Origin of the sequence: Flavobacterium sp. (assembly GCF_049590715.1) — a bacterium.
Taxonomy (GTDB): domain Bacteria; phylum Bacteroidota; class Bacteroidia; order Flavobacteriales; family Flavobacteriaceae; genus Flavobacterium.
Map to the genome: position 1 here is coordinate 1 of NZ_JBAWDL010000202.1, position 47,249 is coordinate 47,249.

A 47,249-nucleotide genomic window follows, 5' to 3' on the forward strand; every position below is an offset into this window, starting at 1 on the left:
CCGTGTTAGTGGCTACTTCTAATTGTTCGGGAGCAGTAATGTTTTGTACTGTATCTCCTAAAATAACTCCTTTAAGGACATCGTTTATTTCTAAAATTGAATATGATTTCATAGTTTGCTAATTATAGACATCAAAATAAAGGTTTTGATGTTTGTATTCCTAATTAATTGGTGTTTGGCTTGACAATATTAACACAATAACAACGTATACCAAAAAAAAACGTCTCTTTTTTAAAAAAACTTGTTGTTTAATTACTGTAATTTTCTTAATTTATTAAAAATTAAATGGATTAAATAATTTAAAAATAAATATGAATTTTACTATCGAAATTAAGTGAATTAAAAGTGATTATTAGCCCCGATTGAAACGAAAATCCTTGTGGGGCGGGCGTTATGCCCCACAAGATTGTAGTGTAAAGCGGGAACAATCGTAATTAGAAATCCAATCGTTGCGCTCCTAATTATTTCAAATGCTGCTTTCTATATTTAGTAGGGGAGATTTGATAGATTTCGTTAAACTTTTTAAAGAAAAAAGGAGGTGATTCAAAACCACAGTCATACCCAATTTGAGAAACCGATTTATCAGAATACAACAACATACGGCTGGCCATATTGATGCGGTATTCATTTAGGAAAGTAAAAAAAGAACGCCCCATCATTTTATTAAAAAAACGGGAAAAAGATTGTTCCGACATATTAACCAAATCCGCGACTTCTTTCAAATAGATTTTACGATTAAAATACTTTTCGATAAAATCATGAACCTTGGTTATGCGGTTGTTATGTTCGTATGGAATATCATCTACAAAACTCGATTCTGATAATGTTTTATATTCGCATTTAGATAGTTGAACCAGCAGATGCAAAAATTGAATATAAAGCTCATCGCTTGTCAAATTCAATAATTTTTTGATTGAAGGTAGTAATGGTTTTATTTGTTCAGTATCAAAAACAATCCCTTTTGAAGATGTGGTTAGCATTTCGAATAGGCCATTCAATTCAGGTACCTTTGCAAATACACCTTTATTCCACTGAATGACTAAGGATTGAGAAGGAATATTTTCTTGTTCATGATTTTTCCAACAATGGGGAAGATTCGAGCGAACTAAAACCAATTCCCCTGGTTCATAAGGCCCAACATAATCACCAATAAATTTAGTTCCAAAACTAGATTCTATAAATGTCAATTCATGCTGCGGATGAAAATGCCATGGCGCTTCAAAGTTTTCTTCATTATAATTAAAAACAGTGATCGTTTTTTGTTCACCTAAATGAATCGCTTCAAGAATGGGTTTCATTTTTTGAGGTTCTAAGTTATGAGGTTATGAGGATCTAAGTTTCTAAGGATAAGAATTTTAGTTTAAGCATCAAGATTACTAATGCTATCATTTTCTTAGAGACTTTGCATCTTTGTTTCTAAATTTTCTACTCGGAATGGATATTATTTTAACATATAAGTCATATAAGTTTTCTATTTTAAGCTAAAGTGAATACTAAGTTCATATAAGATTTTTTTAATTTTTCTAATCTGTGTTCCTATATTTTTAACCACAAAGTCATCTCAGTGCACAAATGTTTTCTGTACCCAGATCCCACTTCTAACCTCTAACTTCTTAAGATTAGTCTCTATATCATCATTAAAAAGCAAAAATAAGAATTAAATCTACAGAATAGTTTATATATGTGATAAAAAACAATAGTTGATTCTTTTTTATTATAACAATCTTTGCATAGTATAGCAATTAAATCTTTTTTGATATGAAGAAAAGCGAATTTAACGACCCGTTTGAAGAAGCAAGAACGACCCAAGGTTTTGGTGAAATGGATGATCAAAACGATCCAGTAACCATCCTTTTGCGTCATAAAGACGTACGCAAAGGAGCGCATGACTGGAAAACCTATCAATCGGGTGCTGTGCCAGGGCGAATTGTAATTCCATCTGAAGTGAACATCCGTACAACACGCCAAATTCCTTTTGAAGTTGATCCACCACAGCATAAAGATTTTAGAGATATTCTTGATCCTTGGTTCAAAAGACCATTAGACGAAACATATCAAGCAAAACTAACGGCTCAAATCAGTGCTTTGGTTGACGAAGTATTGGCTGAAGATTCTGTTGATGTTATTAGTGAATTCTCTTTAAAGTTACAATCTAGAGCATTAACATTACTATTGAACATCCCTTATGAAGAAGCTGATTTATGGATTTCTTGGGGAACGCATGTTTTCCGTAGTGAAGGAGAAGCCTTAGATGGAGACAAAGCCGCTATTTTATACAATTATATCGATGCACAAATTGATAAAGCAATCGCAAATCCAGGTGAAGACTTGTATTCAGTGCTTTTAAATTCAGAGGTTGATGGTAAAAAATTAACCAAAGAAGAAGTCAAAGGGGTAATGATCTTGACTTTTGCAGGTGGTCGTGATACGGTTATTAATGCCGTTTCAAACTCGATTGCTTATTTTGCTGAACATCCAAAATCTTTAGATAGATTGCGTGTTGAGCCTGAAATTAGAAATAGAGCGATTGAGGAATTGATTCGTTATTTCGCACCCTTGACACAAATGGGACGTGTGGTTACAACAGATACCGCTGTTTGTGAACATGCTATCAAAGCAGATACAAGAGCTGGTTTATGTTGGGCATCAGCCAATAGAGATGCTAATGTATTCGAAAACCCAAATGAAGTGGTGTTGGATCGTAAAATGAATCCCCATTTGAGTTTTGGTTTTGGAACACACAATTGTTTAGGAGCTACACATGCTCGTACGATTATGAAAGTTTTGGTCGAGGTTTTGGCTGAAAAAGTACAAAGCATGGAAATCCTTAATGCTGAAGAAAATATAGAAGAGTTAGGGGAATTCAAGCGTAAAGTAGGATTCCACAGCTTACAAGTAAAGTTTAACTAAGGTAAACCGATTGTAGATTTAACACTAACGATTGTTAATTGCAGATGTGTGTATAGATTTTGTTTTTATTATCATCATTGCTATGATTTTCTATAAAAAGCAAAGCGTCTTAACTTAAAATTGAAAAATCTATGTTCTATGTGTTTTAAAAAGACACAAACTTAAGTTAGTTTAAAATAATAAAATATAATTTTAAAAGATACAAAATATGGCAAAAATAACCTTTATAACAAGCGATAACGAGAGTATAACCTTAGAAGGTACATCGGGAAATGTAATGAGTTTGGCTGTTGACAACGGAGTAAGAGGAATTGATGGTGATTGTGGTGGTGTGTGTTCCTGCGCTACTTGTCATGTACATGTTTTACCAGAACATGTTTCAAAAACCGGTGAAGCAAGCGAAATCGAAACTGATATGTTAGAATTAGCAGATAACGCTAATGAATTCAGTCGTTTGTGTTGCCAGTTAGAAATCAGCGAAGCCCTAGATGGCCTCGTATTGCAGGTAGCTAAATAATAAGGTATGTCAGCAAACGAAAAAAATACTGAAATTTGTGTTATCATAGGAGCAAGCCATGGAGGTGTGAACTGTGCTACCGCTTTGCGTCGCGAAGGTTGGGAAGGACAAATCATTCTTTTTGATGCTGATCCCGTGATGCCATACCACAAACCGCCTTTGTCCAAAGCTTATTTGACAAGCGAGGATGGTATCGATAAAAACCAATTGAAGTCGGAAGAAAGTTACGCAAAGGAAAATATTAGCCTAAACTTAGGCGTTACTGTGGCGGAGATTCAACCTGAAAACAAAACGATTGTTTTGAGCGATGGAACCGTACAAGCCTACACTAAATTAGTCATTGCTACTGGTGCGCGTCCTATTATTCCGCCTATTCCGGGTTTAGATAAAGCTAAAAATGTATTCCCGCTGCGTACGGCACAAAACGTGTCTGATATTCGCAATTTCATGCAAACGAGCGCACAAAAAAGAGTAGTAGTTATCGGTGGTGGCTATATCGGACTCGAAACGGCGGCTTCTCTTAAAAAGTTAGGCGCTGAAGTAGTAGTTTTAGAACGTGAAAGCCGGATCCTAGCTCGTGTGACTGCTCCTGAAATGTCTACTTTTTTCCATGATTTACACCATAACCATGGGGTAGAAGTACTCACTAGAAAAAATGTAACTGCCATAGAAAATCAAGGCGACACCAACCAAGTTATTTGTGGAGACGGCTCCAGCTATACCGCAGATCTGTTGATAATAGGAGTGGGGATTTTTGTTAATAAAGAACTAGCTGAAAAAGCCAATCTTACAATTGAAAACGGAATCCTAGTAGATGAAACTGCTAGAACCAGTGATGCTAATATTTACGCGATAGGTGATTGTACGTATCATTTCAATCCACATTACAACCGTAATATTCGTTTAGAATCCGTGCAAAACGCTGTGGATCAGTCTAAAGTTGCTGCAGCAGCTATTTGTGGTAAGCAACCTGTTTACGATAGTATTCCGTGGTTTTGGTCGGATCAATACGATATCAAATTGCAAATGGTGGGCTTGTCACAAGGCTATAACCAAATCGTATTGCGTCAAGAGGAAACTCCTAATAGCTTTTCAGTTTGGTATTTTCAGGATGACACTCTTTTATCTGTGGATGCTGTCAACAATGCCAAGGCGTATGTAATAGGTACTAAAAGCATCAAAGAAGGCAAAATCATCAACAAAGAAAAATTAAAAGACACTTCCATTCCGTTAAAATTGGATACCATTCTGGCTTAACTTTGGAACAAATAAAACAGTAACCCACTTTGTGTAAAAATGAAGTGGGTTTTATTTTTTAGGAGCAAAAACAATTTTACATACAATTACGTATCGTCCTGCTGTCCACTATATCTCTTGTGCACGCTATCGCAGCACAAGAGGATGCCGTTTCCATCAGGGCTATTAACAACGTATCCTTTTCAAATTAAAGAAAGAGATAAACTACTGATTTCTCTTCACACTACATCTTGCTTTAAGTCAAAAGACATTTAAAGTGTATTCCCTTCTTTGTCTGATTCGGTGCAGTAACAATTTAAATAGCAGTTTTTATTAATGTAGTTTATTGATTTTCTTTCTTTTGAGTCTATTTATATGGAGTAAAAAATAAAGTAAAAAATAGAACTATTGTTGTCGATTGTAGTTACATTTATTGTGATTTAAAGTATTTTGGTCTGCTTTTTTGGAGCTTAAGAATTTCCAGTTTTAGATATAACTTTTTAAAATAGTAAATGGTATGATACTCCCAAATTTAAAAATTACTTTTCATAAATTCTATGTAAACAGGAAAGATTCCTTTTTTGAAACTTTTAAACTGTAAACGATCAGGGTGATTTTTTCAAATGATTTTGACTTTTACAAAAACAATACTATGAGTTAGATTAAACTTTGTAACTTTGAGTACTTAAAATTTAAAACTTTCAAACCCGATACATGAGTCAAGAAATAAGAAACTTAGAGCCACAAGTTTTGTGGAATAAATTTGCCGATTTGAATGCAGTACCTCGCCCTTCAAAGAAAGAAGACCGAGTAATTGCTTTTATGAAAGATTTTGGAACAAAACTAGGATTGGAAACTTTTGAAGATGAAATCCGCAATGTGATTATTCGCAAACCTGCTACTGCAGGAATGGAAAACCGAAAAACAGTGGTTTTACAAGGGCATATTGATATGGTTCATCAAAAAAATAACGATACCGTTTTTGATTTTGATACCCAAGGAATTGATATGTATGTTGATGGGGATTGGGTTCGTGCCAAAGGAACGACCCTTGGAGCAGACAATGGGTTAGGAGTGGCCGCTATTATGGCTATTCTTGAAAGTTCGGATATTGCACATCCCGCTTTGGAAGCTTTGTTTACGATTGATGAAGAAACTGGAATGACAGGTGCATTCAATTTAAAAGCAGGTGTTTTGAAAGGAGAAATCCTGTTGAATTTAGATACCGAAGAAGATGATGAGATTGGCATAGGTTGTGCTGGTGGACTCGATGTAACCGCTGTTGCGGAGTATGATGAGGAAGAAACACCTGAAGGCTCAGTCGGTTATACTATTACAGTCAAAGGATTAAAAGGAGGGCATTCAGGAATGGATATTCACCGTGGTTTAGGAAATGCTAATAAAATTATGAATCGCATCTTGTTTGATGCTTTTGATAACTTTGGATTGCAAATTTCTGAAATCAAAGGAGGAAGTTTGCGTAATGCGATTCCGAGAGAAAGTGTTGCCAAAGTCATCATTGCAGCTGTTTATGATGAAGCTTTTGTGTTTGATATGCAACAAGTTGTAAATGAAATCAAATACGAATTCAAAACAACAGAACCAACCTTAGAGGTAGTTTTTGAAAAATTAAAGAAAACCCCTAAATCGGTTATGCCGCCTATGGCGCAATATTATTTTGTACGTTCGATGTATGCTGCTCATAATGGTGTGTATAGTATGAGTGCTGATTTTGATAAGTTGGTAGAGACGTCAAACAATATCGCTATTGTAGTAGTTGGTGAAGGAAAATTAGAAGTAAAATGTTTGACACGTTCTTCGGTTGAATCCGCTAAGAATGATTTGGCTACAGCCATTCAATCTTCATTTGAGTTAATGGGATGTGAGGTGGAATTTGGAGGTTCGTATCCTGGTTGGAATCCTAATCCAGATTCAGAAATCTTAAAAGTATTGTTGCCAATTTATGAAAAACAAAACAATGAAAAACCAAAAGTAGCTGCTTGTCACGCTGGATTAGAATGTGGGATTTTAGGAATCAATTACCCAGATATGGATATGATTTCTTTTGGACCAACGATTCTTGGAGCACATAGTCCAGACGAGAGAGCGAGTATTTCCTCTTCTCAGAAATTTTGGAAATTTTTAGTAGAAGTTTTAGGTAATATCCCTTTGAAATAAAAAATTATAGTAAGAATCTATCATTAAAACTCGCTTAGAAATAAGCGAGTTTTTTTGTAGGAATAAAAAGTGTAAATTTGGTTGAATTTGAATTTTTAATACAAAAGATAATATGAAAAAAATACTGCTTTTAGGATTGGTTTCTCTTTTTTTGTTTTCTTGTAATAACCAAGAAAATAAGGAACTAAAAATCGAAAAGGCTTTCTATTATTGGAAAGGCAATAGTTCTTTACAAGAAGAAGGAGCGAAAGGTTTGAATAAACTAGGTGTCAAAAAATTATATGTAAAACTCTTTGAGGTAGATTATAATGAAGTCCAAGGAAATTATCCTTACGAGAAAAACAGACTCAGTACGTACGAATTAGAAAAGTTAGATTCGGTTCAAATTGTCCCTACTATTTTTATTAAAAACGGTATTTTTCAATATAACGACGAAAAATCATTGGATAAACTAGCTGATAATATTGTTTTTTTGATAGATAAATATCATAAACAGGAATACGGAGATTCTAAAATTATTTTTAATTATGATGAAATTCAAATCGATTGTGATTGGACTAAAACAACTAGAGACAAGTATTTTTATTTGTTGAAAAAAATCAAAAGTTTGTCTGGGAAACAATTGAGTTGTACGTTGCGATTATATCCGTACAAATATCCTGATATTATGGGAGTTCCTCCAGTAGATAAAGCCATGTTGATGTGTTATAATTTGGTTCAACCCTTAACCAATAAAGGACAAAATTCAATTTTAGATATTTCAGAATTGAAAAAGTATTTGAACGAAAAAAGAACGTATTCAATACACTTAGATATTGCATTACCCGTTTTTTATTGGTCACAATTATACCAAAACAACCAATTTGAGAAATTAGTTCCTTTGACAGAAAAGGAAGTAAAGACTTTTGCCAAAGAGATAAAGCCATTGTGGTATCAAGTTCAAAAAGATACTGCGATCAATTACCAAACCTATCTTAAAACAGGTGACCAAATTAAATGTGAAACGGTTTCAATACAAGCTTTACAGGAAGCCATCACTGTTATTAAAGAAAAGGTAGTCTTGGACAAAACCACCACCATTAGTCTTTTTGATCTTAACGAAGGAACTTTTAAACAATTTAGCCATGAAGAATATACTGGTTTCTACAACGCTTTTACTAAGTAGTATTTGGACAGCTATGGGCTGTGGGTATTCTCCATATGGAGAGGATATTCGATTCTCCTTATTCTTACCAAGCTATTTTAAGTATCAAGATTTTGCTGCTTTTAATTATAATGCCAATCTTTTTGGATTTGATTTTCATGGTGCTAATCAATACGAATCTAATGTACAGGATTGGTATGAATTTACCAATAAAGAAGTGTCGATTGAATCTGTAAATGTGTTCCTAAACGAATTAAAATTAACCGACATCCATCCTGATTCTAAGAATGAGTTCATTGGCTATTTGTATAAAAACAAAAAAACGGCTGTTTTGCAATACATGACACTCGCTAAAAAAGGGGAAGTAATCAATGCATTGGATATTAATGATCCTTGGGAAAGAGAAGAAGCTGAAATTAAGGTTAATCGTGCTGGTTTTTTGGAGAAGATTATAAAGGCTTTCCATACAGAGAAAAATGAATACTTGAAACGTAAATATGCTTTTTTAGCAATAAGAACGGCGTATTATGCCAAAGATAAGGAAGTAATTGAAATGCTTTTTAATCAAGAATTTAAAAACGGAAAGAAAGATTATTTATACTATTGGAGTTTGTATTTTGATAGTTTTAATAATTCCAATTCGGGGGTGAATATTGCTACAGTTATGAATCATTCCCCTGAGAAAAGAAATGCTTGTTATTACTATTTCCATGAAGGATTTAATTTAGATAGCGCCTTACTTCAGACACAAACAGAAGAAGAAATTGCTAATGTTTACAGTTATGCTTCGATTCAAAAATTAGATCAAAGCCTTGCGTATCTTAAAGAAATCTATGCTAACAATCCAAAATCAAGAACATTAAGTTTTTTATTACTTAGAGAAATCAATAAAATTGAAGATTGGGTCTATACGCCGTATTATGTTAATTATTCACCTTCAATTGAACCTTGGTATAATCAAACAGATCGTGTGACAACAAATACACTGAGAGATCGATCCGAGAAGGATAGGGGGTATGCTGCTGAAATGTTAGCTTTTTTAGATACAATTGATTTTTCTACTGTTGAAAATCCAATGTTATGGGATGCTTCTGAAATTCAGTTGTTATTTCTTTCTAAACGTTATGACGATTGTTTGCATAAAATAGCCTTGTTTGAAAATAATTTTCCAACTGAAAAAGTAAAAGAACAAATTGAACAAATAAAAGCATTATGCTTGGTTTCAAATAAAGCCAGTATTTCAAAAGAAGTACAATCAATTGTTTTGAAAAACAGTACTGATAGTCGATTTTTATTTGCTTTAGGAAGGGAATTAGAATTTAGAGGTAATCTTTCAGAAGGAATGGCTTTGATATCAATGGCAGATCATTCTAATAGCTATTATTACGATGAAAACAATGTAGAATGGCAAGCCAATCGACTCAAAACATCAGGAAATCTTGCTGTTTTTTATAATTACTTTGATTATTTGGATTTTGTATATTCTACGGAACAAATGCAACAATTAATCAACAAGTTAAACCAACCTATAGAATCTGATTTTGAAAAATCGATTTATAAGTATTTGTTAAAAGATAAAAATTATCTAACGGATTTATTAGGTACCAAATATTTTAGAGAAAATAAATTAACACAAGCCTATAGTGTGTATAAATCCATTGGAACAAAATATTGGCAAGAGAACTACAATGCTTGGGAGCGAGATAAATATGGAGAAGATTATGGTTTTTATGAAAATCCATTTTACGATTTTGATTACACTAAAAGTTTTATTCCTCATAAAGAACGTTTTTTAGTAACCAAACTTTCGGTCACACAACATTTGATTCAGTATACCAATTTGGCTAGTAATCCAAAAACAATAGATCGAGACTATTACTATTTCTTGGTCGCCAATTGTTATTTTAATATGACTCAAGATGGGAATTCTTGGATGATGAGAAGATATAGTAGTACAAGGTCTTATGGAGATAATTTAGATGATTCCTATATAGACGAAGCAGAATATTACCAAGCTCAATTAGCACAGCATTATTACCGTAAAGCTTTTGAGAATGCAAAAACAGATCAATTTAAAGCTCTTTGCTTGCGAATGATTGATTATGCTAAATCTAATTATCCAAATCAATTCGTACAGTTAAAAACAGCTTATCCTCAGTATTATAAGGATCTATCTAATTGTGAAAATTTAGAGATATATTTTAAGGCTAGAAGATAATTTACAGATTAGATGAAACAAAAATAGTGTTCAGTTACTACTATAACTGAACACTATTTTTTGAATACTAAATCCAAATTTTTAGTCTCTTTTAGGACTATTCTTTTTTTCTCTTTTCTCTTCTTTCTTCTCTTTTGCAGTTTTAAGAGGTTCTTTCTTAGCTGTTTTTTTAGCGTCTTGACTTTTTGCCATGGTTTTTGTATTTAGTTTTAGAACGTATGGTTCAAAGCGAAGATATGTAATGTATTGATTGAATGTACATTTTTTTTCTAAAATAATTAGGATGAAATTTGCTATTTTACCTTTTTAAGAATTTTATATTCTTCGTAACAACCACTAATAGCATCCATAATTTGAAGATCATTAGCTGTTTGAATAAAAGATTCAGAATAGTTGCAGCGTTGCAAAATTTCAGCAATTTCTTTTTTATCAACACCAAGTAGTACTGCGATAGTTTCTCTATCAAATTTAGATTCCAAAAGATTTCTAACGGTGTCATCTTTCTTCATGTCTTTCAGTTTTCGCAATTCATTGCCTTTTTTTCCAAAAACATTATAAAGCATATCAGCAGGGTTAAAAATAGAACCTAAGATTTTATTGAATGCATTGGGAGCATATTGTCCTGTTTCATATCCTTCGGTAAGTCCTGAGATACTGTAACGGTAATTTTCTTTGGTAGGAATTGTTTTTGAGTCGACTTCTAAATATCCCGTAAGGTTAAAGGGTCTGATGATAATTTCTTCAAGAGCAATAGCTCTTTCAGTCAAAAATATTTTGGCTACTTTATTCTTCAACCAGTCATTAGTAACCTTAACTCTAAGGGATTGAAAGCCTAAAAGAGAAATATGCAAGGTGTCACTTGGTTGAACATCAATTTCAAAATAACCATTGGCATTAGTTTGAGCTCCTCGTACCTTATTTATATTGATGACATTAGCATCTATCAATGGAAGTTTAGTATTGTCGTTATAGATATAACCAGTAACTTTTTGAGAAGGTTCATTTTCTTGTGCAAAGAGCGACAAGGATAGCGTTAAAAAAAAGAAAACTACAAAATATTTCATAAATTGTTTTAAGACTTTAAAAGTAATAAATCAACTTTAAATATTTTGTAGTTTTCGTATATAATTACAAGAAAATTAACAGAAGAGTATTAGTCTCTTCTTGGTCTTCTTGGTCTTGGTGCATCACCAGAGTTTTCTGAACGTCTAGGAGCTCTATCAGATGAACCTTCAGCTCTTCTTCCAAAACCACCTTCTCTTGGAGCAGCACTTCTTCCGCCAAATCCACCTTCTCTTGGAGCTGAATTTCTGTCACTTCTAAAACCACCACCAGAACCTTCTCTTCTTGGAGCGAAGTTACCTTCACGTCTTGGAGCAGAACTTCTTCCACCAAAACCACCACCTGAGTTTCTTCCGTTATGGTCACGTCTTCCGCCACCATCATTTTTAGAGATTTCAACATTGATACGACGACCTTCTAATTGTACGTTGTTCAATACTTCCATTACTTTATCTGTGTGTTCTGGATCCGTGTTAAAGAAAGAGAAACCTTCTTTTACATCTACTTTGAAAACATCATCACGACCTAAGTCTAATGTTTCTTTCAAGTAATCTTTTAATGACATCCAGTCAAAGTTATCTCTTGAACCAATGTTCACAAAATAACGTGTTGCACCACCATTATTGTTTTCTCTTGGAGCACCATCTCTATCGTCACGATCTCTTCTTTCAGAATTCGATTGATTAGAAATATCTCTATTTTTTTTGTAATAAGCAATAAAGCGGTTAAATTCAACCGATACCATTTTCTTAATCAATTCTTCTTTCGTTAATTCCTCAAGAACATTGTTAATAGCTGGTAAGTAGTTGTCAATTTCGTGATCAACTTCAGTATCCTTAATTTTGTTAGCTAAGTGTAATAATTGGATTTCACAAATTTCAATTCCAGAAGCAATTGTTTTTTCTTCGAATTTTTGTTTGATAATTCTTTCGATAGAAGAAATCTTACGTAATTCACTTTTAGTAACAATTACGATAGAAGTTCCTAGTCTACCTGCACGACCTGTACGTCCAGAACGGTGATTGTACGTTTCGATTTCGTCAGGAAGTTGGTAATTTACTACGTGCGTAATGTTATCAACGTCAATTCCACGAGCTGCAACATCAGTAGCAACTAGCATTTGGATTTGGCGACCTCTAAAAGATTTCATTACACCATCACGTTGCGCTTGAGATAAATCTCCGTGCAATGCAGCAGCACTGTATCCATCTTCAACTAATTTTTCAGCAACAGCTTGTGTATCTCTTTTGGTACGACAAAAAACTACTGAGAAAATATCTGGATTAGAATCCGCAATACGTTTCAAAGCTTCGTAACGGTCACGAGCATTTACAAGGTAAAATTCGTGAGAAACAGTTGCTGAACCAGAATTTTTAGTTCCAACTGTGATTTCAACTGGGTCTGTCATGAATTGTTTTCCAATTCTTGCTACTTCAGCAGGCATTGTAGCCGAGAATAACCAAGTGTTTTTCTCGTCTGGTGTTGTTGAAAGGATGTTTACGATATCTTCGTAGAACCCCATGTTCAACATTTCATCAGCTTCATCAAGAATACAATAGTTAATTTGAGTAATGTTTACCAAACCTCTATTGATCATATCTTGCATTCTTCCTGGAGTTGCCACAATAATTTGCGCACCTCTTTTAATGTCTCTCGCTTGTTCTGTTATGCTAGCTCCACCGTAAACTGCTACAACATTAATACCTTTTTCGTATTTAGCGTAGTTTTTTAGTTCGTTGGTAATCTGCAAACACAATTCGCGTGTTGGAGATAAAATTAATGCTTGTGTATTTCTGTTGTTAGCATCAATTTTCTGAATAACTGGAAAACCAAAAGCTGCCGTTTTCCCTGTCCCTGTTTGAGCCAACGCCACCATATCGATGTCTTTTTCCAATAATAGGGGAATCGCTTTCTCCTGTACTTCTGACGGATTTTCAAATCCTAGATCTAAAATCGCCTTCAGTAACGATTCACTCAATCCTAATTGTTCAAATTTATTCATATGTAATTTTAAATAGGGTGCAAAAGTACTGTTAATTATTCAAATAAACTAATGGAGGTGCAAGTTTTAATGATTTATTATTATTTGATTATCAGAAAGTTATACTCTAGTGTTCTTGTTTTAAGTTTTGGTTTTAAACTTTTTCAAGACAATTACGTTAGCCATTTCATTTTTAAACATAAAATGTTGTGTTTTATAAAGTTATTTTATAGTGTTTAAAAATGAAATTAATAATTGAGTAGCTTTACCACGATGACTAATTGCATTTTTAAGTTCAGCAGACATCTCGGCAAAGGTAAGACTATGGTTTTCAGGTTGAAAAATAGGATCATAGCCAAATCCTTCTTGACCTGACTTAGTAAGTGTAATAGTTCCTTTAGCGATTCCTGTAAAAAGGTATTGTTTTCCATTTTGGTTTAATGCCATTACCGTCTTAAATTGTGCTTGTCTATTAGTTTCCTCTTTAAGATTTTCTAAAAGTTTATCCATATTTGCTATTGAATCTGAGGGTTCTCCTGCATAGCGAGCAGAATATACACCTGGTGCTCCATCTAATGCAGTTACTTCCAAACCAGTATCGTCAGCAAAACATTCATATCCATAATTTTGAGTAATAAAATTAGCTTTCAAAATGGCATTTCCTTCAATAGTATCAGCTGTTTCTGGAATTTCCTCATGGCATCCAATGTCTGCTAAACTCAAAATTTGGATACTTTGAGGCAGTAATTGTTGAATTTCTCTAATTTTATTTTTATTGTTTGAAGCAAAAACAAATTGCATAACTATAAGATTTAAAATAATTAAAATCAAAGGTACATTTTTTTTAAAATCTTTCTTTTTTATAAATAAAGACTTTTAAGTCAAAAACATAAAGGATTCAACTATTTATTAAGGATTAATTAAAAAAGAACGTAAAAGATGTTAAAAACAGGTTAAAATACTGTATTTCAATAAGTTATTTATGTTATAGTCGTATATTTGATAAGTGGTTTTGATTATTTATTTGATTATATCAATTTTCACATAAGATTGATGACTCAATATTCAACTATCAAGATGGAATATTTTAGAATTACAAGTTGAAATGATGAATCAAAATCTACAATGGGAGCGTGTAAAAACGCTCCTTTTTTGTTTGTAAAAAAACAAATCTTCTTTTTTTTTTAATCTAATGAGTTGTTATTCATCATATTAAGGTTAGGGTGTTTGTTTTATTTTCATTTTTTTAATCCAAAAGCAAACTAATAGCGTAAATGCTATTATAACTTAATAATTAAAATTATGAAAACGAGAAAATTTTTATCAGTAGCATTTATGGCATTAGTATTCGGAGCAACTTCTTTCGCTCAAAAATCAGTAATGGTAGGTGGAGCAGCAATGTATCCAACAAAAAACATTATTGAGAATGCTGTAAATTCAAAAGATCACACAACTTTAGTAGCTGCAGTTAAAGCAGCAGGATTAGTGGAAACATTACAAGGAAAAGGTCCATTTACTGTTTTTGCTCCAACAAACGCAGCTTTTGACAAATTACCAATGGGTACTGTTGAAACATTATTAAAACCAGAAAACAAAAAAATGTTACAAACTATTTTGACCTATCATGTTGTAGCAGGTAAAATGAATGCTTCAGATATTGCTAAAGCTATTAAAATGGGTAGTGGAAAAGCAACTTTGAAAACGGTAAGTGGTGGTACTTTAACAGCTTGGATGAAAGGTAAAAAATTGTATATCACTGACGAAAAAGGTGGTATGAGCCAAGTTACCATTGCTGATGTAAACCAGTCAAATGGTGTTATTCATGTAATTGACACGGTACTTTTACCAAAATCATAAGCAAACAACAAACAGATAAAAAAGCCATTAGCTACCTACTGCTAATGGCTTTTTTATGTTTAAAAGTGGCTGAATAATTTGTGTAATAAAATAAAATAATGATTCAATATTTCTAATATTGAGTAGGAGAGGAGGCTAGGTAACAATTGAGAAATAACATTACATTATATAAAAGGATTGGTAAAAATAATTGAATGGCTTTATAGTTCTAAAAAACAAAAAACCAACTGATAGAATATTCTTCCAGTTGGTTTTTTTATTAAGGTCATTATAAACTTATATTTTAGTGTAAATGCCTAAATTTAAGGAAGGGGCTAGGGGAGCGTTGTCATTTCCAAAAGCACCAAAAACAGAAAAATTAGCGCCAAATTGGTTTGGTTTAAATTCATAATTAAGTTTTAAACCTAAAGCATTATACGTTTGACGGTCTAAATAAGATAACCATTGCGTGTTTTCATTATAAAAAGCACTTTCTTTTGAAACTACATTTTTAGAATTAAAAGCAAGTATAATATGTCCTTTTGGGATAATATTGTATCCTAATTCGCCATCAAATTTTAGATAATCAGAATAATCATTACTCATATACCCATAACCTAAATTTCCGTAGTAATACCATTTTCCAATGCTTGTTCCAGCTGTTACGTATGGAACCCATGTGTTAGCAGCAAATCCTGTACTTACACCATTATTGTAAGCAATAGTATTGGCAATGTATTGTAAACCTGAACTTATTTTCCAAGCTTGGTCATAAATCTTGTATTTCAATCCTAAAGTAATATTTCCTAGTCCAGATAAATCAATATTAGTATTGTCAGTAGTTGATTTTTTGCTGATAAATTTATACGGAAGAATCAATTGTCCTTCTAATTTATCTGTTAATCCATATTCTGTGTATAATTGCGAAGTAATATCATTGTAATCAGCATTCAAATCAACCGTTTTTCCATCAATTGCTGCTTGATTGTAGAATATTCCTGAGGCTCCCAATTGAATGTAAGCTTTCCCTTTTTCTCTAGTCCACGGGCTTTGAGCTTGGATAGTTGTTGAAAATAGAACAATCCCTATGAGTATTAATCTAGTATGTTTTTTCACAATTTAGAATTTAGAATTAATTGAACTGACGATGAATATTAAAATACTGACAACTTAAGTAACAAATTACATAATTAATCGGACCCCACCTAATTCAGAAACTCGGTAGGAGAAGCGATCACCAGGTGAACCAATGAACATAAAATTCTTAGGAATATTCCATTCATTAGATAAAATATCAATAATTTCAGGACCAAAAACTCCTTCTAGCTCAATAAATTCAATATCAATTTCTGGATATGCTCTATCTAAAACCTTAAGATCAGATATTAATAAGGCATTATCCTCATGATCTTTATTTATATTTACGATTTTTAATTTCTTAGTCGTTTCATTATTTTGAACGTATTGCATTACTTTATTAATTATTGCAACATCATCACCTTTAGTAAAAAAGACAAATTCTTGTGAATTTATTTTCAGATTCATTTTTAATAAATAACGATTACTAAAAATCACCATTTTACGAAGTGGTTTGTAGAAATACTCTAAAGCTTCAATCAAAACTTTAATTAAAAAAGAACGATTAAGCATTATACCAACAAATCCGATCGCTGGAATTAAGTATTTAATAAAAGTATAAAAAGAATCTACGTTTAACTGAACATTTCCAATAAAGGCTGCAATGACTAATAAAACAGCAGTAACGACAGCAATTCCTCTTGCTTTTTCAGGCCTTGGAAGTTTTTTACGTTTGAATTTCAAAAGTAAATTACCAATACCAAATAATCCCATCACAGCGAGAAATGAAAAAGTATACACACCTGCAAGAGCCACAATATTACCTTCAGTAACTAATAATACAGATATACAAAGAATTAAAAAGCTTATGATAATTCTATAGTTAGATCCTCTTTTGTTTTGTTTTAAGAAGTAATTTGGTAAAATACGATCTAATGTCATACGATTCAATAATCCTGAAACTCCAACAAATGAAGTCAATACAGCTCCACAAAGTACCAAAACAGCATCAATAGAAATTAAATACGCTAACCATGAACCTCCTGTTGTATTTCCTAAATGAGCTAATAGCGATTCTTGATGTTCACCTACTTGTGCTATAGGAATAATACAGATTAACAAAAAAGCAATTACAGGGTTGAAAAAACTAACAATTGCCCACATATTACGCAATGTTTTAGGAAAAACACCTTGTTCTTGTTCTTCAACAAAATTAGCAGAACTTTCGAATCCAGAAATTCCCAACATAGCAGCTGAAAAACCTAAAAACAAAGCCTGTACGATACCGCCTGATGAAATTGGGAGACTCCAGTTTATACTAAAAGTATCTAATCCATTGGTAAAAAGAAAAAATACGGAAGCTAATACAAGCAAAGTTAAAGTTGACAAGTGGGTAATAAATATAACAACTGCAACAATGGCAGATTCACCAATCCCTAATATAGCTAAGCCTGTAAATAAAAGTAAAATGATTATGGTAGCAATAGTTATATTGATTTCTGGTGCAATGCTGTGTAAATAATGCATTCCTTCTGAAGCTGAGATTACTGCTGTAGCCATGTATGATAATACCGTTAATGTAGCAGCAAGAGATGCTAATCTTTTCGAAGAAGTATTTAATAATACGTTGTAAGCACCACCATTCAAAGGAATAGCTCCAACAACTTCATTGTAAATTTTACGGAATAAAAAAAGCACTACAGCAACCAATAATAATGATATCCATGCGTATTGACCAGCATATAATATGGTTAGTGCCGAAACATACAAGCAGGATGAACTAATGTCATTTCCACAAATAGCTGTTGCTTGTAATTCATTTAATTTTTTATGTAATACTTTTTTCATTATTTATAAGGATTTTGTATATAATGCGTCGCAAGTTAAGAGTTTGTAAATAATATCCAAATTAAGTAATAAAAAGTTATCTTTATTTTTATGGTATTAGCCAGTATCAAAAAACGAATCATAATTTATATTATGTAAAATAGAAATTTAATCATGCTTTTCAAGTAATAACTAATACAAAATGCGTTTAATTTATTAAATAAGATTAATATAACTTGTATGATCTAAAAAAGATTATTATTTTTTGGGTATTCGGATAATATGAATTAAAAAACGATATTTCAATAAAAAGAATTAGAATCAATTATACAGATATGAATTTGAGTCTTAATTTTATTAATTTTGCAAATCAGAATCAACAAAAACTATGAACCCAATTACGATACACATTGCTGATTTTTTAAAAAATTATACGCCTTTTGATCATTTGTCAAATGATGAATTGTCTGAAATTGCATCTAGTATTCGTGTTATTAATTTAGAAAAAAACAAAACCGTTTTTAATATAAATGATTCATTACACGATAGTTTTTATGTAGTAGCTTCAGGGTTGGTAAATTTATACGTTATTTCAGACGCTGAAGAAACAATTTTAGACAAATGTCATGAAGGTACTATTTTTGGTTTACGACCATTTTTTGCCAAAAACAACTATATCATGACTGCTAAAGCACGCGAAGAAAGTATTGTTTATGCTATTCCTATTGCTGTCTTTAGACCTTTTGTAGCTAATAATTCAGATGTTTTAAATCAATTACTAGAAAGTTTTTCTATAGATAAACGCAATACAAAAGATAAAAAAAATTATGAAAGTAACTTAATATCAGAGAACGCTTTTTTTACAGGGCAACAATCAGGTATGCAATTTTTTCAAAATTTAACTTTCAACACTGCTCCTCTACTGATTAACGGGAATAGTATCGTCAAAGATGTAGCGCAATTGATGGCTGAAATGAGAATAAATAACGCAATTATTTGTGAAAATAAAATTCCAGTTGGAATTTTAACCGATATGGATATGACTTCTAAAATAGCTACAGGTCGTTTTCCAATTACGAATACTGTTGATGCTATTATGTCATGGCCAGTAATTACTGTTTCTGAAAATGTTTCTTTAGCTGAAGCTCAATTGTTGATGTTAAAAAATAATGTTACTCATTTATGTGTTACCATTGATGGTTCTGATAAAACAGAAATTAAAGGGGTTATTACAGAACATGATTTAATTTTGGCGCAAGCTAATAATCCAGGTGTTTTAATAAAAGAAATTAAACGTTCTCAAACGGCTAGTGAATTAAAACAAATACGTTTACGTTTAGCTGATATCATTCAATCCTCCATTCAAAAAAACATTCCTTTAACTCATATTTCAAATATTGCAAGTGAAGTCAATTTTGCTATACTAAAAAGAGCAGTAGAACAGTCTATTTTAGAATTGGGCTCTCCTCCTGCTCGATTTGCATGGTTAAGTATCGGTAGTCAGGCAAGGAAAGAACAATTATTGCTTACAGATCAAGACAGTTATTTAGTTTTTGAAGATGTGGCTCCAGAAAGGTTTAGAGAGGTTAAAGATTATTTTCTTAAATTAGCTCAAAAGACTACTTTAAAACTAGAAAAAGTTGGATATTCTTTGTGTTCAAATGGACATATGGCAAGTAATGTAATTTGGTGTAAGTCATTGTCTGACTGGTTAAAACAATATGATACTTGGATGAAAACACCAGGTAAAAACAATAATGAATTAAGTAGTATCTTCTTTGATTACGAGATTATTTTTGGAGACCAAAGAATTGAAGATGCCATTAATAGCATAGTTTTTGAAAACGCCATTAATAATCCTTTATTTTATGATTTTTTAGGAAACGATGCTCTACGTAAAAATGCTCCCTTAAGTTTCTTTAAGAAATTTTTAGTAGAAGAAGAAGGTCCTTATAAAGATAAATTTGATATTAAAACTCGTGCATTGACGCCCCTTATTGATAGTGCTCGTCTGTTTACATTGAGTTATGGGATTAAAGGGATTCATAACACTTATGTTCGATTTAAACAATTGGCTATTACGGATTCAAAACATTCAGAAGTTTATCTTGATTGTGCAGATGCTTTTCTGACTTTATCTAAATTTAGAACTTTAGAAGGAATAAAAAATGATGATTCTGGTCAGTTTATAAATTTGGAAGAATTGTCTAAAATTGACCGAGAAAAACTAAAAAATGCGCTCTTACCAATGAAAGAATTGGAAGATTTGATTAAAAATAAATTTCAGTTAACTCATTTTTCATAATTATGTTTGATTGGCTAATAGGGATGAATAAAGTATATCCAGAATTCTGGAAAACATATTTATCGACATTTAATAAGAAATCCAAACGATATGTTGTTTTTTCAACAGAATCTACAGGAGAAAACGTGCATCAAGATGTAATTTTAACGCTTGGTGCTTTTTCTGTAATTGATGATAGTATCCATATCGGTGATAGCTTTGAAGCAGTTTTAATGCAGTACAAATATTTTCATGATAACAAACTCCCCTTTGACTTTATAGTACAAAGTAAGTTGCAAAAATTAGGAGAACCTGATGCAATTAAAGCGTTTATTGACTATATAGGAAATGCAATTTTAGTTGGTCATAATATCAATTTTCATGTTGAAATGATCAATGTTGCTCTTGAACGTTTAGAATGTGGACATTTAAAAAATGAAGCGCTCGATATTAATATTATGCATCAAAAGTTAGTAGAGATAACAGACCAAGATTTTAGTTTAGAGGAATTATTTACTATTTATAAAATTCCAAATATAGAAAATAGTTCATCTCCTGATACTGCATACAGCATGGCATTGTTATTTTTAAAACTAAAATCTAGACTTGGTCTTAAATAAAATAAATGATTGCTGTTAAAGCTGAAAATGCTATAAAAAACCATAATGCAATCCCTTGTAACAGAGGCTTTATACCTACTGCGCGCAGAACATTGATATTTAATCCTGAACCAATTAAGAATAAGGTAATTGTTAAACCAATTTTAGCTATACCAACCAATTTTGGGGCAAATAATGCTACTTGAGTAACATACGTATTTAATAGCATTGCCAAGATAAAAAAACCAATAAAATAAGGGATTTTGATGTTACTAGTTTTGTTTTTAAAAATCACAGTAGTGAATAAAGCAACAGGAATAATCCATAAGGCTCTAGCTAATTTTACTGTTGTTGCAATTTCTAATGCCTCTTGACCATATTTATTTGCTGAACCTACAACGGAGCTAGTATCATGAATTGCGATAGCACACCATAAACCAAATTCTTGTTGAGACAAATTAAGCCAATGACCAATAGCAGGAAATAGAAAAAGTGCAATTGAATTTAAAATAAAAATCACGCCTAATGCTACTGATGTTTGCTTTTCGTCTGATTTGATTATGGGTGCTATAGCTGCAATAGCACTTCCGCCACAGATTGCAGTACCGCATGAGATTAAATGTGACGTTTTATTTTCAATTGACAACCATTTACCTATTAAGTACCCAAAACTAATCGTGGTCACTATTGAAATTATGGTAAATACTAAACTCGTTGCCCCTATTGATATAGCGTGTAAGGCATTCATTCCGAAACCTAGACCTACTACTGATAATTGTAACAAATACCGAATAGCAATGTGATTAAAAGGTAAAAAAGGATGACCAGAAAGATTGGCTACCACTAATCCTAATAATAAAGCAATTGGTGGTGAAACTTTGGTAAAAACACAGATAAGCAATAACAGTACAAAAAAGATTTTCTGAAAAATTTTATTGGATCCTAAAAATGAAAATTTCATTAGTATTTTTTTCAACTTATCATTTATATAATTATAACAATCCGTTATATTTTCTAACAAACCATTCTGTCGAAAGAAACACAGTGATTAAAATCAACAACCAATACCATTCAATTAATGGAGACCTATTAGATTTATTTTTCTGAATGGCTTTGTAATGCTTGTTTTTTAATAAAGACTGAACTAACTCTTCTACTTGATTTGGATAATAAACCTTCCCTCCTGTTTGTATAGCCAATTGCTTTAGCTTCTCTACATCAGGATTAATAAATTGTTTTTCAATATCAAAATCCAAAACTTCAAATTTACCTGAATAACTGCTTTTTGAATTCAATTCTTTGACCCTAAAATTATAGTTCCCAGCACCAAGACCATCTAGATTGACTTTGTACGAATTATTCTTTTTTAATAAATCGTAGTTTTTGGTTTGCTTAGTATTTATATTGCTAACGGAAATTGTTAAATGTGCTTTTTCGTCAAACTCATAATTTTTATTGAAATATTGAGCTGTAATTTGAATTCCTTCCCCTAAATTATAGAAATTTTCATGTTGGACAATCAAAGATTTCTTAGTATTATTAGATGCTAAAAACTGAATGATTTTATCTATAAAAACATCATATTTTTCAGATGACTGATTGGTGATCGTATTTGTTAATCGCCATTTCCAACTGTTTTCTCCAAAAAGAAACGCCATTCGTTTCCCTTGATTTTCGGTAAAAGATAATAAAGGTGCATTGGTTTCTATGTTTCTAATTTTTGACGAAAGTAAAACAGCTACATTTCCTTTGGTAGTAATTTTGCTAAAAGGATTCCCTAATGGTGGTAAGTTTTCGAAACCAATATTTTCAATAGCAAAGTTGTTAAACTGTGGATTAAAACTAGCTAAATAGTCTTCTTGTTGAGTACTTATTTTAAATTCAAAAATATTCTGTTTCTGATTTAAAAAATTAAAATCGGTATGCATTCCAGTGATAACAAAACTATTAATTCCTGCCAATTTACTTTTTTCGAAAAGGGCTTTAAATTCGGAAGTTGGTTGATAAAAAACTAAAACAGATATATCATCTAATGATTTGATTTCAGATGGTTTAACTATTGTTACTTTACGTTGTTGATTAGATTCAATAGCTCTTTTTAATGAACCAATATCTGGATGTGAAATAGCGGAAACAATTGTAATATTTGTTTTTTGATCGATAATTTCAATTGCAAAATTCTTGGTGTTATTGTACTCGTTATTTTCTTTTTCTACAGAACGAATAGTCGCTTTATAAACTTGTGCCCCTACTTTATCCGCTGCTAAAAAAACATTGACAGCAGCAGTTTTTTTTGTAGAAGAAAAGGAAACAGTTTGTTTTGCTAGTATTGAATTCCCATTACGAATTGTAAATTCTGCTTGCACATTTTTAGTTCCGGAGTATCCTAAAAACACTTCTACTGGAAATTTATTCTTTAAAAAAGCATATTTATTTACATTCAGCTGATTGATTTTTAAGTCCAATACTTTGGTAGTGTCACCAATAACAACTGGAAATATTGAGTTTTCACTTCCAAAACTATATACATAATCATTTCCTGAAGTTTGATTACCATCCGTAATTATTATGGTTGGGTACGATTTATTCCGATTGGTATTCTTTAGATTTTTTGCAACAGCATCCAAGTTGGTTTGTATTCCTTTAAAATCAAAGCTATCCGAATATAGACATTCATTATCAAATTGAAAAGATTGGATATTGTATTTTTCTTGTAACTCTTTATTGGTAACCAAAGATTGATAGGTAGCTAAGCTGGCTTTGGTACCATTTAAGTGAGTTATTGAACTGGAATTATCGACAACAACTGCCAATGGTGGTTTTACAATTTCGAGTGTGTTTTTGGTAATCATCGGATTAATCAACAATAACAAAATACAGAAGAAAGATAAAAAACGCAAAAAAGCCAAAAACAAATTCAGTTTTGAATTGCTTTTGGCTTTGTATATATATTGAAAAAAAGACAAACCAGCTGCTATTATTAATGAAAGTATTATTAATAGAATGGTGTTGGTTGTCATATTTTTTTAGTTTAATGTTTTGGGTTTATAGTTTGTGGTTGTAGAACAATAAACAACGAACCATTAACAAAAACATTTTTAAGTTAGCATTCCTCCACAAACATTCAATGTCTGTCCTGTTACATAAGCACTCATATCCGAAGCTAAGAAAAGACACGCATTAGCTACATCTTCTGTCGTTCCACCACGTTTCAACGGAATACCATCTCTCCATCCTTGAACCACATCTTCACTTAGTTTAGCAGTCATTTCAGTTTCAATAAATCCCGGGGCAATAGCGTTGCAACGAATATTACGAGAACCTAATTCTAAGGCTACAGACTTCGTAAAACCAATAACACCTGCTTTTGAAGCAGCATAATTTGTTTGACCAGCGTTACCTTGAACACCAACGACACTACTCATATTGATGATAGAACCAGCACGTTTCTTTAAAAAAGTTTTTTGAACGGCTTTAGTCATATTAAATACTGACTTTAAGTTTACCGCAATAACATCATCAAAATCAGCTTCAGAAATACGCATTAATAAATTATCTTTAGTGATTCCAGCGTTGTTGATTAAGATGTCAATTGTTCCAAAATCTGCCAATACAGTTTCAACTAAAGTTTGTGCTTCATTAAAATCAGCTGCATTTGATTTATATCCTTTGGCTTTAATTCCTAAAGCGTTTAATTCGTTTTCTAATGCTAAAGCAGATTCAACTGATGAACTGTATGTGAAAGCAACATTAGCTCCGTTTTTTGCAAAAACTTCAGCAACGCCTCTTCCTATTCCGCGACTTGCGCCTGTTATTATGGCTACTTTTCCTTCTAGTAATTTCATATTATGATATCATTTTTTTTATCGAGTTACAAATATAGATTATTTACCGATTTTATGAAATTTGTAGTATAAAAAAAGCCTTACCGAAGTAAAGCTTTTTGAATATTTGTTTGGTCTTGATTAAAAAGCCACATTCCATCTTGGCAATTTACCGTTTGCATCAAGGTAATTTTGTAAAACCTGTCCTTCAACAGCTGTTGGAATTCCTTTGTTATCTTCATTAAAAGTTTCAAACCAAAGTACTTCTAATCTTTCGATATTTTCTATTTTCATTTGTGCTGGCCAAGAATATTTTCTTCCTGTTTTTGCAAATTGGTGTCCATTTACGATTTTATCGTACAAACCGCCATTTTTACTCTTCAAAGATCCATCATTTTGTACAGTTCCAGTAGAACCTACCATGATTAATTCTTTTTCGTCACCAGTGATAGCATTTACTACAAAAACACCACTTCCTTCAGAAGCATTACACACTTCTTCTAAACTATCTTCTATTGTAAAAGTGAAACTATTACTGTTTTTGAATTTTTCTAATTCTTTATACATTTTTTTTAATTTTTGCAAAGGTACTAAGATTTTGAGAAACTTAGTGCCAAAGTTTTTGTTTGAATTCAAATACGCCTAAATGAAGAAAAAGCTCCGTCTGTTTATGCAACAAGACGCAGCTTTTAGTATTTAAAATGAAATTCTAGAATTAACCCATAATTTCTTTTACTTTTTTACCAATTTCAGCTGGTGAATCAACAACGTGAATTCCGTTGTCTCTCATGATTTGTTTTTTAGCAGCAGCAGTATCATCAGATCCTCCAACGATAGCACCAGCGTGACCCATTGTTCTACCAGCAGGAGCGGTTTCTCCAGCAATAAAACCAATTACAGGCTTACGGTTACCATCAGCTTTAATCCATTTAGCAGCATCAGCTTCTAATTGACCACCAATTTCACCAATCATAATGATACATTCAGTTTCAGGATCGTTCATTAATAATTCAACTGCTTCTTTAGTAGTTGTTCCAATGATTGGATCTCCACCAATACCGATAGCTGTAGTAATTCCCAATCCTTGTTTTACAACTTGGTCAGCTGCTTCGTAAGTTAATGTTCCTGATTTAGAAACGATACCTACAGTTCCTTTTTTGAAAACAAAACCTGGCATAATACCTACTTTAGCTTCTCCTGGAGTAATAACCCCTGGACAGTTAGGTCCAATTAATCTAGCGTTTCTTTGTTTTACATAATTATTGGCTTTAATCATATCTGCTACAGGAATTCCCTCAGTGATAGCAATAATTACTTTAATACCTGCCTCAGCAGCTTCCATGATAGCATCAGCAGCAAAAGCTGGTGGTACAAAAATGATAGTAGTATCAGCACCCGCTTGTTCAACAGCGTCTTTAACAGTATTGAAAACAGGACGGTCTAAATGTGTAGAACCACCTTTACCTGGAGTTACTCCACCAACAACGTTAGTTCCGTACTCAATCATTTGAGACGCATGGAAAGTACCTTCACTTCCTGTAAAACCTTGAACAATTATTTTGGAATCTTTATTAACTAAAACACTCATGATATATATTTTATGTAGTTTTTAAATTTTGTGTTGCAAAAATATAAAATAGAAAGCACTAAATTGTCTTCAAAATCCGATTTTTTAAAACAAAATTCAAGGTTTTTGACTGATTTGAAACCCACGGAATAATTTATTGTCTTTTAGTTCCCAAATAACCATAAAATGAGCCAATAACATTTCCTCTCTAGGATTCTCAATCGTCTTCACAAAATGAGAATAACGAACGGATATGATGTTGTCTTCTGAAAGGATATGACTTATCCTTACCTTAGTTCGAACATAAGCTTTATTCAATTGATCTGTAAGATTAATTATTGCATCATAATTTAACTGAGTAAATCCTTCACTATTATTCCAATCAACAATAATTTCTGGATGAATATACTCTTTCATAACATCACTGTTAATTAATGCATCAGACTTATAAAAATCGAGGATAATTTTTTTTGAAGACATACTATTTTAATTTAGTTAAAATATCTGGTATTTTTTTGATATTGGCTAATTGTTTCAATATTTCTCTTGACTCTTGTATTGGAGTGCCAAAATAAGACTTTCCTCCAGCAACTGATTTGGTTACCCCTGTTTGTCCCATAATGACCGCCTTTGTACCAATGGTGATTCCACTTGTAGTTCCTACTTGTCCCCAGATAGTAACTTCATCTTCAATTATGACACAACCAGCAATACCTGTTTGAGACGCAATCAAACATTTTTTGCCAATAATAGTATCATGTCCTATGTGCACTTGATTATCTAATTTTGTTCCTTCACCAATAGTCGTATCACCTGTGACTCCTTTGTCGATAGTACATAAGGCTCCAATACCAACGTTATCTTTGATTACTACTCTCCCACCAGAAACCAATTGATCAAAACCAGTTTCTCTTTTTTTATAATAAAAAGCATCAGCACCAAGAACAGTTCCAGCGTGAATAATAACGTTGTCCCCAATTACAGTATGATCATAAATACAAACATTGGGATGGATTAAGCAATTTTCACCAATTAGTACATGATTTCCAACAAAAACATTGGGTTGAATGATTGTTCCTTCTCCTATTTGAGCTGTAGGAGCAATTGATACTGAACTGTGTATAAAGGGTTTGAAATGATTGGTTAATTTATTAAAATCTCTAAAAGGATCATCAGAAATCAACAATGCTTTTCCTTCTGGGCATACCACTTTTTTATTAATTAAAATAATAGTAGCGGCTGAATTTAAAGCTTTTTCATAATATTTAGGATGATCTACAAAAACTATATCTCCTTTTTCTACTACGTGAATTTCATTCATCCCTAAGACTTCAAAAGTAGCATTGCCAATATATTCACATTGAAGTAAATTAGCAATCGCTTGTAAGGAATGCGCTTTAGTAAATTTCATAAAATAATTTGATAATATATTAATTTAAAAAGTTGAAAATAAACAAAAAACGAATTCGATTTTAATTTACTTTCAACTTTATTTTTTATGTAATTAAGGATTACTCTTTTACACGCTCCATATAATTCCCTGAAGCAGTATCAATTTTGATTTTATCTCCTTCGTTAATAAATAAAGGAACATTTACTGAAGCTCCTGTTTCAACGGTTGCAGGTTTAGTAGCATTTGTTGCTGTATTTCCTTTTAAACCTGGTTCTGTGTAAGTAACTTCAAGAATTACTGATGGAGCCATATCAACTGATAATGGTAAATCTGTTTCAGTGTTGATTTGAATCATTACATTTTCACCTTCTTTCAATAAATCTGGTGAATCCAAAACATTTCTATCTAATGTGATTTGTTCGAATGTTTCAGCATTCATAAAATGAAAATCATTTCCTTCTGGGTATAAAAACTGAAAAGTATGCGTTTCTACTCTTACAACATCAATTTTATGTCCTGCAGAGAACGTATTGTCTAATACTTTACCGTTAGTCACTGATTTTAATTTAGTTCTTACAAAAGCAGGTCCTTTTCCTGGTTTTACATGAAGAAATTCGATAATTTTATAAATATCGTGATTGTGTTTGATGCAAAGTCCGTTTTTAATGTCTGATGTAGATGCCATTTTGTTTGTGTTTTTCTCCATCCCGATCCTTCCGCCGCGGCGGAGAGGGAGACTTGATGGATATGTGTTACTTATTATTTTTTCAATCTAGTTCCTTTTCCTTTAATTTTAAAGGCTTATTTGTTTTCAAACAAATTCCGCAATCCCTCCCTCTACTTTGGGGAGAGCCGGGTGGTAACTTTAATAGTTCCCTGAATACCCTTTCATAACTCCCCGTGAAGAGTTACGAATGAAGTCTAATATTTCGTCACGTTCTGGAGTGGCTTCCATTTCAGCTTCGATAATTCCGATTGCTTGTGTTGTGTTGTAATTTTTTTGATATAGAATACGATAAATATCTTGAATTTCTCGGATCTTTTCAGTTGAGAAACCCCTTCTTCTCAATCCAACAGAGTTAATCCCTACATAAGACAAAGGCTCTTTGGCGGCTTTTGTATAAGGAGGAACATCTTTACGCAATAAAGAACCACCCGAAATCATCGCGTGATCTCCAATACTAATAAATTGATGTACAGCAGATAATCCACCAATTACGGCATAATTACCTACAGTAACGTGACCACCTAATAAAACACCATTTACAATAATAGCATTATCACCTACATGACAATCGTGCGCAATATGTGCAGCAGCCATAATTAAACAGTTGTTTCCAATGGTAGTTTGTCCTGAAGCAATTGTTCCTCTATTGATGGTTACACATTCTCTAATGGTGCAATTATCTCCTATAATGGCAAGAGAATCTTCACCTCCAAATTTTAAATCTTGAGGCACTGCTGAAATTACAGCTCCTGGAAAAATATTACAATTTTTCCCTATTCTAGCACCCTCCATGATCGTTACATTAGAACCAATCCAAGTTCCATCACCAATGATTACATTGTTATGAATAGTTGTAAAAGGCTCAATAACCACATTTTTGGCAATTTTAGCGCCAGGATGAACATATGCTAATGGTTGATTCATCTAACTTTTATTTATGTTTATTAAAGAATAATTTCAAACGGTAAATTTGAAGCTTTCTTTAAATTTGATTTAGTTTTTCTTTGCAATTTGTGCCATTAGCTCTGCTTCAGCTACTAATCTACCGTTAGCATAAGCATTTGCTTGCATGTGACAAATACCTCTTCTAATAGGAGTAATTAGGTCACACTTAAATATTAAAGTATCACCAGGCAATACTTTTTGTTTGAACTTAACATTGTCCATTTTCATAAAATATGTTAAATAATTTTCAGGATCTGGAACTGTACTTAATACTAAAATTCCTCCTGTTTGCGCCATTGCTTCCACAATCAAAACACCTGGCATTACTGGTGCGCCTGGAAAATGACCTACAAAGAAACTTTCGTTCATTGTTACATTTTTCATCCCAACAATATGACTTTCAGTCATTTCGATAATCCTGTCAATCAGCAAGAATGGAGGTCTATGCGGTAAAACCGACATGATTTTATGAATATCCATCAACGGTTCTTGGTGTAAATCAAAAGAAGGAACAAAGTTTCTTTGTTCAATTTTAATGATTTTAGCCATTTTTTTAGCAAATTGTGTATTTACAAAATGCCCTGGTTTATTGGCTATAATTTTACCTTGAATTTTGGTACCAATTAAAGCTAAATCCCCTACTACATCTAGCAATTTGTGTCTTGCAGCTTCGTTTGGGTAATGTAAATTTAGATTGTCTAAAATACCATTAGGTTTCACGTTTATAGTCTCTTTACCAAAAGCTACTTTTAAACTAGACATGGTAGCATCTGAGATTTCTTTATCTACATAAACAATAGCATTATTTAGATCTCCACCTTTAATCAAACCATTTTCTAATAATGATTCTAATTCGTGCAAGAAACTAAACGTTCTTGAATTGGCTATTTCAGATTTAAAATCAGCGATGTTTTTAAGGGTAGCATTTTGTGTTCCAAGAATTTTTGTCCCAAAATCTACCATAGTAGTTACACTATAAGAATCACTTGGCATCACTAAGATTTCGCTTCCTGTTTCTTCATCAGTGAACGAAATCACTTCTTTTACTACATATACATTTCGCTTTGCATTTTGTTCTTCAATTTCGGCTTTCTCAAGAGCTTCCACAAAATATTTAGAAGACCCATCCATGATAGGCAATTCAGACGCATTTAGTTCAATGATCACATTGTCTAAATCACATCCTTCCAATGCTGCCAAGACATGTTCTGGGGTTTGAATTTTTACACCTAATTTCTCTAAATTAGTCCCTCTTTGTGTATTCACAACATAATTTGCATCTGCCTCAACAACAGGGTGCCCTTCTAAGTCAACTCTAACAAAAGTAAAACCGTTATTAACTGGAGCAGGTTTGAAAGTCATTTTCACTTCTTTACCTGTATGTAATCCAACTCCAGTAAGGGATACTTCTGTTTTGATGGTCTTCTGTTTAACCATTGTTTGCGTTTTTTGTGTTTAATATTTGTTTCTTTAACTCTTCAATTTCTGTAATTATTTTTGGCAAGTTCTTGAAATGAACATAGGATTTACTAAAATCATTGTAACCAAAAGTAGGGCTACCTTGCAATATTTCATTATCTTTTATATTTCTACCAACACCTGATTGTGCTTGAATGCGAACATTATTCCCAATGGTTAAATGTCCAGAAATCCCGACTTGTCCACCAATCATTGCATTTTTACCCACTTTGGTAGAACCTGCAATTCCCGTTTGCGCTGCAATTACGGTATTTTCTCCTATTTCTACGTTATGTGCCACTTGAATTTGATTATCTAATTTCACACCACTACGAATTATTGTAGATCCCATAGTAGCTCTGTCAATAGTGGTACAAGCTCCAATTTCTACATTATCTTCAATAATTACATTTCCTATTTGAGGGATTTTACTAAAAGTTCCATTTTGATTTGGAGCATATCCAAAACCATCTGAACCAATAATAGTTCCTGCATGTATCGTACAATTATTTCCAATAATGGTTTCTGAGTACACTTTCGCACCTGAAAAAAAAGTAACATTATTACCTATTTTTACATTATCTCCTATATAACAATTGGGATAAATCTTAACATTATCACCAATTTTAACATTGCTTCCTATATAGGCAAAACTTCCTAAATAAAAATTTTCGCCATACGTAACATTTTCAGAAATAACTGAAGGTTGTTCTATCCCGTTTTTCTGTCCTTTTGCTTGATCGTAAAATTCTAACAATTTTGAAAATGACAAATAAGCATCTTCTACTTTTATCAAAGTTGTTTTTAATTCAGATTCAGCTACAAAAGTTTTGTTTACTATCGTTATAGTAGCTTCTGTTGTATAAATGTAATTGTTGTATTTTGGATTTGACAAAAAAGTCAATGAACCTTCTTTTCCTTCTTCTATTTTGGATAACTGGAAAACTTCAGCATTAGGGTTCCCCACTACCTCTCCTTCTAAAATTCCCGCTATTTGTTCTGCTGTAAATTTCATCATGTTAAAATTATTTTTTTAAAGCTTCTAAATTAAATTTCAGTAATTGAAACCCCTTAGTTCCTTTTAAAAAAATGATTGCCTCTCTACCTTTCGACAAAAATATAAAAAAATTGATGTTAAATCTTTATTTGTTCGAGTTGTTTTGGGAAACAAATATAGTACTTAGTTACTGATTTTGATAAAGATTTTAAATTCAGCTGGTCTGGAGATTCAAAAACATCCTCTACTGAACGGTCTTTTTTAAGTATTCGAATGGGTTCAGCTTCCTTACTATAGGCTTGATTTTTTATTTTCCCCTTGAAAACAAAATAATTAGCCTCTTGTAAACTTAGGTTGTTTTCCTGTGCAAATTTCTCTTTAAATAGCTCTAAATCATCAATAGTAGGTTTTTCCGTTGTTAATTTTATTTTTAACAAATCACGATTGATAATCATTTTACTTAAAGATGCTAATATGAAATCAGGATTATTTTGCCAAGATTTCAAAGCGCTAATAATATCAAAATCATCCAATTGAGAAAATAAATTTAAATTTTTAGCATCAAAAGTTTCAAAGGATATTTTGTTTTGCATAAAAAACAATAAAGGTTCACTGCATGACAATTGAATCCCCTTTGTTGTTAATTCTTTGGCTCTTTTCAAAACTTTGGTCAAAATTAATTCGGCTACCAAACTAGTTTTATGTAGATAAGCTTGCCAATACATTAAACGTCTAGACATCAAGAATTTTTCAATCGAATAGATTCCTTTTTCTTCAATTACTAAGAAATCATCTACTACATTCATCATCTGGATTAATCGCTCTGAATTAACATTTCCTTCAGCCACTCCTGAATAAAAACTATCTCGCTTCAAATAATCCATTCGATCCATGTCTAACTGACTAGAAATCAATTGCAACATGAATTTTCTATGATACTCCCCTTTAAAAACTTTAATAGCTAAATTTAATTTTCCATCAAATTCAATATTTAATTGTTCCATAAACAATAATGAAATTTGCTCATGATGGACATCTTCAACTATACTTTTTTCCATAGTATGCGAAAATGGTCCATGTCCTATATCATGTAATAAAATGGCAATATACAATGCGTTTTCTTCTTCATCAGAAATAAGAACTTCCTTAAAACGAAGGACATCGACTGCTTTTTGCATCAAATGCATACAACCTAAGGCATGGTGAAAACGAGTATGATTTGCCCCTGGATACACTAAATATGATAATCCCATTTGGGTTATTCGTCTTAACCTTTGAAAATAGGGGTGTTGAATTAAATCATAAATTAACGCATTGGGAATGGTAATAAATCCATATATAGGATCATTGAATATTTTTAGCTTATTGATATGACTCACTATGAAATTTTTTTTAAGGTCAACAAATATAAGGAAAATTGATTTTAAAAGCTTAGTTATAAATGCGGTTTTGGCTCTATTGCAAATTCTATTTTTAATTAAACAAATGTTTAACAAAAATTTAAGTTCGTTCAGTTCAGTAATTACCGAACCAATTGTAGATTTGCAAAAAAATAAATACTAATGATGAGTATCGAAAATGATAGACTAGAAATTATCGAAATGTTTGGTAACCATTTTGAAAAATTATACAACATTCCTCCATTGGCGGCAAGAATTTTAGGCACCCTTATCATTGACGGTTGCAAAACTGGATTAACATTTGAATCTTTAATAGAAAAAATAGGCGCTAGTAAAAGTTCTATTTCGACTAATTTGAATTTACTATTAAAAATGGATCAAATATCTTATATCACTAAACCAGGTGATCGAAAAAAATATTTTAAGCCAGCCGATTTAAGTGAGCGACTAGATAACTATTTAAAATTGATTGATTCTGAATATCTTATTATGGATAGAATAGTAGATTACAGAGAAAAAACAGCTTCTTGTCCTGAAGAGATTTGCAATTTGCAAAACGTTAAAGCCTATAGAGAACACGTTCTTGATGTAAAAAAAATATTTCTAAAAACAATTAACGAATTTAAAAAAATTGAAATTCATAACAAATCCAATAAATAATTTCCATATGAAAAAGAGCTATTTTATAAGCGTAATCTTGTTGTCAATTACTTTATTATCATCTTGTAACAAAAAAAAGGATGAGCAAGCACCACCCCCTGTTATGACCTATAAGGTTGTTCAACTTTCTAAATCGAATACTACTTTACTAGCAGAATATCCCGCTAGTGTAGAAGGAATTACAGATATTGATATTCGCGCAAAAGTGGATGGTTACATTGAAAAAATATATGTTCAAGAAGGTGAACAGGTGAAAAAAGGACAACTGCTTTTCAAGTTGGAAACACAAACAGCAAACCAAGAAGCGGGTGCTGCCAAAGCAAGAATAACAGCTGCGCAAGTAGAAGTTGATCGTTTGAAACCACTAGTAGACCGCAATATCATAAGTGATGTTCAATTGGCTACAGCTAAAGCAAATCTTGCTGTTGCAAAAAGTACGTATCAAAGTATCGTTGCAAAAATTAATTATGCCTCTATTAAAAGTCCTGTGAATGGAATTGTTGGATCATTACCTTTAAGAATAGGGAGTTATGTGAGCAGCCAAACAGCTGAACCCTTAACGCGTATTTCAGATGTTAGTACGGTTTATGCTTATTTCTCAGTGAATGAAAAGCAACAGCTAGATATTATGATGCATGCAGAAGGAAAATCATTCGAACAAAAGATTGCGAATATGCCACGTGTTAATTTGGTTTTAAGTAACGGAATGGTGTACGAACAAACAGGAAAAATTGAAACTTTTAGTGGACAAGCTAATTCTCAAACAGGTTCGTTCAACGTTAGGGCAAGCTTCTCTAATGCTAATAAATTATTGCGTTCTGGAATCAGTGGAATAATCCAAATTCCGACAGATTTAAAAGATGTTATCCTTATACCTCAAAATGCTACCCTAGAATTACAAGACAAACGTATTGTTCTTATTGCTGATAAAGAAAATAAAGTAAAAGCGATTCCTGTTGAAGTGCGTGCCGTACCTGGAGGTCAATTTTTTGTAGTGGATAAAGGATTGAATGTCAATGATAAAATCCTTATTGAAGGTGTTGGAATTGTTACCGAAGGAACACCTATCAAGCCAGAAATAGTTGATTATGCAACTATAATTAATCCTGAGAAAATTAAATCAACAAATTAATAATTGAAATAATAACAGCTTATGTTTTCAAAATTTATTGACAGACCCGTATTGTCAACGGTGATTTCTATTATCATCGTTATATTGGGAGTATTAGGGTTAATCTCGCTCCCCGTTTCACAATACCCCGAAATAGCACCGCCTACAGTAACTGTATCTGCTAATTATCAAGGAGCCAGTGCCGAAGTGGTAATGAACTCGGTAGTAATTCCTTTGGAAGAACAAATCAACGGTGTAGAGGACATGAGTTATATGACTTCGACCTCGAATAATGATGGTTCAGCATCAATAAGCATTTACTTTAAATTAGGTACAAATCCTGATATGGCTGCTGTAAACGTTCAAAATCGTGTGTCCCGTGCAACACCTTTATTGCCACAAGAAGTTACAAAAGCGGGAGTTACTACTTCCAAAAGACAAAGTGATAATATCTTGATTTTCTCTTTATATAGTGAAAACCCTGATTACGATATGACTTTTCTTCAAAACTATGCCAATATCAATATTCTACCTAAAATTAAAAGAGTTGCAGGTGTAGGTGATGCAACTATATTTGGTCAAAGAGATTATTCGATGCGTATTTGGTTAAAACCAGATATTATGGGAGCTTATGGTTTAATTCCTTCGGATATTACTGCTTTGTTAGCAGAACAAAATATTGAAGCCGCTCCAGGACAATTGGGTGAAAGTGGTGACCAATCTTTTCAATATGTTTTAAAATACAAAGGCCGTTTACAAAGCACACAAGAGTTTGAAGAAATCATCGTTCGTTCTACTGCAAATGGTGAAATTTTAAAATTAAAAGACGTTGCCCGAATAGAATTGGGAGCTGTTAATTATGCAAGTAGTACGCTTACAAATGGAAATCAATCAGTGGGTATTGCCATAGCACAAACCGCAGGTTCAAATGCACAAGAGGTAATTGAAAATTCCTTAAAAGTATTAGATAAAGCACAGTTGAACTTCCCTAAAGGAGTAAAATATACCACTTTAATTAATGCTAATGACTTTTTAAGTGAATCGATTACTAAAGTGATTCACACGTTGATTGAGGCTTTTATATTGGTATTTATTGTTGTTTTTATCTTTTTACAAGATTGGAGATCCACTCTTATTCCTGCTATTTCGGTACCCGTAGCTATTTTAGGAACCTTCTTCTTCTTAAGTTTATTTGGTTTTACCATTAACTTGTTGACGTTATTTGCCTTAGTCCTCGCCGTCGGAATTGTGGTTGATGATGCCATTGTTGTTGTCGAAGCCGTACATGCCAAAATGGAAGCTGGAGAACACGATCCTAAAAAAGCGGCACATAGTGCCATGGGTGATATTAGTGGTGCCATTATTTCCATCACATTAGTAATGTCTGCGGTGTTTATTCCTGTATCCTTTATTAGTGGATCTGCTGGGGTTTTCTACAAACAGTTTGGATTAACATTAGCTATTGCAATTGTACTTTCTGCAATTAATGCCCTTACCCTATCTCCTGCTTTGTGTGCCATTTTCTTAAAAGAACATGATCCTAATAAGCAAAGAGGATTTTTAGATCGTTTTTACACTGCCTTTAATGCTGGATTTGAAACAACAACTAATAAATACAAAAAATCAGTTGAGTTTTTAGTAAAACGCAAATGGTTAGCTTTCTTAGGTATTGCTGCTTTTGCTGGGGTTTTTATCCTGTTATTAAATACTACACCAAAAGCTTTTGTGCCAAGTGAAGATACGGGAGCAATCATATCTGATGTTCAATTAGCACCAGGAACTTCGTTAAAACAAACGGAAGCCGTTTTATTACAAGTAGAGAATAAAATAAAAGATATGCCTGAAATTAAAGAGATACTTCGTATTTCTGGTAGAAGTATCATAAGTGGTTCTGGTAGTAACTATGGTATGGTAATTTTAAAATTAAAACCATGGGCTAATCGTAAAGAGGTAAATAACGAAATTAGTGCCGTTGTGAAAGAATTATTTAAACGTGCAGCCTCTGTTAAAGATGCCAGAGTCTTGTTTTTTGCTCGTCCTACATTATCTGGTTTTGGTTATTCAAATGGATTTGAAATGCAATTACAGGATCAAAAAGGAGGAACTATCAAAGAATTAAGTACTGTAAACAATGATTTCTTAGCTGCTTTAAATAGCCGACCCGAAATTAAATATGCAGCTACTTCATTTTCACCAAATTATCCACAGTACCGAATTGATTTGAATGTGGCTAATATCAAAAAAGCAGGGTTGACTGTTACAGATATCCTAGGAACAATGCAAGGGTATTATGGAGGAGTTTATGCATCCAACTTTAATAAATTTGGAAAACAATACCGTGTCATGTATCAAGCTGAACCAGAGTTTAGAAGTGATCCAGAATCTTTGAATACTGTTTTAGTTCGAAATAAGGATGGACAAATGGCTCCAATAACACAATTTTTAAAATTAGAAAAAGTATTTGGCCCTCAAGCCATCGATCGTTTCAACTTGTTTACCTCTGTTAAGATTACGGGTGCTCCAAATGAAGGATTTAGTTCGGGAGATGCTATAAAGGCTGTTCAGGAAGTAGCTAACGAAAAATTGCCTCTTGGATACGGATATGAATTTTCAGGAATGACGCGTGAGGAAATTAGTGCAGGCGGACAAACCTTATTTATTTTCATATTATGTTTAGTGTTTGTCTATTTCTTACTTGCTGCTCAATATGAAAGTTACATCTTGCCTTTTGCAGTATTACTTTCACTACCAGTTGGTTTAGCAGGAGCCTTTATTTTCGCTTATTTATTTGATGTAAGTAATAATATTTACCTCCAGATTACGCTCATTATGTTGATTGGTTTATTAGCCAAAAATGCCATTTTGATTGTAGAGTTTGCGGCTGATGCCAGACGAAAAGGACTAAGTGTAATCCAAGCAGCCATTCAAGGAGCTGTAGCCCGTTTGCGTCCTATTTTAATGACATCCTTTGCTTTTATCTTTGGATTATTACCATTGATGTTGGCGCAAGGAGCTGGTGCAGTAGGTAACAAAGCCATTGGAACTGGAGCGATTGGTGGAATGCTAATAGGAACTCTTTTAGGAGTATTTGTAATTCCGATTTTGTTTATCGTTTTCCAAAATTTACAAGAAAAAATTTCGATAAAACCATTGCCTGTTGCCCATGAATCAGATGTTGAATCTTTAGAAGAAAACAATGAAAAATAAAATATATCGAATAGCATTACTTGTTATTGTAGCAACTATAATGCAAGCCTGTTTTGTAGCCAAAGATTACAAACGACCAGAAGTTCAAACAGATAATTTATACCGGTCTGAAAAACTGTCTTCGGATACTATTTCACTGGCGAATCTAAGTTGGGAAAAACTATTTACAGATCCTGTTTTACAAGGATACATTCATAAAGGGTTGACTAACAATTTAGATGTTCGTATTGCAATGCAAAATTTAGCTGTTGCACAAGCTACGATGTTGCAAGGAAAAGCCGGCTACTTCCCTACTCTATCTGTAGGGACAGACTGGACGCATCAAGAATTGTCTAAAAACAGCCAGTTTGGAGCCATCGTTAGAAACACTTCGGTTGATCAATTTCAATTGACAGGAAGTTTAAGTTGGGAAGCCGATATCTGGGGGAAAATTCGTAGTAATAAAAGAGGTGCTAACGCTGCTTATTTACAAACAAATGCAGCAAATCAAGCAATAAAAACCCAATTAATTTCAGCTATTGCTGTTACTTATTACCAATTATTAGCGGTAGATGAACAAATTAAAGTAGCCGAGGAAACTTTGGTAAACCGAGACAAAAGCATCGAAACCATCCTAGCGTTGAAAAAAGCAGGAAACGTAACCGAAGTAGGTGTTAAACAAACCGAAGCGCAAAAATATGCGACTCAACTGATCATTGCCGATTTGAAGAACAACACCATTTTGTTAGAAAACACATTAAGTGCTCTTTTAGGACAAGGACCTACAGCCATAGGACGTAGCAGTTTTGGAGTGCAAAAACTCCAACCTACAATCACCATTGGAGTTCCCGTGAGTTTACTCCGCAATCGTCCAGATGTTATTGCTGCCGAGTATAATTTGATTTCTAATTTTGAAATGACAAATGTGGCCAAAAGCAGTTTTTACCCCTCATTGAAAGTAACGGCAACAGGTGGATTGCAAAGTATTGATATCAATACATGGTTTAGTGCCAATTCGATTTTTGCTAGTGTAATTACGGGTTTAACACAGCCTATTTTAAATCAAAGGCAAATCAAAACCAAATATGAAATTGCGAAAGCCAATCAAGAAAAAGCCTATTTACAGTTTCAGCAATCACTCTTAACAGCGGGAAAGGAAGTTTCAGATGCCTTAGCACAATACAACAACGAAACTTACAAAATTTCGGTGAGAGAAAAACAGGTCGAAGCCTTGACCAAAGCAGCTAGTTATTCTGATGAGTTATTGACTTACGGATTAGCTAATTATTTAGAAGTGCTAACCTCTAAAAATGATGCTTTGAATGCCAAATTAAGTTTGGTTGACAACAAGTACCAAAAATACAAAGCCGTTATTCAATTATACAAAGCCTTAGGTGGCGGATGGCAATAAAAATTAGCCTTAAGTTAGGTTATAATTGGTTGGTTATTAGAAAAGTCACTAGGTATTTACTTAGTGGCTTTTTTTTTCGTTTTAGACAACAACATAAAATGCTTTTTTTGTCAAGCTGAGCTTGTCGAAGTCGATTTTAGTAAAAGCATTAAATGTTGTGTGTTTTTTAAGCAGAATAATTCCTTTTCATAATCCCTTTCTCCTGCTTTCACCTTTATTTCCTTTCACTTCGCTACAGGAGGGTACGGGTTACGTACTCGTCGGTTCGCAAAATGAAGGGTTCAATTCAATGTAAACATCGGTTATGATTGATAGCTTTTTACCTAAAATGTTTCAAAGTATTGATCGAGCCTAAAGGAGGACTCTGTAATAGGTTGTATTTTGTAAGTACAAGAAGTCAACTTTTTATTCAAGTAGTTTACTATATTTGTTTTAATCAAACGGAAGTTTTTAACCAATGGTTGTTAGGCAAAATTTTAGAAATGATAATTAGAAAAGCTAGGATAGAAGATGCTATTGAAATATCAGCACACTTATTTCTTGCAATGGAAGAAATTCTCTATCAATTTATAGGAATGAAAAATGCTAAGGAAGCAAAGAAGTTTCTGCTTTATTTTGTTGAAAAAGAAAACAACCAATATTCTTATCTAAATTGTTTTGTAGCCGAAGGCCCAATAGGAATTGAAGGCACTCTAAATAGTTATGATGGCGCCCAATTAGATGTACTAAGAAAACCTATAATAGAGTATATAAATAAACATTATAAGGCTGACTTTAGTCTAGAAAATGAAACACAACAAGGAGAGTATTACATTGATTCTATTGGTGTTGATCCAAAAAGTCAAGGAAAAGGCATTGGAACAAAATTGTTGCAATTTGTAATAAACAAGTACGATGCTAATCAAGAAATATTAGGGTTGTTAGTTGATGAAAACAACCCTAAAGCTGAAAAACTGTATTTAAATTTAGGTTTCGAATTAGTGGGTACAAAAGTATTTATAGGAAAGAAAATGAAACACCTTCAACGAAAACCAACTAAGATTAATTAAAGAAATGTACTTCTTTAACTACGAGTATCCACTAAAATTGATGAATAGACTGTAACGTTTAGAACTTGTCATTAATGTTCCGAGACCGTTGTTGTTGGTTTAAATACGCGCAACCAATCTACTTTCATTGTGTTTTTTTTCTCATTCTTCAAATCTTCATCAGATGGAGTTCTTCCTGCATCTACATGCCAATCTTGAGATTCTAGATTGATGATGATATTTAACTCTTTAGTAAAACCATTTCCGTCTTGATAGTTATAAGGATCAATAATACTTACTTTTGAAACATCATTGGCTTTCTTTAACTCTTCAAAGGAATAGGTTTCAGTGGTACTAAAATTTGTTATTTTTTGCTGTCCAGATTCAATATCAAGTTTATTATCTGTCATCGTAGGGTAACCATACTCCCATTTATCTTTTCTTTTATTAGCTAAAGATTTATCATACAATACCCGAACCAACTCCCCATCTATATAATATTCAAAATGGAATGCGTTTTTCCAGTATACTCCTATTCTTACATATTTTTGGTCTTCCTCTTTCCAGCAGTAGTCCCCCCAAGCAGTTACTCCCTCTTTTTCATACCAAGAACCAATATCTCTAGGTTGGTAATCAGTGAACGGTTCACGAACAAAAGAATGATGGCTCAAATGAATTGATTTGGCAAAATAAGCATTGCCAGATCCTTTACCTCCATAACACTCTAAAATATCAATTTCTTGAGTAGCATCAGGACTTAATAACCACACATCAGAAGCCAAAGCTATATTAGCCACACTTACTTTGGATTCAATAAAAACGGGATAGACTACCGTATTAATTGAAGTGATGCAACCTGCATTAACCCCTTCGTGATGTTTATTCATTTTATTAGGTCTTCCAGTCAAAGGCATATATTCAAATTCTTTATTCCATCTCGAAGCTTTTAAAATTAAATTATTCCCATCTACAGAAACATGATTGTATTTCCAATAGGTTGTTCCTGGTCCATCCCATTGACTTTGGTAAAAATTCACCCATTTATTAGGCCCGAAATTCATACTTTTGTTTGTTTCTTCATAGATATAATTAAAATCATCTGAGATATTAGCTTGAAATTTCCATTTCCCTTCGTTTTGCAAATGCGCAGGCAAAGCCAAAGTTCGGATATCTTCCTTCTTTTTAGTGTCTTTTTTTATGTTTTTAGACTGTTGTTGCGCATTACAAGAAAGAAAAAAAAGTACGAGTACTACGGTTTGCATTAATTTGAAATAACTCATTATTTTATCGTTAATATTATTTTGTAAAAATAACTTTAAGTAAATAAGATAACTTATAAAGCAACTTGATAAGAACTAGACATTAGTATCATTTCAACTGTATTTTATTATGATAATTAAATAATGCATTACAATAAATTCAAAAAAAAGGAACTTTAGATTGATTTTACCTAATCATAACAATTCAAAAAGATTTACTATCACGGCAAAAACGTAATTAATTATTCTGCTGGTTTTAATTGAGGATTTAACAATCTCAAAAAGAAGTAAATGATTTGTGCTCTCAATAAAAATATAATCAAAAGCAATTTGTTATATCACAGAAAATAATTTTAAAACGATTCTCATTGTAAGCAATTAATAAAATTATATATAGTTGTTTATTATAATTTCTTTATCAACTGCTTCAATAATAACCTTAGGTATATAAAAACGGGGATAATTCACAATATTTCTTGTTAAAAATTGTTTCAATAAGCTTACTATTAATTAATAGTTTTTTATTTGTTAAATAATCATTTGTTATTGCTTTAAAACCATTTGATTATCTATACTTTGGCTTATTTAATTATTTTTGCCTTTTATGTATTAATTAAAAATCATTACTAAAAGGATTTATAACTAATAAATAACGAGATTATATTTACAATATTAACATATAAATTAATTCATTTCAAAAAAATAATGATTCATAACCAATTAAATAAAATACAGAAATGGAAATAGTAAATAAGACATAATTAATATACATTTTGCAATCGTTTTAGAATTTAAAAATAGCTCACGATGAGGAACACTTACTACAATTTATTTATCAAATACAAATCTTTATGATTCCTCCATTTTTAAATTTTAAAGAACATATCATTTAACCAAATTGAATTATTTTAACCTTTAACAATTATTATTTATGATTAAATTCACTACAAGATCACGGTTTTCCGTGTTAGTAATTTTTTTTATGATGACGCTCTTTTCAGGCTATAGCCAAACTGTAGCGATAAATGGAGAGTCTCCCTTCCGGAAATGGGATAGAATTACTGTAGCACTCAGTTTGCCCTCAACAGTAACTGAATCAGATACTAGTTTTAAAAACAACAGAATGGATGTTATTTTTACCGATCCAAACGGTAATAAAATTAGAGTACCTGGTTATTTTGCAGCCGACGGTAATGCTGCAAATACTAGTGCTACGACTGGTAGCCTATTTAAAGCTTATTTGAGACCTTACGCAACAGGAAATTGGACATATCAAGTTCTCTTTTATTCTGGTACAGATGTCTCTCTAAAAGACGTAAATCAACTCCCTACTCCTACTTATAACTTATCAGGTACTATTAACAATGTTACCAATGCTGTTGCAGTACTTCCTGATTTGAGAGCCAAAGGTCGATTAGAGTATCAAACAACAGGAACAAATAACCAACGTAGGTATTTAAAATGGGCAGAGACAGGAGAGTATTTTTTAAAGTTTGGACCAGACTCTCCGGAAAACTTACTTGATTATAATGATTTTGACCATATCGGTACTAAAAATACTTGTGGTCTTTGTACTGAACATTCTTATAGTCCACATACAACTGATTGGAAAACTGGCGATCCAACATGGAATGGTGGAAAAGGTAAAAACTTAATTGGAGCTATTAATTATTTAAAAAACGAACAAATAAATTCAATGTCTATGTCCTTATTTGGAGGAGATGACAAGAATGTATATCCTTGGACTACTTTGTCTAATAAATTTCAATATGATGTTTCTAAATTGGACCAATGGGAAATTGTTTTAAATCACGCTGAAAAAAATGGTCTTGTACTTCACTTAAAATTTGCTGAGGCCGAAAACTGGAATGCCCTTTCATTAGATGAAATTAAAGTATATTATCGTGAAATGGTGGCAAGATTTGGTCATCACTTAGGACTTGAGTGGAATATCTCAGAAGAATTTGGAGGGAAAGATGGTACTGACCCAGCAAATGCTATTCCAAGAATTAACTGGCTAGCAAGTATTGATCCTTGGCAAAATCATAGAGTAATACATACTTATCCAGGTACTCATGAAACTTATTACAACTATTTTATTAATAACAATGCAAATATAACTGGGGCATCTATTCAAAGTGGTAAGGGCCTTGATTATAATGATTCTTACGATGGAAAATCAGGAATTAAAACATGGGTTGATGCATCCAAAAATGCTGGAAAACCATGGGTTGTAGCGAGTGATGAGCAAAACCCAGGTTCTACTGGTATGTTTACCTCTGAAGACATAAATGACAATACTGTAATTCCACAAGCTAGAAAAAAGATTTTATGGAAAGGCTTAATGGGAGGTGGAGCTGGAGTTATGTGGTATGGAGGCTCTCAAGGAGATTTTAAAACGGAAAATTTCAATCGATTTTCGACAATGTTCGAATGGTCTAAAATTGCAATATTGCAATTCATCCAAGGAAATGGTATTGAATATTGGAAAATGCAGAATAATGATGCATTAGCTACTGGTGACAGCAATAAATGTCTTGCTCAAGTAGGTCAAAGGTATATCATTTATCTTGAAAACGGAGGAGCATGTAGTCTTAATCTTTCTGGAGAATCAGGTAATTTCAATGTTAAATGGTTTAATCCAAGAGATGGAGGGGGATTACAAAATGGATCTGTTACTTCTATTAGTGGTGGAGCAAGTATAAGTATTGGTAATCCACCTAGTAATACGACTTCTGACTGGGTTGCACTAATAACAAAATCAGGGGGACAAAATATTGCTGTTACAGGGATAAGTATAACACCTCAGACAGCTACTGTAGAACAAAGTAAAACAATATCATTAGTTACAGTGATTACACCAACTAATGCATCTGATAAAACAATATCTTGGACAACTAGTAATGCTAGTACAGCAACAGTTTCAAATGGTATTGTGACTGGAGTAGCAAAAGGAACAGCTACCATTACTGGTACTACCCAAGACGGTAATTTTATTGCGAGTTCAGTTATTACAGTAACAGAGGCACCAGCAATTGAATCTGGATGTAATTTTGAAGAAGAGAATGGTTTGCTAATTATTGAAACTGAGAGTGCTGCGAATTATGAAAAAGCCCAGTTTACCCTTGAAACTGGTGCCGTAGGAACTACAACTCCAACAGGAACAGGATATTTAAGATATACTGGTCCTGATCATTTTGGTGCACCAGTAGCCGCACATACTCTTTCCTATAAAATAAAAATCACAAATCCTGGGATTTATCAATTTTTATGGAGAAATGTAAGAGATCCGCAAGCAGCTACTGGTGATGCCGCCAATGATGCTTTTTTGAATATTAAAGACAATAATGTTAGATTTTATGGTATTAAAGCAGGAGTTGAATATACCTTAACTGCACCTACTAAAGTTTGGATTCAAAAATCTGATTTTGTATACGAGTGTTACGGCGAAACCCATGCTGCTGGCGTTAAAATTAATGGTATGAGCATGTGGGCCAATTTTCCCACTGCAGGCGAGTACACAATTGAACACGCTGGAAGATCAAAAGGACATAGTGTAGATAGAATTGTATTATTCAAATCAAATAGAGGAGCTGATGCTAAAAACATCCTAACACCAGAATCTAATCGTGAAAAAAACTGTGTAACAAATCCTACTCCAAATCCTACTTGTGCTAATATAGACATGAATGCTATTGACTTCCCTATAACACAAGTGACTGGTTTTGTTGCTGGATACATAGACAATGTAAAGAGTGCTATGGCAATCAATGCTGCACAACATAAAGGTGTATTTGCAGCGGTTAAGCAAAACTTTTCAGGGAATGATGGTACTTATGATATTACTATAAACACATTATCAGAACTTGATGGAGAATCCACTTATGTTCTAAAAGTGGGAGGTGTTTTAGTTGGAACCCATAAAAACGGTGAAACGTCTGTAGATTACAAACCAGAAACCAAAACGTGGACAGGTATAAATGTTAAAAAAGGAGACGAAATTCAAGTTGAATTTAGCTCACATACTAACGGTAAAATTCCAGAAGGAGCTACTACAGCGTATTCTAGAGGTAGATGGACTAAATTAAGTTTTGTTTGTAGTGGTACTACAATTCCTGTAACTGAATCGGTAGATTTTTCTAACCTGCCCGCATCTTTTAGTGACAAAACAACTACTTTTTCACTGAACGCAATTTACTCAGCTAAAGAACAAAGAGACATTAACATAACTTTAAAAACACCTGATAATATTTATATTGCCGATAAAACTATTACAGTAAATGCAGGAAATAATCAAACAGCTTCTATAAATGTAACAGTATCTTCTCCATTAGCTATAAACAATGATTATAGGTTTGTAATTGCACTCCGTACTATTGGAGGAGACTATACAACTAATATTGAGAAAAAAATAGCATTATCTAATATCATAGATGTTCCGTTAAGCACAAAAGTGGTAGCATTTAAAAACTCACAAATGACGCTTACTGTTTATCCAAACCCAATAGGGAATAAGAATCTAACGGTTAAATTAACTGGTGCAGACAACTCCTTGTCATACAGTATCTCAGATATGAATGGTAAATTAATTAAATCTGGAAATTCAGATAAAAATGAGTTTATGATTCCTTCTGAGGCCTTCCCTAGTCAAGGTATTTACCTTTTGAAAGTAAATGCAAATGGACAACAATTAACCAAAAAGATTATAAAGTAAATTAACTTACAATAAAGAATTTTTTTATAAGAGGCTGTCCGCAAAGACAGCCTCTTTGTTTTTTTAAATAAGCTATTTTATTTTGCGATAATAGCCTCAGGAATTTCTGATTTTTTATCATTGACTCTAAGGGAAAAATTCTTCACATTCTAACTATTTAGTTTGGTTCAACAACATTGTACACGGCAATCACCTCGGACAATCGTTTCTAATTTATTTAGCGATTAATCGGTCAGTTTGAAATGTTTCTTACTACTGGCTAACTCATTTTATTATTGTTTTCAAAAAATAATTTGTTGGATGTAGTCAATCATTCCAATGCTTGTCAATCACCTATTGAATTTCAGGATAGTTTTTATCAGTTTCATTTAGTTCTGTTCTATGTTTCAGTATTTCTTATTTTAAGGAAGCAATTACTGCTTTGTATTTTTTTTCCCTTAATTTTATTTTAGATACGAATAAATTTGCGTTAATACCAGTTGTAGCGGTTTATCCGCAATCACAACTAATTAAAAAATCAGCGACCCGAGCAATAGCGAACGGGCGAAGCAATCTGCGGTTATAAAACGCATGCGTTTGTCCTGACTTATATGTTTTAAAATTTACAAATTATGTATTAGGCGTAATTTTAAATGCAAAAGCATAATCCCCTACTTTTTCTTTTGGTAATTTAATGTGTAATCCATCCTTTTCAACGGTG

34 protein-coding genes are annotated in these 47,249 nt (G+C 32.6%); 15 read left to right on the forward strand and 19 right to left on the reverse strand.

From position 1 onward, the window contains the following. Nucleotides 1-461: 461 nt before the first annotated feature. A complete protein-coding gene (locus tag WBQ70_RS09025) occupies nucleotides 462-1,298 on the reverse strand; it encodes an AraC family transcriptional regulator (protein ID WP_423913144.1) in 837 nt (278 codons plus the stop codon). Between the two features lie 460 nt (nucleotides 1,299-1,758). On the opposite strand from WBQ70_RS09025, the gene WBQ70_RS09030 reads away from it, so the two are divergent. The 6 genes from WBQ70_RS09030 (at nucleotide 1,759) to WBQ70_RS09055 (ending at nucleotide 10,203) form a co-directional block, all read left to right on the forward strand. After that, on the forward strand, nucleotides 1,759-2,910 hold the full coding sequence (locus WBQ70_RS09030; RefSeq protein WP_423913146.1) for a cytochrome P450: 1,152 nt from the start codon (nucleotides 1,759-1,761) through the stop codon (nucleotides 2,908-2,910). Between the two features lie 208 nt (nucleotides 2,911-3,118). Beyond that, entirely contained in the window at nucleotides 3,119-3,427 is a 309-nt protein-coding gene (locus tag WBQ70_RS09035) for a 2Fe-2S iron-sulfur cluster-binding protein (RefSeq protein WP_423913149.1), read from the forward strand. Between the two features lie 6 nt (nucleotides 3,428-3,433). Continuing rightward, nucleotides 3,434-4,684: an NAD(P)/FAD-dependent oxidoreductase gene (locus tag WBQ70_RS09040; RefSeq protein ID WP_423913152.1), complete on the forward strand. Its 1,251-nt coding sequence runs from the start codon at nucleotides 3,434-3,436 to the stop codon at nucleotides 4,682-4,684. A gap of 693 nt (nucleotides 4,685-5,377) precedes the next feature. Further along, nucleotides 5,378-6,841: an aminoacyl-histidine dipeptidase gene (locus WBQ70_RS09045; protein WP_423913154.1), complete on the forward strand. Its 1,464-nt coding sequence runs from the start codon at nucleotides 5,378-5,380 to the stop codon at nucleotides 6,839-6,841. A 112-nt stretch (nucleotides 6,842-6,953) separates the two neighbouring features. After that, on the forward strand, nucleotides 6,954-8,006 hold the full coding sequence (locus WBQ70_RS09050) for a hypothetical protein (protein WP_423913155.1): 1,053 nt from the start codon (nucleotides 6,954-6,956) through the stop codon (nucleotides 8,004-8,006). After that, the gene (locus tag WBQ70_RS09055) at nucleotides 7,966-10,203 is read left to right on the forward strand and encodes a hypothetical protein (RefSeq protein WP_423913157.1); all 2,238 of its coding nucleotides are present in this window, start codon (nucleotides 7,966-7,968) and stop codon (nucleotides 10,201-10,203) included. Before WBQ70_RS09050 ends, WBQ70_RS09055 begins: the two co-directional genes overlap by 41 nt. Nucleotides 10,204-10,496: 293 nt before the next feature. Here the strand turns inward: WBQ70_RS09055 and WBQ70_RS09060 are convergent, their stop codons facing one another. The 3 genes from WBQ70_RS09060 to WBQ70_RS09070 all read right to left on the reverse strand — a co-directional run bounded on the left by WBQ70_RS09060 (nucleotide 10,497) and on the right by WBQ70_RS09070 (nucleotide 14,047). Continuing rightward, the gene (locus WBQ70_RS09060; protein ID WP_423913159.1) at nucleotides 10,497-11,267 is read right to left on the reverse strand and encodes a carboxypeptidase-like regulatory domain-containing protein; all 771 of its coding nucleotides are present in this window, start codon (nucleotides 11,265-11,267) and stop codon (nucleotides 10,497-10,499) included. Nucleotides 11,268-11,356: 89 nt separating this feature from the next. Next, on the reverse strand, nucleotides 11,357-13,267 hold the full coding sequence (locus WBQ70_RS09065) for a DEAD/DEAH box helicase (RefSeq protein WP_423913162.1): 1,911 nt from the start codon (nucleotides 13,265-13,267) through the stop codon (nucleotides 11,357-11,359). 201 nt (nucleotides 13,268-13,468) lie between these two features. Next, nucleotides 13,469-14,047 (reverse strand): non-canonical purine NTP diphosphatase, encoded by a 579-nt coding sequence (locus WBQ70_RS09070; RefSeq protein ID WP_423913164.1) that lies wholly within the window; start codon nucleotides 14,045-14,047, stop codon nucleotides 13,469-13,471. Nucleotides 14,048-14,548: 501 nt separating this feature from the next. Between WBQ70_RS09070 and WBQ70_RS09075 the strand changes: the two genes are divergently transcribed. Continuing rightward, complete coding sequence (locus WBQ70_RS09075; protein ID WP_423913167.1) at nucleotides 14,549-15,103, forward strand: fasciclin domain-containing protein; 555 nt, start codon at nucleotides 14,549-14,551, stop codon at nucleotides 15,101-15,103. Between the two features lie 276 nt (nucleotides 15,104-15,379). Here WBQ70_RS09075 and WBQ70_RS09080 read toward each other — a convergent pair whose 3' ends face one another. Further along, nucleotides 15,380-16,198: a hypothetical protein gene (locus tag WBQ70_RS09080; protein WP_423913169.1), complete on the reverse strand. Its 819-nt coding sequence runs from the start codon at nucleotides 16,196-16,198 to the stop codon at nucleotides 15,380-15,382. 66 nt (nucleotides 16,199-16,264) lie between these two features. Continuing rightward, nucleotides 16,265-18,007 carry an APC family permease gene (locus tag WBQ70_RS09085; RefSeq protein ID WP_423913172.1) on the reverse strand — a complete coding sequence of 581 codons (1,743 nt, stop codon included), beginning with the start codon at nucleotides 18,005-18,007 and terminating at the stop codon, nucleotides 16,265-16,267. A gap of 367 nt (nucleotides 18,008-18,374) precedes the next feature. Here WBQ70_RS09085 and WBQ70_RS09090 point away from each other — a divergent pair, with 367 nt between their 5' ends. Together WBQ70_RS09090 and WBQ70_RS09095 are read left to right on the forward strand one after the other, a co-directional pair. Then, a complete protein-coding gene (locus WBQ70_RS09090) occupies nucleotides 18,375-20,291 on the forward strand; it encodes a DUF294 nucleotidyltransferase-like domain-containing protein (protein WP_423913175.1) in 1,917 nt (638 codons plus the stop codon). Between the two features lie 23 nt (nucleotides 20,292-20,314). Next, on the forward strand, nucleotides 20,315-20,890 hold the full coding sequence (locus WBQ70_RS09095; RefSeq protein ID WP_423913177.1) for an exonuclease domain-containing protein: 576 nt from the start codon (nucleotides 20,315-20,317) through the stop codon (nucleotides 20,888-20,890). Here WBQ70_RS09095 and WBQ70_RS09100 read toward each other — a convergent pair. The 12 genes from WBQ70_RS09100 to WBQ70_RS09155 form a co-directional block, all read right to left on the reverse strand. After that, nucleotides 20,883-21,830, reverse strand: a complete 948-nt coding sequence (locus WBQ70_RS09100) for a YeiH family protein (RefSeq protein WP_423913179.1) — start codon at nucleotides 21,828-21,830, stop codon at nucleotides 20,883-20,885. The genes WBQ70_RS09095 and WBQ70_RS09100 overlap by 8 nt on opposite strands. 31 nt (nucleotides 21,831-21,861) lie before the next feature. Next, complete coding sequence (locus WBQ70_RS09105; protein WP_423913181.1) at nucleotides 21,862-23,889, reverse strand: hypothetical protein; 2,028 nt, start codon at nucleotides 23,887-23,889, stop codon at nucleotides 21,862-21,864. Between the two features lie 78 nt (nucleotides 23,890-23,967). Then, on the reverse strand, nucleotides 23,968-24,714 hold the full coding sequence (gene fabG / locus WBQ70_RS09110) for a 3-oxoacyl-[acyl-carrier-protein] reductase (RefSeq protein WP_423913184.1): 747 nt from the start codon (nucleotides 24,712-24,714) through the stop codon (nucleotides 23,968-23,970). 120 nt (nucleotides 24,715-24,834) lie between these two features. Beyond that, nucleotides 24,835-25,260: a hypothetical protein gene (locus tag WBQ70_RS09115; RefSeq protein ID WP_423913186.1), complete on the reverse strand. Its 426-nt coding sequence runs from the start codon at nucleotides 25,258-25,260 to the stop codon at nucleotides 24,835-24,837. Nucleotides 25,261-25,408: 148 nt separating this feature from the next. Further along, nucleotides 25,409-26,281: a succinate--CoA ligase subunit alpha gene (gene sucD, locus WBQ70_RS09120; RefSeq protein WP_423913188.1), complete on the reverse strand. Its 873-nt coding sequence runs from the start codon at nucleotides 26,279-26,281 to the stop codon at nucleotides 25,409-25,411. A 96-nt stretch (nucleotides 26,282-26,377) separates the two neighbouring features. Then, on the reverse strand, nucleotides 26,378-26,740 hold the full coding sequence (locus WBQ70_RS09125) for a nuclear transport factor 2 family protein (RefSeq protein ID WP_423913191.1): 363 nt from the start codon (nucleotides 26,738-26,740) through the stop codon (nucleotides 26,378-26,380). A gap of 1 nt (nucleotide 26,741) precedes the next feature. After that, entirely contained in the window at nucleotides 26,742-27,671 is a 930-nt protein-coding gene (locus tag WBQ70_RS09130; RefSeq protein WP_423913194.1) for a UDP-3-O-(3-hydroxymyristoyl)glucosamine N-acyltransferase, read from the reverse strand. A 100-nt stretch (nucleotides 27,672-27,771) separates the two neighbouring features. Continuing rightward, nucleotides 27,772-28,338: an elongation factor P gene (gene efp / locus WBQ70_RS09135; protein ID WP_423913196.1), complete on the reverse strand. Its 567-nt coding sequence runs from the start codon at nucleotides 28,336-28,338 to the stop codon at nucleotides 27,772-27,774. 180 nt (nucleotides 28,339-28,518) lie between these two features. After that, nucleotides 28,519-29,304 carry an acyl-ACP--UDP-N-acetylglucosamine O-acyltransferase gene (gene lpxA / locus WBQ70_RS09140; RefSeq protein ID WP_423913199.1) on the reverse strand — a complete coding sequence of 262 codons (786 nt, stop codon included), beginning with the start codon at nucleotides 29,302-29,304 and terminating at the stop codon, nucleotides 28,519-28,521. A 69-nt stretch (nucleotides 29,305-29,373) separates the two neighbouring features. Beyond that, nucleotides 29,374-30,762, reverse strand: coding sequence for a bifunctional UDP-3-O-[3-hydroxymyristoyl] N-acetylglucosamine deacetylase/3-hydroxyacyl-ACP dehydratase (locus WBQ70_RS09145; RefSeq protein ID WP_423913201.1), 1,389 nt, complete (start codon nucleotides 30,760-30,762; stop codon nucleotides 29,374-29,376). After that, the gene (lpxD, locus tag WBQ70_RS09150) at nucleotides 30,755-31,798 is read right to left on the reverse strand and encodes a UDP-3-O-(3-hydroxymyristoyl)glucosamine N-acyltransferase (RefSeq protein WP_423913223.1); all 1,044 of its coding nucleotides are present in this window, start codon (nucleotides 31,796-31,798) and stop codon (nucleotides 30,755-30,757) included. Before lpxD ends, WBQ70_RS09145 begins: the two co-directional genes overlap by 8 nt. A gap of 119 nt (nucleotides 31,799-31,917) precedes the next feature. After that, nucleotides 31,918-33,159 carry an HD domain-containing protein gene (locus tag WBQ70_RS09155; protein WP_423913204.1) on the reverse strand — a complete coding sequence of 414 codons (1,242 nt, stop codon included), beginning with the start codon at nucleotides 33,157-33,159 and terminating at the stop codon, nucleotides 31,918-31,920. Between the two features lie 183 nt (nucleotides 33,160-33,342). On the opposite strand from WBQ70_RS09155, the gene WBQ70_RS09160 reads away from it, so the two are divergent. The 5 genes from WBQ70_RS09160 to WBQ70_RS09180 all read left to right on the forward strand — a co-directional run bounded on the left by WBQ70_RS09160 (nucleotide 33,343) and on the right by WBQ70_RS09180 (nucleotide 40,597). Then, on the forward strand, nucleotides 33,343-33,840 hold the full coding sequence (locus tag WBQ70_RS09160; protein ID WP_423913205.1) for a GbsR/MarR family transcriptional regulator: 498 nt from the start codon (nucleotides 33,343-33,345) through the stop codon (nucleotides 33,838-33,840). 7 nt (nucleotides 33,841-33,847) lie between these two features. After that, nucleotides 33,848-34,972: an efflux RND transporter periplasmic adaptor subunit gene (locus tag WBQ70_RS09165; protein WP_423913207.1), complete on the forward strand. Its 1,125-nt coding sequence runs from the start codon at nucleotides 33,848-33,850 to the stop codon at nucleotides 34,970-34,972. A 21-nt stretch (nucleotides 34,973-34,993) separates the two neighbouring features. Continuing rightward, complete coding sequence (locus WBQ70_RS09170) at nucleotides 34,994-38,158, forward strand: efflux RND transporter permease subunit (protein WP_423913210.1); 3,165 nt, start codon at nucleotides 34,994-34,996, stop codon at nucleotides 38,156-38,158. Beyond that, nucleotides 38,148-39,548 carry an efflux transporter outer membrane subunit gene (locus tag WBQ70_RS09175; protein WP_423913212.1) on the forward strand — a complete coding sequence of 467 codons (1,401 nt, stop codon included), beginning with the start codon at nucleotides 38,148-38,150 and terminating at the stop codon, nucleotides 39,546-39,548. Before WBQ70_RS09170 ends, WBQ70_RS09175 begins: the two co-directional genes overlap by 11 nt. A 482-nt stretch (nucleotides 39,549-40,030) precedes the next feature. After that, nucleotides 40,031-40,597 (forward strand): GNAT family N-acetyltransferase, encoded by a 567-nt coding sequence (locus WBQ70_RS09180; protein ID WP_423913215.1) that lies wholly within the window; start codon nucleotides 40,031-40,033, stop codon nucleotides 40,595-40,597. A 71-nt stretch (nucleotides 40,598-40,668) separates the two neighbouring features. On the opposite strand, the gene WBQ70_RS09185 is transcribed toward WBQ70_RS09180, so the two are convergent. Then, complete coding sequence (locus WBQ70_RS09185) at nucleotides 40,669-41,856, reverse strand: beta-agarase (RefSeq protein WP_423913218.1); 1,188 nt, start codon at nucleotides 41,854-41,856, stop codon at nucleotides 40,669-40,671. Nucleotides 41,857-42,817: 961 nt separating this feature from the next. Between WBQ70_RS09185 and WBQ70_RS09190 the strand changes: the two genes are divergently transcribed. Beyond that, on the forward strand, nucleotides 42,818-46,549 hold the full coding sequence (locus WBQ70_RS09190; RefSeq protein ID WP_423913220.1) for an Ig-like domain-containing protein: 3,732 nt from the start codon (nucleotides 42,818-42,820) through the stop codon (nucleotides 46,547-46,549). The last annotated feature ends 700 nt before the right edge of the window (nucleotides 46,550-47,249 follow it).

Bases quoted from the DNA above. Each gene is read 5' to 3' on its own strand.
- WBQ70_RS09040 (WP_423913152.1), top strand. From the start codon at position 3,434: ATGTCAGCAAACGAAAAAAATACTGAAATTTGTGTTATCATAGGAGCA.
- WBQ70_RS09170 (WP_423913210.1), top strand. From the start codon at position 34,994: ATGTTTTCAAAATTTATTGACAGACCCGTATTGTCAACGGTGATTTCT.
- WBQ70_RS09185 (WP_423913218.1), bottom strand. From the start codon at position 41,856: ATGAGTTATTTCAAATTAATGCAAACCGTAGTACTCGTACTTTTTTTT.
- WBQ70_RS09125 (WP_423913191.1), bottom strand. From the start codon at position 26,740: ATGTCTTCAAAAAAAATTATCCTCGATTTTTATAAGTCTGATGCATTA.
- WBQ70_RS09175 (WP_423913212.1), top strand. From the start codon at position 38,148: ATGAAAAATAAAATATATCGAATAGCATTACTTGTTATTGTAGCAACT.
- WBQ70_RS09180 (WP_423913215.1), top strand. From the start codon at position 40,031: ATGATAATTAGAAAAGCTAGGATAGAAGATGCTATTGAAATATCAGCA.
- WBQ70_RS09190 (WP_423913220.1), top strand. From the start codon at position 42,818: ATGATGACGCTCTTTTCAGGCTATAGCCAAACTGTAGCGATAAATGGA.
- WBQ70_RS09070 (WP_423913164.1), bottom strand. From the start codon at position 14,047: ATGCAATTTGTTTTTGCTTCAAACAATAAAAATAAAATTAGAGAAATT.
- efp (WP_423913196.1), bottom strand. From the start codon at position 28,338: ATGGCATCTACATCAGACATTAAAAACGGACTTTGCATCAAACACAAT.
- WBQ70_RS09060 (WP_423913159.1), bottom strand. From the start codon at position 11,267: ATGAAATATTTTGTAGTTTTCTTTTTTTTAACGCTATCCTTGTCGCTC.
- WBQ70_RS09095 (WP_423913177.1), top strand. From the start codon at position 20,315: ATGAATAAAGTATATCCAGAATTCTGGAAAACATATTTATCGACATTT.
- WBQ70_RS09025 (WP_423913144.1), bottom strand. From the start codon at position 1,298: ATGAAACCCATTCTTGAAGCGATTCATTTAGGTGAACAAAAAACGATC.
- fabG (WP_423913184.1), bottom strand. From the start codon at position 24,714: ATGAAATTACTAGAAGGAAAAGTAGCCATAATAACAGGCGCAAGTCGC.
- WBQ70_RS09085 (WP_423913172.1), bottom strand. From the start codon at position 18,007: ATGAAAAAAGTATTACATAAAAAATTAAATGAATTACAAGCAACAGCT.
- sucD (WP_423913188.1), bottom strand. From the start codon at position 26,281: ATGAGTGTTTTAGTTAATAAAGATTCCAAAATAATTGTTCAAGGTTTT.
- WBQ70_RS09050 (WP_423913155.1), top strand. From the start codon at position 6,954: ATGAAAAAAATACTGCTTTTAGGATTGGTTTCTCTTTTTTTGTTTTCT.
- WBQ70_RS09145 (WP_423913201.1), bottom strand. From the start codon at position 30,762: ATGGTTAAACAGAAGACCATCAAAACAGAAGTATCCCTTACTGGAGTT.
- WBQ70_RS09105 (WP_423913181.1), bottom strand. From the start codon at position 23,889: ATGACAACCAACACCATTCTATTAATAATACTTTCATTAATAATAGCA.
- WBQ70_RS09035 (WP_423913149.1), top strand. From the start codon at position 3,119: ATGGCAAAAATAACCTTTATAACAAGCGATAACGAGAGTATAACCTTA.
- WBQ70_RS09075 (WP_423913167.1), top strand. From the start codon at position 14,549: ATGAAAACGAGAAAATTTTTATCAGTAGCATTTATGGCATTAGTATTC.
- WBQ70_RS09090 (WP_423913175.1), top strand. From the start codon at position 18,375: ATGAACCCAATTACGATACACATTGCTGATTTTTTAAAAAATTATACG.
- WBQ70_RS09055 (WP_423913157.1), top strand. From the start codon at position 7,966: ATGAAGAATATACTGGTTTCTACAACGCTTTTACTAAGTAGTATTTGG.
- WBQ70_RS09065 (WP_423913162.1), bottom strand. From the start codon at position 13,267: ATGAATAAATTTGAACAATTAGGATTGAGTGAATCGTTACTGAAGGCG.
- WBQ70_RS09130 (WP_423913194.1), bottom strand. From the start codon at position 27,671: ATGAAATTTACTAAAGCGCATTCCTTACAAGCGATTGCTAATTTACTT.
- lpxD (WP_423913223.1), bottom strand. From the start codon at position 31,798: ATGAAATTTACAGCAGAACAAATAGCGGGAATTTTAGAAGGAGAGGTA.
- WBQ70_RS09165 (WP_423913207.1), top strand. From the start codon at position 33,848: ATGAAAAAGAGCTATTTTATAAGCGTAATCTTGTTGTCAATTACTTTA.
- WBQ70_RS09115 (WP_423913186.1), bottom strand. From the start codon at position 25,260: ATGTATAAAGAATTAGAAAAATTCAAAAACAGTAATAGTTTCACTTTT.
- WBQ70_RS09030 (WP_423913146.1), top strand. From the start codon at position 1,759: ATGAAGAAAAGCGAATTTAACGACCCGTTTGAAGAAGCAAGAACGACC.
- WBQ70_RS09045 (WP_423913154.1), top strand. From the start codon at position 5,378: ATGAGTCAAGAAATAAGAAACTTAGAGCCACAAGTTTTGTGGAATAAA.
- WBQ70_RS09100 (WP_423913179.1), bottom strand. From the start codon at position 21,830: ATGAAATTTTCATTTTTAGGATCCAATAAAATTTTTCAGAAAATCTTT.
- WBQ70_RS09160 (WP_423913205.1), top strand. From the start codon at position 33,343: ATGATGAGTATCGAAAATGATAGACTAGAAATTATCGAAATGTTTGGT.
- lpxA (WP_423913199.1), bottom strand. From the start codon at position 29,304: ATGAATCAACCATTAGCATATGTTCATCCTGGCGCTAAAATTGCCAAA.